The sequence below is a fragment of the Pseudomonas sp. PDM24 genome (genome assembly GCF_019218905.1).
In the GTDB taxonomy this organism is placed as follows: domain Bacteria; phylum Pseudomonadota; class Gammaproteobacteria; order Pseudomonadales; family Pseudomonadaceae; genus Aquipseudomonas.
Window position 1 is genome coordinate 57672 of the sequence record NZ_JAHUWR010000006.1, and the last position, 56082, is coordinate 113753.

At 59.7% G+C, this 56082-nt stretch carries 54 protein-coding genes (1 of these 54 cut by a window edge); 25 read left to right on the forward strand and 29 right to left on the reverse strand.

Features of this window, described 5'->3' with window-relative positions:
• Positions 1 to 127 carry the 5' portion of a DUF2025 family protein gene (locus KW837_RS19750; RefSeq protein WP_030132586.1) on the reverse strand. Its footprint begins 200 nt before the window's first position, so only the first 127 of its 327 coding nucleotides appear in the window; it begins with the start codon at positions 125 to 127; its stop codon lies beyond the left edge, outside the window.
• Positions 128 to 362: 235 nt separating this feature from the next.
• Here KW837_RS19750 and KW837_RS19755 point away from each other — a divergent pair, with 235 nt between their 5' ends.
• Positions 363 to 1490 carry a glycerophosphodiester phosphodiesterase gene (locus tag KW837_RS19755; RefSeq protein ID WP_218398090.1) on the forward strand — a complete coding sequence of 376 codons (1128 nt, stop codon included), beginning with the start codon at positions 363 to 365 and terminating at the stop codon, positions 1488 to 1490.
• Entirely contained in the window at positions 1491 to 2174 is a 684-nt protein-coding gene (locus KW837_RS19760; protein ID WP_218398092.1) for a helix-turn-helix domain-containing protein, read from the forward strand.
• A 1-nt stretch (position 2175) separates the two neighbouring features.
• On the opposite strand, the gene KW837_RS19765 is transcribed toward KW837_RS19760, so the two are convergent.
• Positions 2176 to 3063 (reverse strand): sterol desaturase family protein, encoded by an 888-nt coding sequence (locus KW837_RS19765; RefSeq protein WP_218398094.1) that lies wholly within the window; start codon positions 3061 to 3063, stop codon positions 2176 to 2178.
• Positions 3064 to 3221: 158 nt separating this feature from the next.
• Here KW837_RS19765 and KW837_RS19770 point away from each other — a divergent pair, with 158 nt between their 5' ends.
• Positions 3222 to 3527, forward strand: coding sequence for a PepSY domain-containing protein (locus KW837_RS19770; RefSeq protein ID WP_123495750.1), 306 nt, complete (start codon positions 3222 to 3224; stop codon positions 3525 to 3527).
• A 159-nt stretch (positions 3528 to 3686) separates the two neighbouring features.
• Positions 3687 to 4865, forward strand: coding sequence for a GAF domain-containing sensor histidine kinase (locus tag KW837_RS19775; RefSeq protein ID WP_218398097.1), 1179 nt, complete (start codon positions 3687 to 3689; stop codon positions 4863 to 4865).
• Positions 4866 to 4951: 86 nt separating this feature from the next.
• Here KW837_RS19775 and KW837_RS19780 read toward each other — a convergent pair whose 3' ends face one another.
• On the reverse strand, positions 4952 to 6577 hold the full coding sequence (locus KW837_RS19780) for a methyl-accepting chemotaxis protein (protein ID WP_218398099.1): 1626 nt from the start codon (positions 6575 to 6577) through the stop codon (positions 4952 to 4954).
• Positions 6578 to 6852: 275 nt separating this feature from the next.
• On the opposite strand from KW837_RS19780, the gene KW837_RS19785 reads away from it, so the two are divergent.
• A complete protein-coding gene (locus tag KW837_RS19785; protein WP_008071907.1) occupies positions 6853 to 7875 on the forward strand; it encodes a transporter in 1023 nt (340 codons plus the stop codon).
• Positions 7876 to 7998: 123 nt separating this feature from the next.
• Here KW837_RS19785 and KW837_RS19790 read toward each other — a convergent pair whose 3' ends face one another.
• Entirely contained in the window at positions 7999 to 8895 is an 897-nt protein-coding gene (locus tag KW837_RS19790; protein ID WP_218398101.1) for a LysR family transcriptional regulator, read from the reverse strand.
• A 120-nt stretch (positions 8896 to 9015) separates the two neighbouring features.
• Here KW837_RS19790 and KW837_RS19795 point away from each other — a divergent pair, with 120 nt between their 5' ends.
• On the forward strand, positions 9016 to 9774 hold the full coding sequence (locus KW837_RS19795) for an SDR family NAD(P)-dependent oxidoreductase (protein WP_218398103.1): 759 nt from the start codon (positions 9016 to 9018) through the stop codon (positions 9772 to 9774).
• 43 nt (positions 9775 to 9817) lie between these two features.
• Here KW837_RS19795 and KW837_RS19800 read toward each other — a convergent pair whose 3' ends face one another.
• Complete coding sequence (locus KW837_RS19800; RefSeq protein WP_218398105.1) at positions 9818 to 10255, reverse strand: multidrug/biocide efflux PACE transporter; 438 nt, start codon at positions 10253 to 10255, stop codon at positions 9818 to 9820.
• Positions 10256 to 10344: 89 nt separating this feature from the next.
• Here KW837_RS19800 and KW837_RS19805 point away from each other — a divergent pair, with 89 nt between their 5' ends.
• A complete protein-coding gene (locus tag KW837_RS19805; RefSeq protein ID WP_218398107.1) occupies positions 10345 to 11199 on the forward strand; it encodes a LysR family transcriptional regulator in 855 nt (284 codons plus the stop codon).
• 123 nt (positions 11200 to 11322) lie between these two features.
• Here KW837_RS19805 and KW837_RS19810 read toward each other — a convergent pair whose 3' ends face one another.
• From KW837_RS19810 to KW837_RS19820, 3 genes are all read right to left on the reverse strand, one after another.
• Positions 11323 to 12558: an RNA polymerase sigma factor gene (locus KW837_RS19810; RefSeq protein ID WP_218398109.1), complete on the reverse strand. Its 1236-nt coding sequence runs from the start codon at positions 12556 to 12558 to the stop codon at positions 11323 to 11325.
• A 76-nt stretch (positions 12559 to 12634) separates the two neighbouring features.
• Complete coding sequence (locus KW837_RS19815) at positions 12635 to 12979, reverse strand: YciI family protein (protein ID WP_192344398.1); 345 nt, start codon at positions 12977 to 12979, stop codon at positions 12635 to 12637.
• A 113-nt stretch (positions 12980 to 13092) separates the two neighbouring features.
• Positions 13093 to 13518, reverse strand: coding sequence for a nuclear transport factor 2 family protein (locus KW837_RS19820; RefSeq protein ID WP_218398111.1), 426 nt, complete (start codon positions 13516 to 13518; stop codon positions 13093 to 13095).
• 141 nt (positions 13519 to 13659) lie between these two features.
• Between KW837_RS19820 and KW837_RS19825 the strand changes: the two genes are divergently transcribed.
• From KW837_RS19825 to aqpZ, 3 genes are all read left to right on the forward strand, one after another.
• On the forward strand, positions 13660 to 14145 hold the full coding sequence (locus tag KW837_RS19825; RefSeq protein WP_218398113.1) for a GNAT family N-acetyltransferase: 486 nt from the start codon (positions 13660 to 13662) through the stop codon (positions 14143 to 14145).
• Positions 14146 to 14163: 18 nt separating this feature from the next.
• Positions 14164 to 14769, forward strand: a complete 606-nt coding sequence (locus tag KW837_RS19830) for a pyridoxamine 5'-phosphate oxidase family protein (RefSeq protein WP_218398115.1) — start codon at positions 14164 to 14166, stop codon at positions 14767 to 14769.
• A 270-nt stretch (positions 14770 to 15039) separates the two neighbouring features.
• Positions 15040 to 15738 carry an aquaporin Z gene (gene aqpZ, locus KW837_RS19835; protein WP_008071923.1) on the forward strand — a complete coding sequence of 233 codons (699 nt, stop codon included), beginning with the start codon at positions 15040 to 15042 and terminating at the stop codon, positions 15736 to 15738.
• A gap of 20 nt (positions 15739 to 15758) precedes the next feature.
• On the opposite strand, the gene KW837_RS19840 is transcribed toward aqpZ, so the two are convergent.
• From KW837_RS19840 to aceK, 7 genes are all read right to left on the reverse strand, one after another.
• The gene (locus tag KW837_RS19840) at positions 15759 to 16883 is read right to left on the reverse strand and encodes a GNAT family N-acetyltransferase (RefSeq protein WP_192344393.1); all 1125 of its coding nucleotides are present in this window, start codon (positions 16881 to 16883) and stop codon (positions 15759 to 15761) included.
• Positions 16884 to 17034: 151 nt separating this feature from the next.
• Positions 17035 to 18378: an OprO/OprP family phosphate-selective porin gene (locus tag KW837_RS19845; RefSeq protein ID WP_192344392.1), complete on the reverse strand. Its 1344-nt coding sequence runs from the start codon at positions 18376 to 18378 to the stop codon at positions 17035 to 17037.
• Positions 18379 to 18610: 232 nt separating this feature from the next.
• Positions 18611 to 18847, reverse strand: a complete 237-nt coding sequence (locus KW837_RS19850; protein ID WP_123501124.1) for an anti-sigma factor — start codon at positions 18845 to 18847, stop codon at positions 18611 to 18613.
• Positions 18841 to 19455, reverse strand: a complete 615-nt coding sequence (locus KW837_RS19855; RefSeq protein WP_218398117.1) for an RNA polymerase sigma factor — start codon at positions 19453 to 19455, stop codon at positions 18841 to 18843. The genes KW837_RS19850 and KW837_RS19855 overlap by 7 nt, the downstream gene beginning before the upstream one ends.
• Positions 19456 to 19616: 161 nt before the next feature.
• Entirely contained in the window at positions 19617 to 20738 is a 1122-nt protein-coding gene (locus tag KW837_RS19860; RefSeq protein ID WP_192344391.1) for a beta-ketoacyl-ACP synthase III, read from the reverse strand.
• Positions 20739 to 21053: 315 nt separating this feature from the next.
• Positions 21054 to 24965, reverse strand: a complete 3912-nt coding sequence (gene hrpA, locus KW837_RS19865) for an ATP-dependent RNA helicase HrpA (RefSeq protein WP_218398119.1) — start codon at positions 24963 to 24965, stop codon at positions 21054 to 21056.
• Positions 24966 to 25171: 206 nt separating this feature from the next.
• Complete coding sequence (gene aceK, locus KW837_RS19870; RefSeq protein ID WP_218398121.1) at positions 25172 to 26893, reverse strand: bifunctional isocitrate dehydrogenase kinase/phosphatase; 1722 nt, start codon at positions 26891 to 26893, stop codon at positions 25172 to 25174.
• A gap of 129 nt (positions 26894 to 27022) precedes the next feature.
• Between aceK and KW837_RS19875 the strand changes: the two genes are divergently transcribed.
• Entirely contained in the window at positions 27023 to 27931 is a 909-nt protein-coding gene (locus KW837_RS19875; RefSeq protein WP_218398123.1) for a DMT family transporter, read from the forward strand.
• A 211-nt stretch (positions 27932 to 28142) separates the two neighbouring features.
• Here the strand turns inward: KW837_RS19875 and KW837_RS19880 are convergent, their stop codons facing one another.
• The 4 genes from KW837_RS19880 to cysK form a co-directional block, all read right to left on the reverse strand.
• Entirely contained in the window at positions 28143 to 29006 is an 864-nt protein-coding gene (locus KW837_RS19880) for a DMT family transporter (RefSeq protein WP_218398125.1), read from the reverse strand.
• Positions 29007 to 29113: 107 nt separating this feature from the next.
• A complete protein-coding gene (locus KW837_RS19885) occupies positions 29114 to 29278 on the reverse strand; it encodes a hypothetical protein (RefSeq protein WP_218398126.1) in 165 nt (54 codons plus the stop codon).
• A gap of 261 nt (positions 29279 to 29539) precedes the next feature.
• Complete coding sequence (locus tag KW837_RS19890) at positions 29540 to 30478, reverse strand: aspartyl/asparaginyl beta-hydroxylase domain-containing protein (RefSeq protein WP_218398128.1); 939 nt, start codon at positions 30476 to 30478, stop codon at positions 29540 to 29542.
• A gap of 321 nt (positions 30479 to 30799) precedes the next feature.
• Positions 30800 to 31774 carry a cysteine synthase A gene (cysK, locus tag KW837_RS19895; RefSeq protein ID WP_218398129.1) on the reverse strand — a complete coding sequence of 325 codons (975 nt, stop codon included), beginning with the start codon at positions 31772 to 31774 and terminating at the stop codon, positions 30800 to 30802.
• Between the two features lie 126 nt (positions 31775 to 31900).
• Between cysK and KW837_RS19900 the strand changes: the two genes are divergently transcribed.
• From KW837_RS19900 to KW837_RS19910, 3 genes are all read left to right on the forward strand, one after another.
• Positions 31901 to 32977, forward strand: a complete 1077-nt coding sequence (locus KW837_RS19900) for a DUF748 domain-containing protein (RefSeq protein ID WP_218398131.1) — start codon at positions 31901 to 31903, stop codon at positions 32975 to 32977.
• Between the two features lie 144 nt (positions 32978 to 33121).
• Complete coding sequence (locus KW837_RS19905) at positions 33122 to 33967, forward strand: MoxR family ATPase (protein WP_218398133.1); 846 nt, start codon at positions 33122 to 33124, stop codon at positions 33965 to 33967.
• Positions 33968 to 33992: 25 nt separating this feature from the next.
• Positions 33993 to 35171, forward strand: a complete 1179-nt coding sequence (locus KW837_RS19910; RefSeq protein WP_038979369.1) for a VWA domain-containing protein — start codon at positions 33993 to 33995, stop codon at positions 35169 to 35171.
• A gap of 108 nt (positions 35172 to 35279) precedes the next feature.
• Here KW837_RS19910 and KW837_RS19915 read toward each other — a convergent pair whose 3' ends face one another.
• The 4 genes from KW837_RS19915 to KW837_RS19930 all read right to left on the reverse strand — a co-directional run bounded on the left by KW837_RS19915 (position 35280) and on the right by KW837_RS19930 (position 39018).
• Positions 35280 to 36206: a biotin-dependent carboxyltransferase family protein gene (locus KW837_RS19915; RefSeq protein ID WP_218398135.1), complete on the reverse strand. Its 927-nt coding sequence runs from the start codon at positions 36204 to 36206 to the stop codon at positions 35280 to 35282.
• Positions 36203 to 36907, reverse strand: a complete 705-nt coding sequence (pxpB, locus tag KW837_RS19920; RefSeq protein ID WP_218398137.1) for a 5-oxoprolinase subunit PxpB — start codon at positions 36905 to 36907, stop codon at positions 36203 to 36205. Before pxpB ends, KW837_RS19915 begins: the two co-directional genes overlap by 4 nt.
• Positions 36904 to 37656, reverse strand: a complete 753-nt coding sequence (locus KW837_RS19925; RefSeq protein ID WP_218398139.1) for a 5-oxoprolinase subunit PxpA — start codon at positions 37654 to 37656, stop codon at positions 36904 to 36906. The genes pxpB and KW837_RS19925 overlap by 4 nt, the downstream gene beginning before the upstream one ends.
• 78 nt (positions 37657 to 37734) lie before the next feature.
• Positions 37735 to 39018 carry an MFS transporter gene (locus KW837_RS19930; RefSeq protein WP_123501098.1) on the reverse strand — a complete coding sequence of 428 codons (1284 nt, stop codon included), beginning with the start codon at positions 39016 to 39018 and terminating at the stop codon, positions 37735 to 37737.
• A 147-nt stretch (positions 39019 to 39165) separates the two neighbouring features.
• On the opposite strand from KW837_RS19930, the gene KW837_RS19935 reads away from it, so the two are divergent.
• From KW837_RS19935 to KW837_RS19950, 4 genes are all read left to right on the forward strand, one after another.
• Positions 39166 to 40095 (forward strand): LysR family transcriptional regulator, encoded by a 930-nt coding sequence (locus tag KW837_RS19935; RefSeq protein WP_218398142.1) that lies wholly within the window; start codon positions 39166 to 39168, stop codon positions 40093 to 40095.
• A 111-nt stretch (positions 40096 to 40206) separates the two neighbouring features.
• Positions 40207 to 42129, forward strand: a complete 1923-nt coding sequence (locus tag KW837_RS19940; RefSeq protein ID WP_218398144.1) for an IucA/IucC family siderophore biosynthesis protein — start codon at positions 40207 to 40209, stop codon at positions 42127 to 42129.
• Positions 42119 to 43330, forward strand: a complete 1212-nt coding sequence (locus tag KW837_RS19945) for an MFS transporter (protein ID WP_218398146.1) — start codon at positions 42119 to 42121, stop codon at positions 43328 to 43330. Before KW837_RS19940 ends, KW837_RS19945 begins: the two co-directional genes overlap by 11 nt.
• Positions 43331 to 43343: 13 nt before the next feature.
• Positions 43344 to 45455: a TonB-dependent receptor gene (locus KW837_RS19950; RefSeq protein ID WP_218398148.1), complete on the forward strand. Its 2112-nt coding sequence runs from the start codon at positions 43344 to 43346 to the stop codon at positions 45453 to 45455.
• Between the two features lie 193 nt (positions 45456 to 45648).
• Here the strand turns inward: KW837_RS19950 and KW837_RS19955 are convergent, their stop codons facing one another.
• Genes KW837_RS19955 through KW837_RS19965 form a run of 3 tightly spaced genes read right to left on the reverse strand, consistent with a single transcriptional unit; the run spans position 45649 to position 47511 of the window.
• Entirely contained in the window at positions 45649 to 46191 is a 543-nt protein-coding gene (locus tag KW837_RS19955; protein WP_008067554.1) for a DUF2937 family protein, read from the reverse strand.
• Between the two features lie 13 nt (positions 46192 to 46204).
• Entirely contained in the window at positions 46205 to 46981 is a 777-nt protein-coding gene (locus KW837_RS19960) for a class II glutamine amidotransferase (protein ID WP_123501094.1), read from the reverse strand.
• A gap of 32 nt (positions 46982 to 47013) precedes the next feature.
• On the reverse strand, positions 47014 to 47511 hold the full coding sequence (locus tag KW837_RS19965; RefSeq protein WP_123501092.1) for an MFS transporter: 498 nt from the start codon (positions 47509 to 47511) through the stop codon (positions 47014 to 47016).
• Between the two features lie 216 nt (positions 47512 to 47727).
• On the opposite strand from KW837_RS19965, the gene KW837_RS19970 reads away from it, so the two are divergent.
• Positions 47728 to 49782, forward strand: a complete 2055-nt coding sequence (locus KW837_RS19970; protein WP_218398150.1) for a S9 family peptidase — start codon at positions 47728 to 47730, stop codon at positions 49780 to 49782.
• A gap of 191 nt (positions 49783 to 49973) precedes the next feature.
• On the forward strand, positions 49974 to 50447 hold the full coding sequence (locus KW837_RS19975) for a cyclic nucleotide-binding domain-containing protein (protein WP_038979360.1): 474 nt from the start codon (positions 49974 to 49976) through the stop codon (positions 50445 to 50447).
• 36 nt (positions 50448 to 50483) lie between these two features.
• Here the strand turns inward: KW837_RS19975 and KW837_RS19980 are convergent, their stop codons facing one another.
• The gene (locus KW837_RS19980) at positions 50484 to 50774 is read right to left on the reverse strand and encodes a hypothetical protein (RefSeq protein ID WP_063342779.1); all 291 of its coding nucleotides are present in this window, start codon (positions 50772 to 50774) and stop codon (positions 50484 to 50486) included.
• 96 nt (positions 50775 to 50870) lie between these two features.
• Here KW837_RS19980 and KW837_RS19985 point away from each other — a divergent pair, with 96 nt between their 5' ends.
• The 4 genes from KW837_RS19985 to KW837_RS20000 all read left to right on the forward strand — a co-directional run bounded on the left by KW837_RS19985 (position 50871) and on the right by KW837_RS20000 (position 53396).
• Positions 50871 to 51557 (forward strand): spermidine synthase, encoded by a 687-nt coding sequence (locus KW837_RS19985; RefSeq protein ID WP_007898703.1) that lies wholly within the window; start codon positions 50871 to 50873, stop codon positions 51555 to 51557.
• 315 nt (positions 51558 to 51872) lie between these two features.
• Positions 51873 to 52244: a YajD family HNH nuclease gene (locus KW837_RS19990; protein ID WP_007898702.1), complete on the forward strand. Its 372-nt coding sequence runs from the start codon at positions 51873 to 51875 to the stop codon at positions 52242 to 52244.
• Between the two features lie 211 nt (positions 52245 to 52455).
• Complete coding sequence (locus KW837_RS19995; protein ID WP_007942196.1) at positions 52456 to 52926, forward strand: RNA methyltransferase; 471 nt, start codon at positions 52456 to 52458, stop codon at positions 52924 to 52926.
• A 92-nt stretch (positions 52927 to 53018) separates the two neighbouring features.
• Complete coding sequence (locus KW837_RS20000) at positions 53019 to 53396, forward strand: DUF2892 domain-containing protein (RefSeq protein ID WP_008073137.1); 378 nt, start codon at positions 53019 to 53021, stop codon at positions 53394 to 53396.
• 253 nt (positions 53397 to 53649) lie between these two features.
• On the opposite strand, the gene KW837_RS20005 is transcribed toward KW837_RS20000, so the two are convergent.
• Positions 53650 to 54099, reverse strand: coding sequence for a YcgN family cysteine cluster protein (locus tag KW837_RS20005; RefSeq protein WP_218398152.1), 450 nt, complete (start codon positions 54097 to 54099; stop codon positions 53650 to 53652).
• A gap of 277 nt (positions 54100 to 54376) precedes the next feature.
• Between KW837_RS20005 and KW837_RS20010 the strand changes: the two genes are divergently transcribed.
• On the forward strand, positions 54377 to 54970 hold the full coding sequence (locus KW837_RS20010; protein WP_218398154.1) for a nitroreductase family protein: 594 nt from the start codon (positions 54377 to 54379) through the stop codon (positions 54968 to 54970).
• A gap of 125 nt (positions 54971 to 55095) precedes the next feature.
• Here the strand turns inward: KW837_RS20010 and KW837_RS20015 are convergent, their stop codons facing one another.
• Positions 55096 to 56028, reverse strand: coding sequence for a D-2-hydroxyacid dehydrogenase (locus KW837_RS20015; protein ID WP_192344373.1), 933 nt, complete (start codon positions 56026 to 56028; stop codon positions 55096 to 55098).
• Positions 56029 to 56082 lie beyond the last annotated feature (54 nt).

The window sequence follows — 56082 nt, forward strand, 5'->3', positions numbered from 1 at the left end:
CAGCCACGTCCATGCCGAACGAGTCTTCGCTAAAACGAACGATGTACTGGCCGGTCTTGCGATTGAGGCCGACGAAGCCTTTGAGTTGGTCGGCGGCCTGGCAAATGAGCTGGGAAGTGATGCGCATGATAAACCTCACAAAAGGTCGCAAAGGACCGGTGATCGATGGTTTACACGCTGGGCAAGCGAACGGGTTTCCCTCTGCCGGGGAAATTGCCGGAGCCAAGAGTACTGCAAAGAAGCGCACAAATGCGCTGAAAAAACTCCTTTAAACACGTTTATGTCGGTCTGGCGATAGCGCAAGCGGCGCTCAGTTGTTAAAAGATACGTCTTTGAAAACCCATCGCAAAAGGACTTCGAGCATGCCTGTCAACTTCACCAAGAGCGCCTTGCTGCTGAGCCTGATGCTCGGCCTCGGCCAGGCACAGGCCACCAACGAGCCAAGCCCCACCGCACTGGCGACTCGTTTGGGCATTCCGCACCCGGCGGTGATCGCTCACCGTGGCGCGTCTTTCGATGCACCGGAATCCACCGCTGCGGCCTACAAACTGGCCCGTGATCTGGGTGCCGATTACCTGGAATTGGACCTGCAACGCAGCAAGGACGGCGTGCTGTTCGCCCTGCACGACAACAACCTGCAACGCACCACCGACGTCGCCACCAAATTCCCTGAACGCAAGGACAGCCAGGCCAACGAATTCACTATCGCCGAACTCAAAACCCTGGATGCCGGTAGCTGGTTCAACCGCGCTTACCCGGATCGCGCGCGTCCGGGCTACGCAGGTCTGAAGATCCTGACCCTGGATGAAATCATCGACATCGCCCAGGGCAACCCGCTGCACAAGCCGGGCCTGTACATCGAAACCAAAGAGCCGAAGCAGTTTCCCGGTATCGAGCGAGACCTCAAGGAGAAACTCCAGGATCGCGGCTGGCTGAGCCCGGTCGGTTCGAAACTGGCGAAGAGCGAACTGGCGGTCGGCCAGGGCAAAGGCAAAGTGGTGCTGCAAACCTTCGAGAAGAGCAGCCTCGAACTGCTCGAGAAGGAAATGCCGCAAGTGCCGAAAATCCTGCTGCTGTGGGTGGGCGAAGGCAGCATCGAGCCGAAATCCAAAGTGACGTTCGCCGAGTCCGGTGACAAGGACAAAGCGACCTACTACGCCAGGCAGGAGCCAAAAGACAAAGCCGAATTCCAGCAATGGGTCGAGTACGCCAAGGCCCAGGGCGCTATCGGTACCGGCCCTTCGGCCGCACTCACCAAGGGTGGCGATCAGAGCTACTCGGACCTGGTGAAACCGTGGATGAACCAGTACACCCACGATCAGGGCCTGTTGGTGCACGTCTACACCATCGACGATGCGGTGGATTATCAAAAAGTGGCGGATGCCGGGGTCGATGGCGTCTTCACCAACCGCGCCAGCGAACTGCTGAAGTTCTATAAGCGTCCGGCGGCGGCGAGTGTTGCGCAGTTGTTGCAGAACAACGGTTACTGAGTGACGCAAAATACCGAGTGGACAGGCCACCTGTGGTTAGGGCGTGATTATGGTCTGATCCACGGAAAGCTGGGGCGCACTGCGCCCCATGCCCATTACGCCCATCAACTGATCCTGGCCCCTGATCGACCGGTCACCGTCAATCTCGACGGCGTGAACCAAACGGCCCATCGCCTGTTCATCCCCTCTCAAATCTGCCACTCCATTGTCGAGGCGCCGGATGTGGTGTTCACGGTCTATGCAGAGCCACTCATGTTCGACAACCAGATGCTGAACAACGTCGTCTTCAAGGCCGCATTGTCCCTTGAAAGCCTCGACCACGCCGTTCGCCATTGTCCACGCCGATCCCTTGGCGATCCTCGGATCGAGCACGCCTTGTCCACCCTCGACGGGTTGCTGACGACCAAGGTGCTGGCAAGCGCATTGGCTGCCGAGGCACACCTGTCCTTAAGTCAATTGCAACGGCTGTTCGCCAGTCACCTCGGCCTGCCTGTGCGCAGGCTGGTGCTATGGCGGCGACTGCGGCTGTCGATGGTGCTGATCCTGGCCGGCAGCACCGTGACTGACGCCGCGCACGAGGCCGGGTTTGCCGATTCTGCGCACTTCTCCAGGAGTCTGAAAAAGCTCTTCGGCGTGACCGCTCGCCAAGCGTTGCAACACATCGATCTGCGTTTACTGGCTTGATTCAGCGCCGCAACGGCTCAGGTACCGCGGGTTCTTTGCTCAACGACACCGGCCCGAACGGGTCCAGCAGTTGCGCTACGTAGTCCCGAGGGAAGTCTGGTCGGCTGCCGATGCCCAGGTCGCCCTGACGGATTTCATAATCCGCCGTGTAGAACCCGGTCCCCAGAAGCCAGTCCCACAGGTTGAAGAACAAGGCGAAATTCACGTCGCCGGCCTGTCCATATTTCATGTGATGAAAGCGATGCACCGGCGCCCAGGCGAATATCCAGCGCAAGTACCCCAGCTGCATATCGACATTGGAATGTTGCAGCAGCAACTGGATGGCGATGGCAAATGCCAGCAGTGCCGCCACGTCCGGCGGGATGCCCAGCAGCAACAACGGCAACAGCCCCGCAGAGGCTTCCAGCAGTTGATGCAACGGATGCTTCATCAAGCCATTGAAGCCGTATAGCCGTTGAACGCTGTGATGCACCGCATGCAGACGCCACAACCACTGCACGCGGTGGCTGGCGTAATGCATCAGGCTGAGACCGGCGTCGGCGATGAAAATCGCCAGCGCCAGTTGCAACCACAGCGGCCACCCCCTTGGCCATGCCCCGTCGAACGACAGCAGCGCCACCAGGCCCGGTAACGCCAGCAAACCGAGAGCATTCAACGCCTCGTTGACCAACCCGTGAATGATGTCACGAGCGCGATCACCGACCGAGCGATTCCAGCTCACCTCATAGGGTAAAGCCCATTCGGCCAGAAACGACAGGGCCAGGGCTGCGAGAAACAGCGGCAACAGCCACCCCTCTCTTAACCCGGCAACTCCCGTTAGCCAAAGGCTGGCCCCAATAAATCCGCCCCAGAACGCTGGGGCATAGATCCGCGCAAAGATGTATTTCATCACCACCTCCATTGATCGAGGTCGCAGCATGAAAGATTGTCGGGATGACGGAATTGAACAAACGGCGCAATCGAAGCCCGAAACGTTTTTTAAGGGTGAATTAAGTTGCGCGAGCTAACCTGATCCCACTTAAACAGTTCACCCAAGGAAAGAACTTCATGAAAACTTTAACTGCCCTGTTCACCGCTGCTGCCCTGACCCTCACCGCTGGCCTGGCCCAGGCTGACGTTCGCGTCGACCAGATCCCCGAGTTGGTCAAGAGTGGCAAGATCAAACCCCTGGAAGAACTGAACCAGGCTGCCTTGAAGTTGCACCCGGGTGCCACGATTACCGACACCGACCTGGATAACCACTTCAACGGTTACGAATATGAAGTTGAACTGCGCTTGGCTGACGGCACCGAGTGGGACGTGGACTTCGATGCCACTACCGGCAAGGTTCTGAGCAACAAACAAGACACGTGATTCAACTGCAAAAAAGCCGCACGACTTTCGGGTCGTGCGGCTTTTTTGCGTTCGGCGCCAGGCCGTTCGCTGAAGCGACGAACGAAGCCGCGACAATTCGCGCAAGCCCGCTAGAATCCCTCAAAACCATTTGGCATGTTGAAGTAGAGAACCAAGGATATGGGGCAAACAGCGGCAGCAGACATCGCCACAATCGGCCGGATCAGCGCGGTGCCGGCAATTCTTCAGGTGATCAGTGAGCTGACCGGCTTGCGGTTCGCCGCGGTGGCCCGTGTTACCGAAGACTCCTGGACTGCCTGCGCGGTGCTTGATCGACTGGATTTCGGTTTGAAGGTGGGCGACAAACTGGATCTGGTGTCCACCCTGTGTAACGAAGTGCGCCAGTGCCAACGCTCGGTGATCATCGACAAAGCCAGTGAAGACCCGCTCTACCGCGATAACCCCACGCCCCGCACCTATCAATTCGAAAGCTACATTGCCGTGCCGATTTTGCGCACCGACGGACGTTTTTTCGGCACCATCTGCGCCCTTGATCCCAACCCTGCGCCGCTCAAGTCCAGCACGATCCTGAGTACCATGGAATCGTTCGCCCGGATACTCGCGCTGCAAATAGAAGCAGAAGAAACGCTGCAACAGACCGAAGCGGCGCAGGTCAAGGAACGCCAAACCGCCGAACTGCGCGAACAATTCATCGCCGTGCTTGGTCATGATCTGCGCAACCCCTTGTTCGCCATCAGCGCCGGCGCCGAAATGCTCCTGCGTAAACTTTCCGACCCCGCGAATGAGCAGCGCGCCCGGCACATCCTCACCAGCGCCCGACGTGCGACCAAACTGGTGGAAGATGTGCTGGACTTTGCCCGGGGGTCATTGGGCCGAGGCATCCCGGTGAACATCGAGCCATGCCCAGACCTGGGAGATGCGTTGCGGCACGTGATTTCCGAGATCCAGAGCATTCACCCTAAACGCATCATTCAGTCGTCGATTGGCGACCTGAGCAACGTTCATTGCGATCGCGAACGGGTCGCACAGTTGCTCTCCAATCTGCTGGCGAACGCCGTTGTCCACGGAACTCCCGATGACCCGGTCGAGGTCAGTGCGCAGGTCGACGATGGACACTTTGTGTTGAGCGTGAAGAACCAGGGGCTGATTGCCGAAGATGCGCTACCGCATCTGTTCCTGCCCTACTCGAAACCAGCCGGCGGCACACCGCAGGTCGGCCTCGGGTTGGGGTTGTACATTGCCAGTCAGATTGCGCAGTCCCATGGCGGGAAACTGGAGGTGCTATCGACCGAGCAACAGGGCACGACGTTCACCTTCAGCTTGCCCTCACGGGCTTAAGCAAATCCGTGATCGACGGGCACGGCACGAACTTGAGAGTGACTGTGTACCGACTCGGTGACCGAACCGATACACAGCCCATTTCACTAGGCGCTCAACCGCGCTGTCACTTCATTCAACTGCCCCGACAAGCCATGCAGATTGTGGCTGGCCGCTTCGGTGCGCTGCACGTTGTCCAGGTTGGTACTGGCGATGCTGGTGATTTCGGTGAGGTTGCGCGAGATGTCTTCGGCCACTGAAGTCTGTTCTTCAGCGGCGGTGGCGATCTGGCGGTTCATGTCGCGAATGGCCTCCACGGCATGGGTAATGCGCTCGAGCATGGCGCCGGCCTGGGTCACTTGCTCGACGCTTTCTTCGCTGCGCGACTGGCCGCTTTCGATCGCCTGGGCCGCGTCCACTGCGCCGGTTTGCACGGTTTGAATGATCTGGTTGATCTCGATGATCGACGCCGCCGTGCGCTGGGCCAGGCTGCGTACTTCATCGGCGACCACCGCAAAACCACGCCCGGCTTCACCGGCACGGGCCGCTTCGATTGCGGCGTTGAGCGCCAGCAGGTTGGTCTGTTCGGCGATGCCGCGAATCACTTCCAGCACTTTACCGATGCGCCCGCTGTCGGCTTCCAGACGACGGATGACCGTGGCGGTGTTGGCGATTTCGCCGCGCATTTGGGTGATGGTGTGGATGGTGCCCTGCATGACTTTTTCGCCCTGCTGGGCGGACTGGTCGGCGTCATCGGCCGCACGTGCCGCGTCGGCTGCGTGACGCGCGACTTCTTGCGCGGTGGCGGACATTTCGTTCATCGCCGTGGCCACCTGATCGGTGCGGTTGAACTGCTCGTTGGTGCCGCTGGCCATGAGGCCGGCAATCGAGTTCAACTCGCCGCTGGCGCTGTCCAGATCCGTCGCGCTGCGCTGCAAACGGCTGAAGGTTTCGGCGAGGAAATCGCGCAAGGTGTTAGCGGCCTTGGCCAGGTTGCCCAACTCGTCCTGACGGGTGCTGGCCACGCGCTCGGCGAAGCGCCCTTGGCTGAGCTGCGCCACGTAGTCGATCAGTTTGCGGATCGGTTCCACCAGGTTGCGGTTGACCAGCCACAGGCTCAACAGGCCAATCAACAGACCCGACACCAGCATCACAATGATCCCCAACCACACCGTCTGATCGGCGCTGGCGCTGATCAGCTTCGATTGCTCGGTTCCCTGCTTGCGCAACTCACTGACCAACTCGCTCATCTGCTCGCTGGCGGCACGGTCCACGCCCTTGACCGCGTTGTCGCCGGCCGTTGGGTCGGCACCGGCCGCCACGTAGGCATCACGGCCCTTCTGATAGGCCGCACCTAATACACGATGCTCTTCACGCAGGCGTTCGATGCGGGTCTTGAGTTGCGGCTCGATGCCTTTCTGCCCGGCCAGTTCACCGAGGATATCCTGCACGTCGCGCTGGCGGTCCTCGAACTGCTTCCAGTATTTGTCCAGGTTCGCAGGTTCCTTGCCACGCAGCAGAACGTTCTTCCACTCCTGAACCTGCACCTTGAATTGCAGGTTGGCTTCATCGATCAATTGCGAGGTGTGCAACGGACCTTCAATCAGGTTCGCGTAGTTCTGAACGCCATTGGACAGGAAGTGAAAGCAGGACAAAGCGATCAGCAACATCGCCAACAGGCTGCCGCTCAACAGGGCGAGGATTTGCGCTCTCAGGGATTTTTGCAAAAACATCGAGTGATATCTCATGACAGGGAAAAGGCACGCCCAAGGGGCATGCAAGATGTCTGGACATCCCTGTCAGCGACACTGGTTCACCACCAGAATCGGAAGATCAACATCAGCCTCATCGGCGCGCCAGAGCCTTTCTTGAGCGCTCTCCGACGACCGGTAGAAGGTAGATTTGCGGCGCTGTCCAACCGTCACAAAACCTTCAAGTTGCGTTGCGATGATGAGGCTCAAGTGAACCTGTGAAACCCGCGACAGGCGCTTCCTCGCAGCGAGACTTCATGAACCACAGCATCGACCAGCGCCATCGCGATTCCGACCTGTTCGGCCTGCTTTACGGTTTCAGTTTTCGCCCCGGCGAGCGCGGTCGAGAGATCGATTCGGCCAAGGCACTGCACTGCCTGCAACAACCGGACGACAGTGACGAGTTTCTCTGGCTGCACCTGAACCTGGCCCATGCCGCCTGCGAGCGCTGGATGAAAAGTCATCTGGCATTGCCCGATGAATTTTTCGAAGCACTCCACGAAGGTTCTCGCTCGACGCGCATCGAGCATGTCGATTCGGCGTTGCTGGCGGTGGTCAACGACGTGGTGTTCAACCTCAGCAGCATGGTTTCCTCGGATGTCTCGACGCTGTGGGTCTGCGCTCGCAGTCGGCTGATCGTCAGCGCACGCCTGCAACCGCTGCACTCGGTGGACAAGCTGCGTTCGTCGGTGAAGGCCGGTGAATGCTTTCGCTCACCGCTGGAGCTGCTGGTGCATTTGCTGCGCGATCAGGGCGAAGTGCTGACGCAGATCGTGCGCAAAACCAGCCTCAGCGTCGATCAGATCGAAGATGAGCTGCTGTCTTCGCGCCTGTCCACCAACCGCGCTGAACTGGGCGCCAACCGCCGGGTGCTGGTGCGCCTGCAACGGTTGCTGGCGCTGGAGCCAGGATCGTTGCTGCGCCTGCTCAATCGCCCGCCGCAATGGTTGCAGAAGGAGGACGTCAAGGAGCTGCGCAAGTCCACCGAGGAGTTTGCGCTGATCATCAACGACCTCACGGCCCTCGGTGAACGGATCAAGCTGTTGCAGGAAGAGATCGCCGCCAATCTCAACGAACAGAGTAACCGCACGCTGTTCACCCTGACCGTGGTCACGGTGCTGGCGCTGCCGATCAACATCATTGCCGGCTTCTTCGGCATGAACGTCGGCGGCGTGCCGCTTTCCGGTGATCCGGAGGGGTTCTGGATTCTGGTGGCGCTGGTCGCGACGTTTACCCTGATTGCCGGGCGCTGGGCGTTTCGCAAGCGGCAGGATTATTGATCACTGCCATGACCACCACCGCCCCTGTAGGAGCGAGGCTTGCCCGCGAAGAATGCGCTGCGGTCTACCCGAACGACCGCGTTATCGTTCTTCGCGGGCAAGCCTCGCTCCTACAAAGGCGGGTCAGGTTGTGGATTGGATGACTTGACCCAGCCAGTCCATGAACGCTCTGACCCGCAACGGTAAATGCCGTTGTCGGGCATAGAGCAGTGAGACTTCCATGGACGGTGCATTGAACTGCGGTAGCACCGCCATCAGTTCGCCGCTTTGCAAATAGGGCCGCATACCCATCATTGGCGCCTGGATCAAGCCGAAACCTCCCAGGCACGCCGACTCATAACCGTCGGTGTTGTTCACCGTGATGCTGCCCGCCATCGGCAGGCGATGCAGCTTGCCCTCCTCTTCGTACAGAAAACCTTCCGACCGCGCGCCCAATACACCAACGTAATGGACCAGCCGATGCTGTGCCAGGTCTTCGAGTCGTTCGGGCACGCCATAGCGCTGCAAATAGGCGGGGCTGGCGCAGTTGACCATGGCGAAGTCGCACAAGTGGCGCGCGACTACCGATTGATCCGGTTGCGCACCGACCCGCACCACACAGTCAAACCCTTCGCTGAGTAAATCGACCCGGCGATCGGTGCTGCTGATTTCGAGCTCCAGATGGGGGTGCTGCGCCATGAATTCGGGCAGACGCGGCATGACCACCCGACGGGCGAGGATGTTGGGCATGTCGATACGAATCCGCCCGACGAGCGAGGCCTCGTCCTGGCGAAACAGCCCTTCGATTTCGTCCATGTGCGAGAGCAAATCCTTGCTGCGCTCGTACAACACCAGACCGTCCTGCGTCGCCTGAACCTTGCGCGTGGTGCGCTGCAGCAGACGCGTGCCCAGTAGCGTTTCCAGGGCCTGGACGTGCTCGGACACCGTGGACCTGGGCAAGCCCAGGCTTTCACCCGCCAGGGTAAAACTCGACATTTCGCTGACGCGAACGAAGGTGCGCAGCAGTTCCAGTTTGTTCATGGGCCGACCTTCTATTGTTCGGATTAACCGACCAGTGATTCCGATTCCAGCCTGTTTATCACCATGAGGCGGATAAATAAACTTTCTCCACATCATCACTCACTGCTCTGAGGACATCCCATGAACCGTAAAATCGCATTGATCACCGGCGCCAGCCGCGGTCTTGGCAAAAGCACCGCCCTGCATCTGGCAGCGCAAGGCATCGACATCATCGGCACCTACAACAGCCAGGCTGGCGATGCGCAGGCACTGGTCGCGGAGATAGAAAAACTCGGTGGCCGCGCCGCCATGCTGCAACTCGACGTCGGCCAGAGTGAACACTTCGCCGATTTCAGCACCCGGGTTGGAGAGGTGTTGCGCGAACACTTCGACCGCCAGCATTTCGATTTCCTGATCAACAACGCAGGCGTCGGCATTCACGCGAACTTCGTCGACACCACGGTGGCGCAGTTCGACTTGTTGATGAACGTCCATTTGAAGGGACCGTTTTTCCTCACTCAAAGCCTGCTGCCGTTGATGGCTGACGGTGGGCGCATCATCAATATTTCCAGCGGCCTGACCCGCTTCAGCCTGCCGGGTTATGGCGCCTACGCGGCGATGAAGGGCGCGATGGAAGTGCTGACGCGCTACCAGGCCAAGGAACTCGGTGCGCGCAATATTGCGGTGAATACGCTGGCACCGGGCGCCATCGAAACCGATTTCGGCGGTGGGACAGTGCGCGATAATAACGACGTGAACAGCTACGTCGCCGGCAATACAGCGTTGGGTCGTGTAGGTAAACCTGACGATATCGGGGGCGCGATTGCGTTGCTGTTGGCGCCGGGTGGCCAGTGGATCAACGGGCAGCGCGTCGAGGCTTCGGGGGGGATGTTTCTGTAAGCAAAGATCAAAAGATCGCAGCCCCAGGCTGCGATCTTTGCTTTTACCCTTCCAAAGCCCTGCGCACCATCAACCGCTCACGCACCACGTCGTAGCCCCAGTGATAGACGTAGGTGTATGGCAGGAAAAACAGCAGCACACCGATATCCAGCAGGAACGCCTGCCACAGGCTGACCTTCAGCCACCAGGCAATCAACGGCACGCCGAACGCGACCAGGCCGCCTTCGAACAACAGCGCATGGACCACACGCACCCAAGCGTTATGCACAATCGCAAAGCGTTTGAGCAACCGGTCGAACAGGCCGTTGAAGACCACGTTCCAGGCCAGCGCAAGGGCTGCAATGGCCATGGTGACCGCGCCCATTTCCAGCATGGGCTTGTCCATGATCCAGGCCAGCAGCGGAGTACAGATCAATATCGCCAGCAGTTCGAAACCGATGGCTTGGAAAATTCGTTCAGTGATGGATTTGTTGGCGTTCATGGCCAGGCTCCCTGAGTGACTATGGTTGCCATGATCCGTGATCACACCGATACTTCATAACCAATAACCATCGATCAAGGCGATAGTTAATGGCTTCCCACGAAGTGCTGCTGGCGTTTGTCCAGGCGGCGACTCAAGGCTCGTTTTCTGCTGCGGCGCGCAAGCTCGGCCGCAGTCAGTCGACCATCAGCGCCGCCGTGGCCAGCCTGGAAATCGACCTGAACCTTGTCCTCTTCGACCGCAGCAGCCGCAAGCCGAGCCTCACCCCAGCCGGGCATGTCATGTTGCAACGGGCCGAAGAGATTCTGGCCGCCATCAGCCGTCTGGAAATGACCGCCAGCCAACTGTCCCAAGGCGTCGAGCCGAAGCTGACCGTGGCGATTTCCGACACTTACCAGTCCGACCGTTTTGAAGCGGCGCTCAGTGCTTTTGAGCAGCGCTATCCAGACCTGGAATTGGAATGCCTGATCGCTGAATGTGATGACCTGGTGGCACTGGTGCAACGCGGCCGAGCGCATGTTGCCTTCGCCGAGATGCAGGACAGTTACCCACCAGACCTGGTCAGTTCGACGGTGGACGAGCGCACGGAAATCGCCCTGTTCGTGTCCCACGCTCACCCGTTGGCGAAACTGAATGACATCGATCAGGACGTGTTGCAACAGCACCGCGAGCTGCGTCTGGCGACGATCGTCAATCCGTATGAAAACCGGGCGAAGGGGCGTGTCTGGTCGGCACCGAGTTACCTGATGTTGCTGGAAATGGCCCAGGGCGGGTTCGGCTGGGCACCGTTGCCTCGGTGGTTGGTGGGGCGGTTCGGGGCCGGGTCATTGATGGAACTGAATGTGCGCGGCTGGCCGAAAGCGGTGTACGTCGATGCCCTGTGGTCACGCCTGCATCCGCCGGGGCCGGCGGGGAGTTGGTTGCTTGGCAAGATGTTGGAGTGAAGGTCTTGCGGGCCCCTTCGCGGGCAAGCCTCGCTCCTACAGATTCGGGTCGAATCGCAGAGGTGTGATCAACTCAATCCTGTAGGAGCGAGGCTTGCCCGCGAAGGGGCCAGCAAGATCACATCACTCCAACGCCCGCAGCCGCCCCTCAATAAACCGCCGCTCCGGCACCTGCTGCGTCAATTCCAGCGCCCGCTCATACGCCGCTCGCGCCTCTTCCACCCTCCCCAACTGCCGGTAAAACTCGGCCCGCGCCGAGTGCGCCAGGTGGTAATCCAGCAATTCGCCCCGCGCCAGAATCCCTTCGATCAGCAGCAACCCCGCCAATGGCCCATCGCGCTTGGCCAGCGCCGCCGCACGGTTGAGTTCGATCACCGGCGACGGCACGGCCCGCAGCAGCACGTCATACAGACCGACAATCTGCGGCCAGTCCGTCTCCGCGGCCGTCGGTGCTTCGGCATGCACCGCCGCAATCGCCGCTTGCAGGCAATAAGGCCCGAAGCGCCGCATTGTCAGCGCCCGTTCCACCAATGCACAGCCTTCGGCAATCAGCTCGGCATCCCACAACGAGCGATCCTGTTCATCCAGCAAAATCAGTTCACCGCTCGATGAGGTCCTGGCCGGACGTCGGGACTCATGCAACAGCATCAGCGCCAGCAACCCCATCACCTCCGGTTCGGGGAGCAATTCCATCAACAACCGACCGAGACGAATCGCTTCACGCGTCAGGTCTTCGCGGGTCAATTCGTTGCCGATAGACGCCGAGTAGCCTTCGTTGAACACCAGGTAAATCACCCGCAGTACGCTGTCGAGACGCTCGGGCAGTTCCGTCAGGGTGGGCACCTGATAAGGGATTTTCGCGTCACGAATCTTCGCCTTGGCCCGCACGATGCGTTGGGCGATGGTGGCCGGCGCCGAGAGAAAGGCCCGGGCGATTTCTTCGGTGGTCAGGTCACAGACTTCGCGCAGGGTCAACGGCACTTGAGCGTCCGCCGCCAGTGCCGGGTGACAACAGGTGAAGATCAGCCGCAGGCGATCGTCTTCCACATCTTCATCACTCCAGTCAGCCTGCTCCAGCGCTTCCAGTTGAGCGATCAACATCGGCCGGGACGCATTAAAACGCGCACGCCGGCGCAACACATCGATGGCCTTGAAGCGCCCGGTGGACACCAGCCAGGTGCGCGGATTGTCCGGCACACCGTCACGCTGCCAGCGCTCGACCGCGACGAAGAACGCCTCGTGCAGCGCTTCTTCGGCGAGGTCGAAATCTCCGAGCAGACGGATCAAAGTCGCCAGAATCCGCCGCGAATCTTCGCGGTAGACCTGCTCGACTCGCGCCTGTACCGACTCGCCAGGCATCAGTACGGCATACCTTCGACGGGCATTCGTTGCAGGGGTGGCAGACGCATGAAAGAACTCCTGTTGTGCTGGTTATTCAGGGATTGAGCTGGCGAACGGGCCGCACCTCGACACAGCCGACCCGGGCCGCCGGGATGTTGCCGGCGACCTGGAGGGCTTCATTGAGGTCCTTGGCATCGATCAAATAGAAGCCAGCCAATTGCTCCTTGGTTTCAGCGAACGGGCCATCGGTGATCGACATCTTGCCGTTGCGCATGCGCACGGTGGTCGCGGTCTGCACCGACTCCAGCGCTTCGGCGGCGAGCATCCGCCCACTGCCCTGGATCGACTCGGCGTAGGCCATGCACTCAGCGTCATTGGGGCTTTCGGGCAGCGAGTGCAACTCGTGCTCGTTGCTGTAGACCAGGCATAAATACTTCATGGGGGCTCTCCATTTCTTGGGGACTGTGCCCTGATCGAACGGATCAACTATGGCTGCAGATGGGCGCTTTGGCGCTGCTTTCCGATAAACAGCCCGGCGAATCGGACCGACTATCAAGGTTCCAGATTGAACAGCACCGCGCCGCTCGTCATGTCGAACGGTGCCGACCAGTGTTCGTGAACGATCTGCCATAGCCCCGCTTCCTGGCGGTAGCACGCGGTGACGCGCATCCAGCAGGCCTGGGTTTCACCCTTTTCATTGGTGCCGCCGCAATGCGCCAGCCAGTGCGCGAAAGCGATCTCCTGCGACGGCACAATGTCGATCTCGTGGAACTCGAAAATATGCGGGCCAGGGCACATCTCCATGCATTCCTGCCAATGCGCACGGTAGGCCGCCTTGCCCTTGAATTGCAGGGCTTTGACCGCGTCGAAGGAGACGATGTCGTCGGCGTACAGGTCCATGACCTTTTCCACGTCCTTGGCGATGACCGCCTGACGATAGTTCTCGATCAGGTTATGAATTTGTGTCCGAGCATTCATGATGGTTCTCCGTGGTTTTTTTGTTGAAGACACCCTTAGTCGTCTGGCGAACAGCCAAATCGACAACCGAAATAAAAATAATCCATGGGAGCAAATTCGCTAGAATCCGAGGCTCATTTCCGTTGGAAAAAGGACACTCCAGTGACAGCCCGACTCGTGCCTTACGAAAGCCTGAACGCCCTGCAGCGTGAACAGGTCGAGGCGATCGAAATCCACGCCGAACAAATCAAATTCTCCGGCGACATTCATGGTGCGTTGCATACTTTGCTGTCCAAGCCTGGCCCTGGCGTCAAAGGCTTCGCGCTGCTGGTGGAGGATGTTCCGGTAGCCTTCCTGCTGCTCAAGCGCCCGCCGGTGCTGCCGGCCTGGGCCGACGAACACAGCGCTACCTTGCACGCCCTGCAAGTCGATCGCCGCGCCCAGGGCAAAGGCTATGGCAAAGCCTGCCTGCAAGCCCTGCCCGAGGTTGCGCGCCAGGCCTGGCCGGAAATCAAAGGGCTGGAGTTGTCGGTGGATGCAGACAATGAGTCGGCCATCGCGCTGTATGCCAAATATGGCTTTGTCGACAGCGGCGAAGCGTACAAAGGCCGGATCGGTTATGAACGGCGGATGGGGCTGATTTTCTGATTCGTAGAGGGATGAACGATGTTGAATTCAATCGAAGCGCTGGAAGCGATCTACGGCCTGCCCCATGACCGCGCGGTGCGTAAGCAGATCCCGTTTCTGAACGAGGACTATCAAGCGATGGTCCGCGCCTCGCCACTGGTGATAATCAGCTCGGTCGGCCCCGACGGCCTGGACGGCTCGCCGCGTGGCGATACGCCGGGTTTCGTGCGGATTATCGATGAGCGCATGCTGGCGATTCCGGATCGACCGGGCAACAACCGCATCGACACGCTGCGCAATGTCGTGCTCGATTCGCGGGTATCGCTGCTGTTCATCATCCCGGGGATCGGCGAGACACTGCGGGTCAACGGCACAGCGCAGATCAGCGCCGAGCGCGAGTTGCTGGAGAGTTTTGCAGTCAATGGCAAACCGGCGCGCACGGTGATGCTGGTGACGGTGCAAGCGGCGTATTTCCACTGCTCGAAAGCGATTGTGCGTTCGGATCTGTGGAACCCGCACAAACACCTCGAACGCTCTGCGCTGCCGACCGCCGGGGCGTTTCACAAGCGCCTGAACGATGGGCAGTTCGATGCCGAAGCGTATGACCGGGAAGCACCGGCGAGAGTGCGGGACAGTCTCTACTGATCACCTGACACCACCATTCAATGTGGGAGCGGGCTTGCTCGCGAAAGGGCCATCACATTCAACATCAATGTTGGTGACAGACCGCCTTCGCGAGCAAGCCCGCTCCCACATTAGACCTGCGATAACCGCCACAACCCTTTAGACACAGGCTCCGGCGGTTTTTATGGTCACTGGAATTTCATTCAAACCCTGCTGTACTCAGCAAAGGTTCTGGAGTAGTCCATCTGCTGGATGCACAACGACAGTGTTATCTCGACAGGGAAACTCGCTATGTCTTTGTTCAAACGTTCGGCTACAGAATTGGTAGGTACGTTCTGGCTGGTGTTGGGGGGTTGCGGCAGTGCGGTCCTGGCGGCGGCGTTTCCAGACGTAGGGATCGGTTTGCTGGGGGTGTCCCTGGCATTCGGTTTGACGGTGCTGACGATGGCCTTCGCTATTGGCCACATTTCGGGCTGCCATCTCAACCCTGCGGTTTCGGTCGGGCTGGTGGTCGGCGGACGATTCCCTGCCAAAGAACTGCCCGCCTACATCATCGCCCAAGTGATCGGCGGGATCATCGCAGCGGCTCTGCTGTACTTCATCGCCAGCGGCAAACCCGGCTTCGAACTGGCCAGCGGCCTTGCATCCAATGGCTACGGCGAACACTCGCCAGGCGGCTACTCGATGGCGGCGGGGTTTGTCAGTGAACTGGTGATGACCGCCATGTTCATCCTGATCATTCTCGGCTCCACCGACAAACGCGCCCCGGCCGGGCTGGCGCCCATCGCCATCGGCCTGGCGCTGACCCTGATCCACTTGATCTCGATTCCGGTCACCAACACCTCGGTAAACCCGGCCCGCAGCACGGGCCCGGCGCTGATTGTCGGCGGTTGGGCGATTCAACAACTGTGGCTGTTCTGGCTGGCGCCGATTCTGGGTGCGGTCATCGGCGGTGTGATGTATCGCTGGCTGGGCAAAGAAGACAGCTGACAAGGGACATAACGCGAAGATCAGCCTTGCCGGTAAGGCAAGGCAGTCTTCGCTTCTTCTGCATACCCCATGACCCCGACCCGCTCACGCTCAAGGAAGTCTTTCACCGCCGCCTTCAAGCCCGGGTGTCGCAGGTAATGCCAGGAATGGGTGATCACCGGCTCAAAGCCGCGAATCAACTTGTGCTCGCCCTGAGCGCCGGCGTCAAAACGCTGAAAGCCGTTGGCAATCGCGTAATCCATGCCTTGATAGAAACAAGTCTCGAAATGCAGACGATCGAACTCCGCCAGGCAGCCCCAGTAACGACCGTAAAAGCTGTCGCCCCCGACCAGACTGAAGGCCATGGCCACCGGTCGTGAGCCCTGTTTAGCCAGCACCACACGAATCGATTCCGGCATGCGCTCGGCCAATAGACTGAAAAATTCCCGGGTCAGATACGGCGTTTGCCGACGCACCGCGTAGGTATTGGCGTAGCAGGCATACACAAAGTCCCACTGCGCCTGATCCAGTTGCCGTCCTTCCAGCCATTCGAAGTCGATACCCTGCCCGGCCACTTGCTCACGCTCCTTGCGCATTTGCTTGCGCTTGCGCGAACTGAGGGCGTCGAGGAAGTCCTGAAAATCCCGATAGCCGCGATTCTGCCAGTGGTACTGACAGCCAATGCGCTGCAACCAGCCTGGCTGTTCGGCCAATGCCGCATCGGTGAATGGATCGGTGAAGTTGATATGGGCGCTGGAGAGTCCTTCGATTTCCAGATAACCCGGCAGGCTCTGCAGGAGTTCGAAACCGTCCTCGATCGTCGCCGCCAGCAATCGCGGCCCGCTGACCGGGCTGAACGGCACCGCCGTCAACAGTTTGGGGTAGTAGTCGATGCCGGCACGCTCACAGGCTTCAGCCCAGGCATGGTCGAACACGTACTCGCCGTAGGAATGCCATTTGCGGTAACTGGGCAGCGCGGCGATCAGACGATCGCCTTCGATATGCAACAAATGCTCGGGCTGCCAGCCGGAATGCGGGCCGAGGCTGGCGCTGTCTTCCAACGCACTCAGAAAGGCATGGCGCAGAAACGGCTGAGTTTGCGGTACCAGCGCGTCCCAGGTGTGCGGCGCGATTTCGGACAGACTTTCCAGACGTTGCAGCGGCATCAGTATCCCCGACCATCATTTTTCTACAGATGGGACGAGTATCGCTTATCTGATTGCCTAACCCGAAACAAAAAAAACCCCGCCAAGGCGGGGTTAAAACGAGAGGAGCTTTAACGGATGAAGAAAGAGCTCATACAGCGTTTACTGCGATTTAGAACACGTATTGAGCACGGACCACGAAGCCGTCACCGCTGTCATCACCGGTGCGACGGGCAGGCGTCGTGCCGCTGGCCGCTGTGGCATTGGTCACGTTGTCCGTCTTGGCCTTGAGGTAGGCGCCAGTGATTTTCACTGCTTCGTTGGCGTACCAGTTGACGCCCAGGGTATGCACTTGGGCTTCGGCATCGCCGACATCGCGGGTCAGGCTGGCAGTGGTGATGTTGTCGTCTTCGACGGTCAGGCTGTCGTAACGATAGAACAGCTCCCAGGCGCCGATGGACTTGTTGGCTGGCTTGATCGCATCGAACTTGCCGACTTTATAGCCACGGGCTTCGCCGGTGAGGGTGTAGGCACCCTGAACGTAGAAACCGTGACCCTTGATGTCTTCAAGGTTGCTGGCATCGGCCTTGGTTTTGCGGGCGATGTATTCACCCTGGATCGAGGCCGGGCCCATGGCGAATGCGGCTTCCAGGCCGTAAGCGTCGTCACGGTCATAGGAGCCGGCAGCCGAAGTGGAACTGCCGCCCAGCACCGGACGGTTGCCGTTGGTGCCAGCATCGTTGCCACCGAGGGTTTCGACGCCACGCATGCCCATGCGGGTGCGATAACGCGAGTCGAACGCCGTATCGGAGACATCACGGGAAGCCACGTTCACACCGAAGTGCAGCACGCTGCCGGCGTCATGCATCGGCGCGAATACAAAGCGGCCGTTGACCTGTTTAACGCTGTCGCCATCGGTATCGTCGGTGTCTTTGCTGAACACGCCGGCGGAAGCGTAGAACGAATCAGCGAAGGTGCTGGAGGCTTGCAGGCCCAGACCATTCTGGTGGCTGTTCGCCCAATCGACCATGTCGTACGCCATGTTGCGTTCTGGCGCAGTGACCCACTTGGAGCTGGTGGCTTTTTCCAGACCGAAATCCGGGTCGAAACGACCGACTTTGATCGAGACCGGTTTGAAGCCGTTGTAGGCCAACGACGCTTCGTCGAAGTAACCGTTATCGGAATCACCGCTGTTGTGGGAGAAGTCGTAGTTGATGGTGTAAGCCCAATCTGTGTACAGCACACCGGACAGTTCCAGGAAGCCACGACGGATGTAGGCCGCGTCAGCGGTATCGCCGTTTTTGGTGTAGACACCATCGAACTGGCTGTAGTCAGCCTGCAAGCGACCGCCGAGTTTGAAGCTGAATTCTTTATCGGTGGTGGCGACTTCGAGGCCGCCCTTGGTTTTGACTACGATATCGGCGCCGTCAGTGGTGACGGTGCCAGCGAAAGCCTGGGCGGTTACTGCCATGGCCAATGCGCTGGCGGCAAAACCGGCGAAGTGCTTACGGATCATCGAAGAGTTCCCCTAATTGGTGGTCTGTAGCTTGGAAACACGCGGGTCTGGCCCGCTTGTGTTGGGAGGGAATCTTGGAGGCGGGGTATTTCAGCCGGGTTGCTGATAGATAAAGATTTTATGACAGGGGAACTTTTTTACTTCGAATCGAAATAACAGAAAAGCAGCGCCAAGGGATGAGCTGCAAGCCGTAAGCTAGAGCGGCTGAAGGGGTATGTTACGGGCGGAAAAACTACGGTTTGTTCTTCAGATGTTCGTTGGCAAGCCGTTCAGCCAGCGCATCCAGATCAGGTACAGGCGGCTCGGGCATCACTTTCAAGGTGGCCTGCATCAACCGCATCTGCCGAATGAACCGTCGGCAATTGGGGCAAAACATCAAATGATGTCGCATCATCAGTCGTTCTCGAAAACTCAATTGGCCATCGAGATAATCACTGGAGCGCGCCACTTGTTCCTTGCAGGTCAACATTCGCCGGTTTCCTCAAAATGCTCCACGGTCGCAAAGACCTTCAACCGTGCCCGATGCAGCAGCACACGAACATTGGAGAGCGAGATCTCCAGAAGATTACAGATCTCCTCCAACTCCAGTCCCTGTCGCTCACGCAACAGCAAAACACTGCTTTGCAGTTCCGACAGGCTGAGCAGCGTGTGCTCCAGACATTCGCGCAACTCGTTTTCGGTCAACAGGGCCTCTGGCGTGTCCTGATGCCAGGCGTACGGCGCCACCAGCCAATGTCCATCCGTCGATGAAAAACGATCGTCATCGAGGGTGCCATGAGGCGACGGCAGGTCATCGAGCAGCACTTCCCGGCGGTTTTGCTTGTAGCGGCTCTTCGCCGAGTTGGCGGTGATGGTCAGCAGCCAGGTCTTGAGGCTCGAACGCCCCTCGAACCCGCCGAGATTGCGCACCACCGATAGCCATGCATCCTGTACCGCCTCGTCGACGTGTCGGTTGCCGACGATGGCATAGGCCACCGCGCGCATGGCGCTCTGGTAGGTGCTGACCAGTTCCTTGAAAGCCCTCTGCTCGCCCGCCAGCAGGCGTTCGAGTAGTAGGGTGTCGTCAGCTGCGGCCATGCAAACCTCGTTTCAGAACCATCGGTATTGTGGCGAGGGGCTTGCCCCACCGCCAGTGTAGGAGCCAGGCTTGCCGGCGAAGGCGTCCTTAAGAACGCCTTCGCCGGCAAGCCTGGCTCCTACGAAAAGCGGGGCAAGCCCCTCGCCACAATCAGGCGCACTCAGCGCTTGCGCAGAATCACACTACCGATCGAGTAGCCGGCGCCGAACGAGCTGAGTACCGCCAGCGAACCGCTGATCAGATCGTCCTGATTCTTGTGAAACGAAATCACCGAACCGGCAGAACTGGTGTTGGCATAAGTGTCGAGAATCACCGGGGCTTCTTCTTCGGTGGCTTCGCGGCCCAGCAGCTTCTTGACGATCAGGTGGTTCATGCTGAGGTTGGCCTGGTGCAGCCAGAAGCGCTTCACGTCGCTGACGTTGAGCTGGTTTTCTTCCAGGTGCGTGGCGATCAGCTCGGCGACCATCGGGCAGACATCGCGGAACACCTTGCGGCCTTCCTGGACGAACAGCTTGTCGGGGGCACCGATGCCCTCTTCCGCAGCGCGGTTGAGGAAGCCGAAGTTGTTGCGGATGTTGTTGGAGAACTTGGTCAGCAGTTTGGTGCTGACCACGTCGAACTGGTACTTGGACGTCGCCAGATCCGCACGTTCGATGATCACCGCCGTGGCGGCGTCGCCGAAGATGAAGTGGCTGTCGCGGTCGCGGAAATTCAGGTGACCGGTGCAGACTTCCGGGTTGACCATCAGGATCGCCCGGGCCTGGCCCAGTTGCACGCTGTTGGCCGCCGCCTGGATGCCGAAGGTCGCCGAGGAACAGGCGACGTTCATGTCGAAACCGAAACCCTGAATGCCCAGCGCTTCCTGGACTTCGATGGCTATCGCCGGGTAGGCACGTTGCAGGTTGGAGCAGGCGACGATTACGCCGTCGATGTCAGCGGCGGTCTTGCCGGCGCGCTGCAAGGCTTGTTCGGCCGCGCCGATGGCCATCTGGCAAAGCACCGACCACTCGTCGTTGGAACGTTCTGGCAGGCGTGGTGCCATGCGCTGCGGATCGAGGATGCCGTCCTTGTCCATGACAAAGCGGCTTTTGATGCCGGAGGCTTTTTCGATAAACGCCGCGTTGGATTCGGTCAATGCCTCGACTTCGCCGCGCGCGATGGCGTCGGCGTTGTCGGCGTTGAACTGCGCGACGTAAGCGTTGAAAGACTGCACCAGCTCTTCATTGGAAATACTGTTGGCCGGGGTGTACAGGCCGGTGCCACTGATGACGACGTTATGCATGGTCGTTTCTCTAATCCGTTCAGGCAGAAAGCGCTGGCACCGACGTACCAACACACAAAGGGTCTATTCCAGGTCAGGACGCAAACCTGGTATCGCTTTATTCCGATCCGCCCGGGCCCGTGAAGGCTCAAAACCGCGAGGCTGGCGTTTATAGGCGCGAAGTTTGCCATAAACGCTGGCTTTTGGCGCCTTTTGCAAGAACAAACGCCTGCCGCAGAGGCAACGAATTACCTGTAGGAGCCAGGCTTGCCGGCGAAGGCGTTCATGAGGACGCCTTCGCCGGCAAGCCTGGCTCCTACGAAAAGCGGTTCACGGTTATGGCTCGACCTGGCTCCATTGCTTGTTCAGGCGCTTGTCGGAGATCGGCACCTTGGTCCCCAATTGCTGCGCGAACAGCGAGACCCGGTATTCCTCCAACCACCAGCGATAGAGTTCCAGCTGCGGATCGCGCTTGCCTTCCTGGGCGTGTTTGTTGGCGCGGGTCTGGTATTGGGCCCAGAGGCCGGACAATTCTCCGCTCCAGACCCGGTCCCTCTGCACCTGAGCGCCGATTTTCTCGAAGCGCTGCTCGACCGCTTTCAGATAACGCGGCAATTCCCTGAGCCACTGCATCGGGGTTTCGCGCACGAACCCCGGATACACCAGATGGCTGAGCTGCTGCTTGATGTCGTTCAAGGCCACGGCTTGCGCCAGGTCGATCTTGCCCTTGAAGCGTTTTTGCAGGCCGTGCCAGAGCTTGAGAATCTCCAGCGTCAGCTTCGCCAGCCTTTCGGCGTGCTCGGTCCAGCCGCCACGTTTGCGCTCGGCCAGCGACGCCAGCCCGGCGCCATCCCGTGGCAACGGGTCTTCGCCCTCGAGAATGCAGCTGTCGAGACTGGCCAGCAGAATGTCTTCCACCAGGCTGTCGACTCGCCCCATGTCGCGGTACATCAGGCCCAACTCGGTCAGCCCCGGCAACTTGCCGCGCAGGAACTTCGCCGGTTCCGCCAATTGCTGCATCAGCAAGCGCTGCAAGGCCCGGCGATGCTGGAACTCGGCTTCGGCCGGGGTCGAGAATCGACCTTCCTTGACTGTGCCGCCCTCTTCCACCAGCGCCGGATACACCGTCATCGATAGCCCGGCGATTTTCTGCTGGGTTTTTTCGGCCACGGCGGCGAAGACTTTCGGCTCCACCGGCTGTTGGCTCTTCGCCGTTTGCGGTACAGCCAACGCAGCCTGGCTCGCCTCGGCAAAGCGTGCGGTCAGCTCGGCCAGGTCACGGCCTTCGCCGAGGAACTTGCCCTGACCGTCGACGATTTCCAGGTTCATCCGCAAATGACTGTCGACCTGTTGCGACGCTTCGGCCCAGGCTTCATCGCTGACCCGCGCACCGGTCATGCGCAACAGTTCACGGCCCAGCGCTTGAGGCAACGAGCCCTCGGCGAAAGTCATGCGCTGCAATGCGGCTTTGACGAAGTCCGGCACCGGCACGAAATTCTTGCGCAACGCTTTAGGCAGGTTGCGCACCAGCGCAATGCACTTGGCCTCGATCACGCCCGGCACCAGCCATTCCAGTCGTTCCGGCGGCAGCATCGGCAACAGCGGCGCCGGCACGCGCAAGGTCACGCCGTCGCGAGGATGGTTGGGTTCAAAGTGATAACTCAGCGCCAGTTCCAGATCACCGATGTGCAGGGTGTCCGGGTAATGCGCGGCGGTGACTTCACTGGCTTCGCGGGCCAGCACGTCTTCTTCGCGCATGATCAGCAGCTGCGGGTCTTTCTGACTGTTGACCCGGTACCAACTGTCGAAGGTCGCGGTCTGGTGAATCTCTGCTGGCAGTCGCGCATCGTAGAAGGCGAACAAGGTTTCTTCGTCGGCGAGGATGTCGCGGCGGCGCGCCTTGGCTTCCAGTTCATCCAACTGTTCCAGCAATTTCTGGTTGGCCGTCAGACATTTGGCTTTGGATTGAATCTCGCCGCGCACCAGACCTTCGCGAATAAAAAATTCACGAGACACCACCGGATCGATCGGCCCGTAATGCACCGGCCGGCGCCCGACCACGATCAGCCCGAACAGGGTGATTTGCTCGAAGGCCACGACCTGACCGCGCTTCTTCTCCCAATGGGGTTCGAAGTGGTTTTTCTTGATCAGGTGCCCGGCCAGCGGCTCGATCCAGTCGGCGTCGATCTTGGCGACCATCCGCGCGTAGAGTTTGGTGGTTTCCACCAGTTCGGCGGTCATCAGCCATTGCGGACGCTTCTTGCCAAGGCCCGACGACGGGTGAATCCAGAAGCGCCGCTGACGGGCACCGAGGTAATCGCCTTCATCGGTTTTCTGACCGATCTGGCTGAGCAGCCCCGAGAGCACGGCTTTGTGCAGTTTCGGGTAATCCGCCGGCTCTTTGTTGAGGCTCAACTGCATGTCGCGGCAGATCAGACTCAACTGCCGATGGGAGTCGCGCCACTCGCGCAGGCGCAGGTAATTCAGGAAGTTCTTGCGGCACCAATTGCGCAGCGGGCTGGCCGTCAGGGCCAGGCGTTGTTCTTCAAAACCACGCCACAGATTGACCAGCCCGGCGAAGTCCGAGTCCACGTCTTTCCACTGCGCGTGAGCCTGATCCGCCGCTTGTTGGCGCTCTGGCGGACGTTCGCGCGGGTCCTGAATCGACATGGCGCTGGCGACGATCAGCACTTCCTGCAAGCTGCCCAGTTTCGCCGCTTCCAGCAGCATGCGGCCCATGCGCGGGTCCACCGGCAACCGCGCCAGTTGGCGACCAAGCGGCGTCAGCTGACTGTTGCGGTCCACCGCCGAGAGTTCTTGCAGCAGGTTGAAACCGTCGCTGATGGCCTTGCCATCCGGCGGCTCGATAAACGGGAAATCGGTGATCTCGCCGAGGCGCAGATGGAGCATCTGCAAAATCACCGCCGCGAGGTTGGTCCGCAGGATTTCCGGGTCGGTAAATTCCGGGCGGCCGATGAAATCTTCTTCGCTGTAGAGGCGGATGCAAATACCCGGTTCGACCCGCCCGCAACGGCCTTTACGCTGGTTGGCGCTGGCCTGGGAAATCGCTTCGATGGGCAGGCGCTGCACCTTCGCGCGGTAGCTGTAACGACTGATGCGCGCGGTGCCGCTGTCGATCACGTAACGGATGCCCGGCACCGTCAGCGAGGTTTCGGCAACGTTGGTCGCCAGTACCACGCGACGTCCAGGGTGAGACTGGAAAATCCGCTGTTGCTCGGCCGGCGACAGCCGCGCGTACAACGGCAGAATCTCGGTGTGTTTGAGCTGGGCCTTGCGCAGCATGTCCGCCGCATCGCGAATCTCGCGCTCGCCGGGCAGGAACACCAGCACGTCGCCGGGACTCTTGCGCTCACTGCGTTCAAACGCGGCAATCTCGTCGAGGGTGGCGAGAATCGCCTGATCCACGGTCAAGTCGTCCTCGACGCGGTTGCCCTCTTCGTCCTGCTCCAGGGTCAGCGGGCGGTACCAGGTTTCCACGGGGAAGGTGCGGCCGGAGACCTCGACGATCGGCGCATCGTCGAAATGCTTGGAGAAACGCTCCAGGTCGATGGTGGCCGAGGTGATGATGACTTTCAGATCTGGACGACGCGGCAGCAGGGTTTTCAGGTAACCGAGCAGGAAGTCGATGTTCAGGCTCCGTTCGTGCGCTTCGTCGACGATGATCGTGTCGTAGCGTTCGAGGTAGCGGTCGTTCTGGGTTTCCGCCAGCAGGATGCCGTCGGTCATCAGTTTGATCAGGGTGTTGGAATCGCTCTGATCCTCGAACCGCACCTGATAGCCGACCAGCGCGCCCAACGGCGTCGCCAACTCTTCAGCGACCCGGCTCGCCACACTGCGGGCGGCGATTCGACGGGGCTGGGTGTGGCCGATCAGGCCGTGCTGGCCGCGGCCGATTTCCAGGCAGATTTTCGGCAACTGGGTGGTTTTACCCGACCCGGTTTCGCCGGCAATGATCAGCACCTGATGCTTGAGCAGCGCCGCTTTGATTTCGTCGCGCTTGGCGGCGATTGGCAGGCTGTCATCGTAACGAATCACCGGCAGGCTGGCGCGCCGCGCCAACACCTGATCGCAAGACGCCTGCGTGCGCGTCACCCACTGGGCCAGTTTGGCCTCGTCAGGTTTCTTGCGCAGCTCCAGCAACTGCCGCCGCAGCCGGTGGCGGTCGGCGAGCATGGCGTGATCGAGGTTTTTCAGCAGTTTGTCGATTGAAGGCGATTCGTCAGTCATCAGGTACGCAAAAGTCGTCTAGTGGCGCAGGGGGCGGATTGTCGCAGATTTGGCAGCGATTGCGGGTGGTTCTACTGTAGATGCTGTGTAGGAGCTGTGTAGGAGCTGTCGAGTGAAACGAGGCTGCGATCTTTTGATTTTGATTTTTAAGACAAGATCAAAAGATCGCAGCCTCGTTTCACTCGACAGCTCCTACAGGGGTGGTGTTATTCGTTATCCAGGCCCTTGCGGCGATACGGGAACACGTCGATCACTTTGCCGGCGCGAATCGCCTCCTGCAAACTCTTCCAGTAATCGGCGTTGTACAACTCGCCATGCAACTGATCGAACAACTTTCGTTGCCCCGAATCGGCAAACAGGAACGGTGGAAATTCCTCGGGGAATACATCCAGCGGCCCGATCGAGTACCACGGTTCGGAGGCCATTTCGTCTTCCGGTGTACGCGGTTGCGGGATGTGGCGGAAGTTGGCTTCGGTGAGGAAACAGATCTCGTCGTAGTCATAAAACACCACACGACCGTGACGGGTGACGCCAAAATTCTTCAGCAACATGTCGCCGGGGAAAATGTTCGCCGCCGCCAGTTGCTTGATCGCCAGACCGTAATCCTCCAGCGCCTCGCGAACCTGCGCCTCGTTGGCGTGTTCCAGATAAAGGTTCAATGGCGTCATCCGGCGTTCGGTCCAGCAGTGACGAATCAGCACCGTATCGTCCTCCACCGAGACCGTGGACGCGGCCACTTCGAGCAACTCTTCCAGGCATGCCGGTTCGAACTTGCTCAAGGGGAAACGGAAGTCGGCGAACTCCTGGGTGTCGGCCATCCGCCCGACCCGGTCGACGCTTTTCACCAGGCGATACTTTTCGATCACCGTGGCGCGGTCGACGTTTTTCGACGGTGAAAAGCGGTCCTTGATGATTTTGAAGACGGTGTTGAAGCCCGGCAGGGTAAACACGCTCATGACCATGCCGCGCACGCCGGGGGCCATGATGAACTGGTCGTCAGTGTTGGCCAGGTGATTGATCAGCGCGCGATAAAACTCGGACTTGCCATGCTTGTAGAAGCCGATCGAGGTGTACAGCTCGGCGATGTGCTTGCCCGGCAGGATGCGTTTGAGAAAGCCGATGAATTCCGCCGGCACTGGCACATCGACCATGAAGTACGAACGGGTGAAGGAGAAGATGATCGACACCTCCGCCTCGTCGGTGATCAGCGCATCGATCTGGATGCCCCGGCCTTCGCGGTGCAGCAGCGGAATCACCAGTGGCCATTGCTCGTCGGGGGTGTAAATGCGCCCCACCAGATAGGCGCCCTTGTTGCGGTAAAGCACCGAGGAAAACAGTTCGACGCTCAGCTGCGGGTCCTTGCAGACCCAGTCCGGCAGGTTCTCGCGCAATTGCGCTTCGAGGCGACGCAGGTCGCCGGCCAGATCGGCGTAATCTTCGCTGAAGCGGTAGTCGGCAAAGATGCTCGTGAGCATGCCGGACAACTGCCCCTGCGGCTTGTAGATGCGGGTTTGCGCGGCCCGGGCGCGGCGCAGGCTCGGCCGCGTGGTGTGAATGAACATGCAGCCGTCGCTGATCAGGTCATGGCTGAACAGGCCGCAGAAAATCGAGTTGTACCAGGTCTCGGACAGTTCATCGTCGAAGCGCAGGTCGATCAGGCTAATATAAGCGCTTTTGACCAGCGGCCAGTTGCTGACGTCCATCAGCACATCGGTCGCGAACGACGCATGCAAGCGCCCTACCGTTTCGCCGACCTTTTCTTCATAGAGGTTGATCCGCGCCGCCGACGCGACTTGCGTCTCTTGCCATTGGGCCTGCTCGAAACGGGCTCGGGCGCCGTCGGTGATCTGACGGAAATGCTCGCGGTAATCGTCAAAGCCATCGAGGATCATTCGGGCGATGTCGGCGGCTGGCCATTGCTGCGGCATAGGTAAAACCTCGGCGGCTGTTTTTGTCGTTGGAGCCTGAGCTTAGTGGCCCTGTGTGACGCAACGCAACCATTGCCTTGCGCCCTGACTGGCGCGACACTTGCGCGCCAATCAAGGAAGGAAAGCGCTGTGAACCCCGTCGATATCCTGCGTATGTTGTCGCTTGCCGCCATTTGGGGTGCGAGCTTTCTGTTCATGCGCGTTATTGCCCCAGTGATTGGCACAATCCCCACTGCTTTTTTTCGCGTGTCGATTGCCGCCGTCGGGCTGCTGGTGATCCTTGGGCTGATGCGCATCAGCTGGGATTTCAAAGGCAAATTCAAGACGGTGATGCTGCTGGGGATGATTAACTCCGGGATTCCAGCGACCCTCTATTCCGTGGCCGCCCAGGTGCTGCCGGCCGGTTACTCGGCGATTTTCAACGCCACCACGCCGCTGATGGGTGTGCTGATCGGCGGATTGTTCTTCCATGAAAAACTCACCGCCGCCAAGTTGGGCGGCGTCTTTCTCGGCCTGTTCGGCGTGGGCATCCTCACCCGCGCCGGGCCGGTAGCGTTCAACATGGAACTGCTGATGGGCGCACTGGCGTGCCTGATGGCCACCACCTGCTATGGCTTTGCCGGGTTCCTCGCCCGGCGCTGGCTCGACCATGCCGGCGGTCTCGACAGTCGTCTTTCGGCGCTGGGCAGCATGCTCGGCGCGACGTTGTTGTTGCTGCCGCTGTTTGGCTACAGCGTGCTCAGCCAGCCACCGGCGAGCTGGGGCGGCTGGAATGTCTGGCTGTCGTTGCTGGGGTTGGGTTTGGTCTGCACAGCCTTTGCCTACATTATTTACTTCCGTTTGCTGACGTCGGTTGGCCCGGTGAAATCGATGACCGTGACCTTCATGATCCCGCCGTTCGGCGTGTTGTGGGGGGCGCTGTTGCTGGATGAGCCGCTATCGATGGCGCACCTTTATGGCGGAGTGTTGATTGCGCTGGCGTTGTGGCTGGTGTTGAAGCCGGCGGTGGTGAAGTCGGTTGAGGTGGCTGCCCGGTAGTAATGTGGTGTTGCTGATGACGCCTTCGCGGGCAAGCCTCGCTCCTACACTGGAAATGCATTCCCCCTGTAGGGGCTGCCGAAGGCTGAGATCTTTTGATCTTGCTCTCCGGCGGCCCCGAAAGGATCGCAGGCTACGCCAGCTCCTACACTGGATCGGTGTTACGACGAAGATCCAGTGCAGGAGCTGTGCCTGGAGCGGCCTTTCGGTTTCAAGCGTTCTTACGGAACACAAACACCAGGCCGACGATGATCAGCCCCATTCCCAGCAGGCTCAACGTCGCCAGTCGGTTGCCGAAAAACAGGTAATCCATCACCGCCGTCACCGCCGGCACCAGGTAAAACAGACTGGTGACATTCACCAGATTGCCTCGTGCAATCAGCCGATACAGCAGCAGCGTCGCCAGCACTGATACCACCAACCCCATCCACAACACCGGCACGATGAACCCGGTGCCGTGTTCGAAATGAAACGGCTGGAACGGCACGAATATCCCGCAGAGCAACAACCCCGCCAGATACTGCACCGGCAGTGTGCCGAGAGGATTATCGGTAATGCGTTTCTGCATGATCGAGCCGAACGTCATGCTCGCCAGCGCCAACAGACCGAAGAGCATGCCAGCCAATGACATGCCGGCCAGACCGATGCCTTGGTAAACCACCATGATCAACCCGGCCAGGCCCAGCGCCAGACCGAAGATCCGGCTTATTGACCGGTGCCGTTCCATGATCACTACGGTGAGAATCGGTTGCACGCCCATGATGGTTGCCATCATGCCGGGGGTGACCTTCAGGTCCAGGGCCAGCAGATAGAAAATCTGATAAGCCCCCAGCAATACCACGCCCGTGGCCATCGCATACAACATCGGCTTGCCGCCCTTGGGTAGTTTCAGCTTGAGCAACGGCATCAACAGCACCAGCCCGCACAAGGCAATGGCGAAACGAATCAGCAAAAAGGCGAAGGGTGATGCGTGCGCCAACCCCCATTTGGAGAAGATCGCGCCGCTGCTCCACAGCAAAACGAACAGGCTCGTGGACGCCGCCGCGAGCGCGGATTTTTTCGAAAGGACAAACATGAATACCACCTGTAGTCAGGCAAAAAGCCAACTCAGCCGAAGCTGAAATTCAGTAGTTTTTTCAGGCGCTTTTTCAGATGGGCACAGGAACAGCAGAAAAAAGCTGATCAGCCCGAGAAGCCAACGCCTGGCGGTGATACGACTGCGCACACCGGCGTGCTACTGACAGGTGGGGGGTAATGACTGATCTGCGCAGGCTGCTGATTCCCGCACGGCACGACGCCAGCGTTGACCGCTGAATCGACTACCGCGTTGATGGGGGAAGCTGGCATGGGCTGATCTTTTTTGATGGGTGAAAAGGTGGTTCGGGAAACCACCGAGGGCCGACTATAACCAGCGTGTGACATGGATTGCAATGACTAAGAGTCTGGCACGATCCCTGTGGGAGCGGGCTTGCTCGCGAAGGCGGTGTGTCAGGCGACATCAATGTTTACTGTGCCGCCGTCTTCGCGAGCAAGCCCGCTCCCACATGGATTGCGCTGAACTGACTGGCATTTACTCCCAAGGAGCGGCTTTTCATCCCGTGGCCGGTCTCAACCAAACAACCAATACCCCAACAACGTCAACACCACCACCGCCAGCACCGGCCGCAGTACGCGGTAGGCCTTGGGGTTATGACGTTTCCACTGTTTGACCATACCGCTGAATTTGTCGCTGAAGTTCTTGCTCCAGGCATAGGCCTGGTTGATCCCGCCAACGCGTTCATCATCAAGGTTCTGGGGTGCAGTGGCGCGCCCCAGCCAGCCGCTGATCGAGCGGTTGATGCGGGTCATCAGACGATTGCTCAGCGGCCGTTCGATGTCGCAGAACAGAATGACTCGAGTTTGCTCGGTTTCATTCTTGACCCAATGCACGTAGGTTTCGTCGAACATCACGTCTTCGCCATCACGCCAGGCGTAGACCTGACCGTCAACAAAGATCCGGCAATCGTCGGAGTTCGGCGTCGACAGCCCCAAGTGATAACGCAGGGAGCCGGCGAATGGGTCGCGATGCGGGTTGAGGTGACTGCCGCCTGGCAGCAACGCGAACATGGCGCCTTTGACGTTGGGAATTGTGCTGAGCAGTGCCACGGTTTTCGGGCATAGGGCTTCGGCTGATGGCAGTGGTTTGTCGTACCACTTGAGGTAAAAGCGCTTCCAGCCTTTCTTGAAGAATGAACCGAACCCGGCGTCGTTGTTCCTTTCTGCGGCGCGAATGTAGCCCTCGTCAAACAAATGCATCGCTTCGTCGCGAATAACTTCCCAATTGTCCCTGAGCACATCCAGTTCGGGGAACTTGCTGCGGTCCAGGTAGGGTTTGGATGGCACGCTGGAGAACAGGTACATCAGGGCGTTATAAGGTGCGAACAGGGCCGAGTGATTGACGAACTGACGCAGAACCGGCAAACGCGCCTTGCCACGCAAGTGCACATAGAGCGTGCTACCGAGAAACAGCAACAACACCGACGCCTTCGCGACAAAGGAAAAGTTCATCTACAACTCCTTGATAGTAGGTAACTTTGCACAACGCCATTTACCAGACGTGGCAATCAGCCATGATAAACATTACCGGCCTCGGGAAATACCCGCATCATTCAACATTCAGTGTTAAGGATTACGCAACAAACACTTATTAACACAAGGTTCCTGAACGGGGGCTGACCTGAATCAACCGCAGAACCTGTAGGAGCGAGGCTTGCCCGCGAAGAACGATGACGCGTAATACCTGAAAAACCGCGGTGCATTCTTCGCGGGCAAGCCTCGCTCCTACAGGTTCTGCGGCTTGCCCCGTTTGGCTGCGAAGCTCGCAAAATGTTACTGCTGATTTTCCTGTTCGGTAAACAGATCGCTGAACAGCATGCTCGACAGGTAGCGCTCGCCAGAGTCGGGCAGAATCACCACGATGGTCTTGCCCTGCATTTCCGGGGTTTCGGCCAGCCGCACAGCCACCGCCATGGCGGCGCCGCACGAGATACCGCTCAAAATTCCTTCTTCCTGCATCAGGCGCAGGGCCATCGCCTTGGACTCTTCGTCGCTGACCAGTTCGACCCGGTCGACCATCGACAGGTCCAGGTTCTTCGGCACAAAACCAGCGCCGATGCCCTGGATTTTGTGGGGGCTCGGTTTGATCTCCTCTCCAGCCATCGCCTGGGTGATCACTGGAGACACCACCGGCTCCACCGCCACCGAGATAATCGGTTTGCCCCGGGTATTCTTGATATACCGCGAAACCCCGGTAATGGTTCCACCTGTCCCGACACCCGCCACCAGTACGTCGACCGCACCGTCGGTGTCGCTCCAGATTTCCGGCCCGGTGGTCTTTTCGTGGATGGCCGGGTTGGCCGGGTTTTCGAACTGCGCCGGCATGAAGTAGGTCGATGGATCACTGGCGAGGATTTCGGCAGCTTTCTCGATCGCGCCTTTCATGCCTTTGGCCGGTTCCGTCAACACCAGTTCGGCGCCAAGGGCTTTGAGCACCTTGCGCCGCTCGATGCTCATGGACGCGGGCATGGTCAATACCAGTCGGTAACCGCGGGCAGCGGCAACGAACGCCAGGCCGATGCCGGTATTGCCCGAAGTCGGTTCGATGATAGTCATGCCGGGCTTGAGTTTACCGCTGCTTTCGCCCTCCCAGATCATGTTCGCGCCGATCCGGCACTTGACCGAATAGCCGGGGTTACGCCCTTCGATCTTGGCCAGGATGGTGACACCGCGCGGGGCGATACGGTTGATCTGCACCAGCGGCGTATTGCCAATGGAATGGGCGTTGTCAGCATAAATACGGCTCATGGCTGGGTCCTTATACAGCGTTGAATTAGCTGTCCAAGGTATGCCTGTTACCCGTGGTCGTCCAGTCAGTCGAACGTCCGCTTACCCCCGCAGTCAATCGCTTTATACCGCCAGAGATTTGCCGCCATGAAGCGTCGATACAGTTGGCCCCTGTGGACCCTCGCTGGCCTCGTTCTGCTGCTGGTTGCCCTGCACATTGCCCTGCCCTACGTGGTGCGCGATTACCTCAACGAAAGATTGGCGAACATGGGTGACTACCGCGGGCAGATTACCGACGTAGACCTGGCTCTGTGGCGCGGCGCCTACAAAATCAATGGACTGAAAATCGTCAAGGTCAATGGCAAGGTTCCCGTGCCTTTCGTCAACGCGCCATTGATTGACCTCTCCGTCAGCTGGCACTCGCTCTGGTATGACCACGCGGTGGTGGCCGAGGCGCAGTTCGACAAACCCGAGGTGAACTTCGTCGATGGCGGTGCCAACAAGAAAAACTCCCAGACCGGTGAGGGCACTGACTGGCGGGCACAATTGGAAAAATTGCTGCCGATTACCCTGAACGAAGTGCGGATCAACGACGGGCGGGTCACCTTCCGAAACTTCAACTCAAAACCGCCCGTGAACATGAATGCCACTCAGGTCAATGCCAGCATTTACAACCTGACCAACGTGGTCGACACCAAAGGCAAACGCGATGCCCGATTCGAGGGCAAGGCGCTGTTGCTGGGGCATGCACCGCTGGAAACCACGGCGACCTTCGATCCGCTGAGCGACTTCCAGGACTTCGAATTTCGCCTGCGCGCCAGGAACCTTGAACTCAAACGCATGAACGACTTTGCCTCGGCCTACGGCAAGTTCGACTTCAATGCCGGCCATGGCGACGTGGTCATCGAAGCCGAAGCCAACAAGGGCCAACTCACCGGCTACATCAAGCCGCTATTGCGCGACGTCGATGTGTTCAATTGGCAACAGGATGTGGAGAACAAGAACAAAGGGATATTCCGTTCCATCTGGGAAGCACTCGTCGGTGGCACCGAGAACGTGCTGAAGAACCAGCCGAAAAACCAGTTCGCCACTCGCGTCCAGCTCAGAGGGAGCGTGCATCAGAAAGATATCAGCGCATTCGAGGCTTTTTTGCAGATTTTGCGAAATGGTTTTATCGAGGCGTTCAATGCCCAGTACGAGCGGCCCAAGCCGGATGCGGAATGAGTCAAGATGTGACGCCCCATTCAGAGACTGAATAAGCCGTCTGCGTTCACAGTCGACCGGGCAGCGCGTTATAGTCGAGCCTGACCATTTATTGCGCCCCGCCCTGCCTCGTTCAGGTCGGCGTTACCGTTCGAGGATTAGCAGATGAAGTTCGAAGGCACCCAGGCCTACGTCGCCACCGATGACCTGAAGCTGGCGGTCAACGCCGCCATCACCCTGGAACGGCCACTGCTGGTCAAGGGCGAGCCAGGCACCGGCAAGACCATGCTCGCCGAGCAACTGGCCGAGTCCTTCGGCGCCAAGTTGATCACATGGCACATCAAATCCACCACCAAGGCGCATCAAGGCCTGTACGAGTACGACGCGGTCAGCCGCCTGCGGGACTCGCAGCTGGGCACAGAGAAGGTTCACGACGTTCGCAACTACCTGAAAAAGGGCAAGCTCTGGGAGGCTTTCGAGTCCGAAGAGCGGGTGATTCTGCTGATCGACGAAATCGACAAGGCCGACATCGAGTTCCCCAACGACCTGCTGCAAGAACTCGACAAGATGGAGTTCTACGTTTACGAGATCGACGAGACCATCAAGGCCAAGAAGCGCCCGATCATCATCATTACCTCCAACAACGAGAAAGAGCTGCCGGACGCCTTCCTGCGCCGCTGCTTCTTCCACTACATCGCCTTCCCGGATCGCATCACGATGCAGCGGATCGTCGACGTGCATTACCCGAACATCAAGAAAGACCTGGTCAGCGAAGCGCTGGACGTGTTCTTCGACGTGCGCAAGGTGCCGGGCCTGAAAAAGAAGCCATCGACCTCGGAACTGGTGGACTGGCTGAAATTACTGATGGCCGACAACATCGGTGAAGCGGTACTGCGCGAGCGCGATCCGACCAAGGCCATTCCGCCACTGGCCGGCGCCTTGGTGAAGAACGAACAAGACGTGCAATTGCTTGAGCGTCTGGCGTTCATGAGCCGTCGCGGCTCTCGATAAGCCCCGATAGAGAGAGGCGATCGCCATGCTGCTCAACCTGTTCAATGAAATGCGTGCTGCCAAGGTGCCGGTCTCGGTACGTGAGCTGCTGGACCTGATCAACGCGCTGAAACAGCGCGTGACCTTCGCCGATATGGACGAGTTCTATTACTTGTCGCGGGCGATTCTGGTGAAGGACGAAAAGCATTTCGACAAGTTCGACCGGGCCTTCGGTGCCTACTTCAACGGCCTGGAAAAGCTCGACGATCACCTCCAGGCGTTGATTCCGGAAGACTGGCTGCGCAAGGAATTCGAGCGTTCCCTGACCGATGAAGAGCGGGCCGCGATCCAGTCCCTGGGTGGCCTGGACAAGCTGATCGAAGAGTTCAAGAAACGCCTGGAAGAACAGAAAGAACGCCATGCCGGCGGCAACAAGTGGATCGGCACCGGCGGCACCAGCCCGTTTGGTTCCGGTGGCTTCAACCCGGAAGGCATTCGGGTCGGCGATGCCGGCAAGCGCCAAGGCAAAGCGGTCAAAGTCTGGGATCAGCGCGAGTACAAGAACCTCGACGATTCGGTCGAACTGGGCACGCGCAACATCAAGGTCGCCCTGCGGCGCCTGCGTAAATTCGCCCGTCAGGGTGCGGCGGAAGAACTGGACATCGACGGCACCATCGACCACACCGCTCGCGATGCCGGGCTGCTGAACATCCAGATGCGTCCGGAACGCCGTAACACCGTCAAGTTGCTGTTGTTGTTCGACATCGGCGGCTCGATGGACGCCCACGTGAAGATCTGCGAAGAACTGTTCTCGGCCTGCAAGACCGAGTTCAAGCATCTGGAGTACTTCTACTTCCACAACTTCATTTATGAATCGGTGTGGAAGAACAACATGCGTCGCACCTCTGAGCGCACCGCCACCCAGGACTTGCTGCACAAGTACGGCGCCGACTACAAAGTGATCTTCATCGGCGATGCCGCCATGGCGCCCTATGAAATCACCCAGGCCGGCGGCAGCGTCGAGCACTGGAATGAAGAAGCCGGGTACGTGTGGATGCAGCGTTTCAAGGAAAAGTACAAGAAGCTCATCTGGATCAACCCATATCCGAAAGACACCTGGGGCTATACCTCATCGACCAACATCGTGCGGGACTTGATTGATGACCAGATGTTCCCGCTGACGTTGCGGGGGTTGGAGGAAGGGATGCGGTTTCTTTCCAAATAATTGTGTTGTCTGGACGGACGCCTTCGCGGGCAAGCCTCGCTCCTACAGGTTTCGGTGTTCGTGCATCACGCATTGACCCTGTAGGAGCGAGGCTTGCCCGCGAAGCTTTTAGCGGTACAAAAACCGCCGCAAATACTCGACGTGTTCGCGATGAGCGACGTCTTGCACCACCGGCCTCAACCGCACCTTCGCCCCCGGCAAACACTGCGCCAATCGCGCCAAGGCCAATGGCGTCAACGCCCCCAGGCGCGGGTAACCGCCAATGGTCTGCCGATCATTGAGCAGCACAATCGGCTGCCCGTCCGGCGGCACCTGGACCGCGCCCAGCGGGATGCCCTCCGAGATCATCGGCTTGCCCTGATACTGCAACGCCGTTCCCAACAGGCGAATGCCCATGCGGTCGGCGCGGCTGTCGAGGGTCCAGACACTGTTGAACGCGTCGAACAAACTCTGTCCACTGAACTCGCCGATCTGTGCGCCGAGCACCAGGTCCAGCGGGGCATTGAGTTTGAAATCCGGCACTTGTTCGGGCGCCAACTCCCGCAGCAGTAGCAGCGAGCTCCCCGAGTAGCTCAACTGCGCCTCTTTGGCCAACGCCCGCCCCATGCCATCCAGCCCACCGAGCTCCTCACGGACCACCGTTGCGCTGCTTCCCAACACCTTTGGCGCATCAAATCCGCCCGGGGCCGCCAAATAAGCCCGAGCGCCAAGCAGTGGCTGGGTGAATTGCAATTGCTGACCTTTGTTCAGCCTGAAACTGCGCCACGGCGTCAATGTCTCGCCATCCACTTGCGCCCCCAGATCCGCCCCGGCCAATGCCAGCACGCAATCTTCCTGAGCAACGACCGTAAACCCGCCGAGGGTGATTTCGATCACCGATGCATCCAGCCCATTGCCCAGCAGCCAATTGGCCCACGACATCGACCGCCAATCCGCCGCCCCGCCCTGGGTCACGCCCAGATGCCGCACGCCAAATCGCCCGGCGTCCTGCAACAGGCACAGCGGTGTACTTGCTTCAATCGTCAGTCGGCTCATGCCAGGGCCTCCAACGGCGTGTCATCACCGCCCAGGTTGATGAACTCGGCATGGCTGACCGCTTCGAAGCGCACGGTGTCGCCCGGTTGCAACAGGCTGTAGCCGTCGCGCTCGCGGTCGAACAATTTGGCCGGGGTGCGGCCGATCAGGTTCCAGCCGCCGGGGGATACCACCGGATAAGCCGCGGTCTGGCGTTCGGCGATGCCAACACTACCGGCAGCCACTTTTTTGCGCGGAGTATTCATACGCGGTGCAGCCAACACTTCCTCCACCAATCCCATAAAGGCAAACCCCGGTGCGAAGCCCAATGCGAACACTTGATACTCGCGCTCGCTGTGACGACGGATGACCTCTTCCACCGCTAATCCGCTGCGCTGAGACAGTAACGTCAGTTCCGGACCAACACTCAGGTCGTACCAGACCGGCAACACATGGCATTTACCCCTGGCCCGAGCGTTGGGCGACAGATCGATCAAGGCTTCAGTAATCAATTCCCGCGCCTGAGCCGGGTTCAGCGCCATCAAATCGTAATGCACCATCAGTGTCGTATAGGACGGCACCAGATCGATCAAATGGCTGGCGAACGCTTCTCGCAGACGCTCGCTGGCGGCGAGCATCCACGGCATATTGGCTTCGCTGATTTCATCGAACAGACGCACCATCAGGCAATCCAGCGCCACCACTTCTACCCGTGGTTTCATGATGCGCTCTGCTGATTCAAGGCTTGGCGAATGCGCTGCACGGCGGCCACCGAACTGGCGTTGTCGCCGTGTACGCACAAGGTATTGGCCTGCAAGTGCAAGGCGCTGCCATCGCTGGCCGTGAGGTTGTCACCGCGAGCAATGATCAGCGCCTGTTCGATAATTTTCTCGGGATCGTGATGCACGGCTTCCGGCAGTTGCCGCGAGACCAGTCTGCCGGCGCTGTCGTAAGCGCGATCGGCGAAGGCTTCGAACCACAGTGTCACGCCGTATTCATCGCCGAGTTGCTGCGCGGCACTGTTGTCGCGGGTCGCCATCAGCATCAATGGCAGCGTCCGGTCGTAGGCCGCCACGGCCTGAATCACCGCGCGCAATTGCGCCGGGTTGGCCATCATGTCGTTGTACATCGCGCCGTGGGGTTTGACGTAACTCACCCGCCCGCCCTGAGCCCGGCAGATGCCGTCGAGGGCGCCGATCTGGTAATGCAACAGGTCCTGCAGCTCCTGGGCGGTGTAAGCCATGGATCGGCGACCGAACCCCACCAGATCCTGATAGGCCGGATGAGCGCCAATCTGCACCCCGTGGCTCAGGGCCAGGCTGACGGTCTTGCGCATGATGCTCGGGTCGCCGGCGTGGAAACCACAGGCGATGTTGGCGCAGTCGATGAAGGGCATGACCTCGGCGTCCAGACCCATGGTCCAGTTACCGAAACTCTCGCCGATGTCGCAGTTCAATAGCAGGCGGTTCACGGTGAACACTCCTGTAGGCTTTTATCTTCTTAACTGAAGGACATATGCCCCTCAGATTATCAGTTACCGGATATTCGGTTATTGAGCGTCGAGTTGCTTGCCACGGGTTTCCGGCAGGCTGAGGGCCGCCAGGATCACTACCCCGTAGGACACTGCCGCAAAGGCGCCGATTCCCACGCTCAGCGGCACCTTCTGGCTGAGCAAGCCGATCAACAGCGGAAACAATGCCGCCAATGCCCTACCGATGTTGTAGCAAAAACCCTGGCCCGAGCCGCGTATGCGCGTCGGAAACAGTTCGGTCAAAAACGCACCCATACCGCTGAAGATCCCCGAAGCGAAGAAGCCCAAAGGGAAACCCAGCCAGAGCATCACACCGTTGCTGACCGGCAATTGGGTGTACAGCAGAACAATGGTGAACGAGCCGACCGCGAACAGAATGAAGTTCTTTTTACGACCGAGAATGTCAGTCAAATAGGCGCTGATCACGTACCCGACGTAGGACCCGACGATCACCATCGCCAGATAACCACCGGTGCCGAGTACGCTCAAGCCCCGTTCGTTTTTCAGAAAGGTCGGCAACCAGGAAGTGATCGCGTAGTAACCGCCGAGGGCGCCGGTGGTCAGGATCGAAGCGCGAATCGTGGTGAACAGGATGCCCGGGGCGAAAATCTCGTAGAACTTGGCCGGGTTGCTTGGCTCTTGTTTAGCTTTGGCTTCGCGATAGATTTCCGGATCCTTGACCAAACGACGGACGAAAATCACGAAAATCGCCGGCACGATGCCAAGGAGGAACAGAGCGCGCCAGGCGTCTTCCGGCGGCAGCACCGAGAACAGCAGCGCATACAAAATCGCCGTCAGCCCCCAACCCAGCGCCCAGCCCGATTGCACCATGCCGACGGCTTTGCCACGGTCCTTGGCGCGAATCACTTCGCCCATCAACACCGCGCCGGCGGTCCATTCACCGCCGAATCCGAAGCCCATCAACGTGCGGCTGATCAACAGTTGTTCGTAGTTCTGGGCGAAGCCGCAGAGGAAGGTGAAGAAGGCGAACCAGAGCACCGTCAGTTGCAGGGTGCGCACCCGACCGATGCGGTCAGAGAGAATCCCCGCCACCCAACCACCAATGGCCGAGGCGATCAGGGTGCTGGTGTGAATCAGCCCGGCTTCGCCAGTGGTAATGCCCCACATGGCAATCAGGGTCGGCACAACGAAACTGAGCATCTGGGTGTCCATGCCGTCCAGGCCATAGCCGATCTTGCAACTCCAGAACGTACGACGTTCCTGCTTGTTGATGTTGTGGTACCAATCGAAGGGCCCCGGGCGAGCCGTGGCTTTTGAAACGAGGGTGTCGGGCGCACTCATGGCAAGTCTCCGTGCAAATTTTATTGGTATTGTTCTGAGCCCCGACGACGCCTATCGTGGGAACCGGATGCGTCGATTTTTGGACGCTTGGCCCTGCTGCGTCCAACTAATAAAAACCCGGCCAAGGCATAAGAAAAAGTTGATCCCATGAACCTGAAGTTTCTCGAGACCTTTGTCTGGGTCGCCCGACTCAAGAGTTTTCGCCTGACGGCAGACAAACTCTTCACCACCCAGGCGTCGATTTCCAGCCGTATCGCCGTGCTCGAAGGCGAGCTCGGGGTGAAGCTGTTCCTGCGCGATTCTCGCGGCGTGAGCCTGACGCCCGAAGGCCTGAAAGTGCTCGAATATGCCGAGCAGATGATGGACACGATGCAGGCGCTCAAGCATTCGATCGAGACTCGCTCAAGCAAGGTCGGGCGGGTCCGGATCGGTGTCATGGACACCGTCATCCACACCTGGCTCAGCCCGTTGGTGGCGCAGATGATGGATCATTACCCGCTGGTGGAAATCGAGCTGGTGGCCGATACGGCGCTCAACCTCTGCGATCAGCTGCAAAAAGGCTTTCTCGATCTGATCCTGCAAACCGACCTGTTGCGCCAGGAGAGCGTGCGCAGCCTGGAGCTGGCCAGTCATCCGATAGGCTGGATCGTGGCCAGCAACTCCATCTACAACCGCGAGTATTCGGGTGTCGCCGATCTGGCGCGGGAGCGGATCATCACCTATTCGAAAAATTCCCAGCCACACCAAGAGATTCTTGCCCTGATGCAGGCCAACGGGGTCATGGCGCCCCGGCTCAACTGCGTGAATTCAGTGTCGGCGATTACCCGATTGCTGAGGGACGGCTTCGGCATTGGTGCGTTACCGCCGGTACTGGTGGCCGAAGAGTTGGCACGAGGGGAATTGACCTTGCTGGCCATTGATCAACGACCGCCGAATTTGCAGGTGGTGGTGTCGTGGCGGGTTGGCGTGGAATGGGTCGAAGAAATCGTGGCGTTGTGTCAGCAAGTCGTGGAGCGCTATGCGCATAAAGTGGGCGAGCAGTACATCGTCTTGAGCAAACCACAGGCCCGAATCTGAAGGACATTTCTCAAACTGTAAATATGAACCACTATCATTTGCATTATTTTTTCAAGAGGGTATTCTCTGCGCGCTTTCAGCTAATCCATTGTCCAGAAGGAGTCGGACCTGATGCGCGGCTACACGCAAAAACAGCAACAATTGCTCGCTCACTGGAGCGAAGCGCTTGGCACTCAGGCTTTCCAGTCCCACCGCATTACTCTCGATCATTTGAGCAATGCGCTGGAGCCCGCCGCTCAACGCTGTTTCCAACGCCTGATCCAGGCGCTGTTTCGTGAAGATCTGATCAACCCCGCCACCTGCGAATACGACGACTCTAGCCGTTGCTGGCTGCCACTTGGCGATGGCGCGCATCTTTGCTTCGAGCACTTGTCCGGCGGCAGAATGAACAGCTGGGACGTACGCGGTAGCATCGTCCTGCACACCCCCGACAGACTGCCCCACAAAATCCAGTTGCCCAGCGAACTGCTCGCTCATCTGAGCACTCAGCTCAACCCGCCAGCCTCCCCGCAGGTACTGGAACGTCTGGCCCGGGAGCTGGATGACAGCTTCAGCAACGACACCCTTTGCCTGGCGTTTCATCATGGATGGACCGAGCGCCTGAGAGAGCAGATCGATACCGGGTACGACGACAATCTGCTCGCGTGGCTCAAAGCCGGCCCGAGCCACCAGAACCCTACGTCATTGCTCGAACAGTGGGGCACTCTCGGCCATCCGTGGCACCCGAACTACAAGACCAAACTGGGCTTGAGCGCCGCTCAGGTCATCGCTTTCTCGCCAGAATTCGAAGCAAGCTTTCCGATTGTCCTGTGCGCCCTGCACCGCCAGTACGCACACGTCGAAGCGCTGGCCGGCACCACCGATTACTGGGACTGGTGGCAAGGTCACTTCCCACAGGCCGCCGAACAATTGCAACGCCACTTGCAGCAACTGGGCCTGGACGCAAAGGACTACCTCCCGCTCCCGTCGCACCCATGGCAAGCCCATGAAGAACTGCCACATTCGTTCGCCAACGAGATCGCCGACAACCTGCTGATCGTCACTGACATCGTGGCTTTTACCGGCCACCCGACCATGTCCTTCCGCACGGTCCTGCCGCAGGCCAGTCGCACGGCGCCGATGGTCAAACTGCCGGTGGCTCTGCGACTGACCAGCGTGCAGCGCACCGTGTCGCCGCGCTCCGCCCGGATGGGGCCGCGCATCAGCCAACTGGTATTGGATATTCTCGATCAGGAGCCGCAGATTCAGCGTCTGCTGAACATCGTTCCAGAGCGCATCGGCGTGCACTACGCACCACTGCCGGCCGATGACGAACGCTCCCGGCATGCTGCCGTGCTGTATCGCGACAACCCGCTTACCCTCCTGCAAGAAGGCGAGTTGGCGGTGCCGGTCGGCAGTCTGTTCGCCGTCAACGAATTCGAACAACCGTTGCTGCGTGATTGGGTAAGGCTGGCTCAGGGTCGTGACGACAGCGAGGCCATGTTGGCGTTCTTCGAGGATTACCTGTCGATTGCCGTACCGAGCCTGCTGGGCATTTACCTGATGTACGGCGTGGCGTTCGAAGCGCATCAGCAAAACAGTTTCATGGTGATGGGCGCTGACGGGCAGTTGAATCGGCTGCTATTGCGTGATTTCGGCGACGTTCGTATCGATCGCAAAACCCTGCACGCCAAGGGCCTGGATATCCAGTTGCACGATCCGAAAATGACTCTGTATGACGACTCAGGTTTTGTCCGTGACAAACTCCTGCATACCACCTTCATGTGCCACCTCGGTGAGCTGACGTTGCTTTGTGCCCGTCACTGGAATGTGCCGGAAAGTAGCCTTTGGGAGCGGTTGGCATCGCACGTTGCACAGTGCTTCGAGACCTTGCGCGAGCGCGTTGAACCGGCACGTTGGGAAAGCGAGCGCCGGGCCTTGCTGGAACAGGATTGGCCCGCCAAATCGTTCATGCGCATGCGCTTGCTCGACAGTCATGCCGACATCGTCGGACGCCTGAGTAACCCGCTTCGACCCAACACCCATGCTCGCTGACGGTCGCGCCTTGCGACTGCTGATCGTCATCCAGTTTGTCTCCATGGGCGCAATGGAAATGAGCGGCCCGTTCTGGCCCTTGCAGATCCAGCATCTGCTCGGACCGGAGGGCGCCGGCTACACAGCGCTGTTATCGGCGATGGTCTATGCCGGTCCGATGCTGGCGGCCATGCTCCTGACGCCCATGTGGGGCCGGTTGGGGGATCGCACCGGACACAAACCGATGATTGTCCGGGCGTTGCTGGCCCTCGCGCTGTGCCAAGGGTTGGCGGCCATCACTCTCGATCCGTGGCTGCTGGTGGGTATTCGCGTGATGCAAGGCGCATTGGCCGGTTTTCTCGCTGCCGCGCAAGCCTATGCCCTGGCCTGCTGCGACAGTTCCAGCCGTGGTCACACCTTGGCGCGCCTGCAATCGGCCACCGCCGTCGGCTCATTGATCGGCCCAGTGCTGGGTGGCTGGCTGATGGACGTCTCGGGGTTTGCCCTGCTCTGTTATGGCGCGACGGCGATTTGCCTGCTGTGCGCACTGGGGAGTTTTTTCCTGCCGGCCGACAAGGCCAGGACTTCGAAGAAAAAAGCCGTTGAAGCGGTCGCCCTGCCCAAAGGCTGGCTCGGTGGAATCCTATTGGTGATCGTGTTGATTCAGGCCGCGAAGATGATGCCGCAGTCGTTTTACGCGCTGTATGTCGCGAACATTCTGCATGCCCCAAGCTGGCTGATCGGCGCCACCTACGCGGCGAGCGCCGCGACCCTGGCCATTTCAGCACCACTGTGGGGACGCCTGTTCGACCGCTGGCAGCCGGCCTACACCTTGCGCGTTATCGAAGGCGTGGCCTGGCTGTGTGCGCTGACGCTGGCAGCCACGGCATTGGCCAACGAATGGCTGGGGTTTCTCGTCAGTCGACTCGTCTGGGGCATCTGGCAAGGCGCCCTGCTGCCCGTCGCCTATGCCCTGATCGCCAACACCATTTCCATCACCCAGCAGGGCTTCGCGCTCGGCCTCGGCAACAGTGCGGCAAAGGCTGGCGCTCTGCTCGGTGTCGTCCTTGGCGGGATCGGCATGGGCCTGGTTGGCCTGGCTCACAGTTTCTGGCTGGTGGCGCTGACCTACGCCATAGCCGCCATCGGGATCCGCTGGGTGCGCTCGTTCAACTCTGCGCCCGACCGCTCGACCTTATCGCCCCACACTTATCACAACTAAAAAAGACCACGTCATGATCCGAACCAAACTCTCTCTGTTGATCCCGCTGCTCGGTACCTTCAGCGCCCAGACCTGGGCCGAGGATACCGAGCAGCAACCCGGCACCTTGAACATGCAACCCACAGTCGTCTCCGCTACTCGCAGTGAAGCGAGCATTGCTTCGATTCCGGGCTCGGTCCAGGTTATCGACGAACAGCAGGTCCGTGAGCAGAGCGGCGCGGGTCGCCGGGTCTCCGACATTCTCGGACAATTGGTCCCCGGTCTTGCGCCGTCCAGCGGCGGGATGAGCAACTTCGGTCAGACCCTGCGCGGGCGCAACATGCTGGTGTTGATCGACGGCGTATCGCAGAACGCCACGCGCGACAACTACCGCCAGCTCAACAGCATCGCCCCGGCCAGCATCGAACGCATCGAAGTGATCTCCGGCGCCAGCAGCATCTACGGTGCCGGCGCTTCAGGCGGCATCATCAACATCATCACCAAGCGCAATCAGGGCCAGGACATTGCCTACAGCAGCAAACTGGGCCTGACCAGCGGCAACAACCTCAACCGCAAAGGCTTCGCCTACGAAGCCTTTCAGAGTGCGACGGGGCGCAAGGATGCTCTTGACTGGTACGTCTCCGCCGACCTGACTCAGCGTAACGATCAGTACGATGGCAACGGCAACCGCATCCCTCAGGACACTTCCCAGGGCAGCAACATGGATACCGAAACCTATGACCTGCAAGGTCGTTTCGGTTACGAACTGGATGCCGACAAAAAACTCAGCCTGTCGCTGCAGGACTACAAGGACCAGCAGGACACTGGCTACACAAAAGACCCGACAAACCGGCAGGAAGCCGTGGCAGTCAAAGGGCTGAAACTCGACGACCAGCCCTATACCCATAACCAGGCGGTCAACCTCAACTACACCGACAAGGACTTCTACGGTCAGGGCCTGCAACTGGAAAGCTACTGGCGCCGCGCCGATGCACTGTTCTTTCCAGACCTGTCTCGGGGAAGGGCCGGGATCTCCGACAACAACAGTGTGCAAGATGTCTACGGCCTGCGCGCGGCCATCGACACGCCGCTGCCGGCGATCGGGAGTGCCACGGGTAATCTGGTCTGGGGCGCCGACTATGATAATGAGCGCTCCCGCCAACGAGGTGATCAATACAGGCTCAATGGCCTGACCTACACCAAGACCGGCACCACCTACGAGCTGGGCCCGGACATCGAAACCACCACCAAGTCGCTGTTCGGGCAGATGTCCTGGGACATCGGTGACTGGACTTTGCGTGGCGGTGTGCGCCGTGAATGGATCGAAAGCGACGTCTCCGACAGCATCGCTTATGGTCAGATCGTCCAGACCGGCGTACGCGCAACGCTGCCTGGCGACACCCTCAAATACGATGCCACCCTGTACAACCTGGGGGCGGTCTACCACCTGAGTGAAAACCAGGACGTGTTCGCCAATTACAGCCAGGGGTTTTCGCTGCCGGATATCCAGCGCTTCATGCGTGATGTCAGCAGCACCTTCGACATTCAGACTCTCAACGCCCAAGCCATCAAGGTCGACAGTTATGAACTGGGCTGGCGCGGTAACTGGGATCAGTGGCAGGCCGATGTCACCGTGTACGAAAACACCTCGGACGTGACCCAGTTCTACGATGCCAATGATCGCGTATTGCGTCTGATCAACCAGAAAGAGCGAGTTCGCGGCATCGAAAACAGCCTGACCTACCGCGCGACCGATCACTGGTCGGTGGGTGGCACTTATGCCTGGGCCAAAGGCGAGACCGAGCAGAACGGCAAATGGATCGATCTGCCGGCTACGCGCATCTCACCAGCCAAGACCACACTGTTCGTCGGCTACACCGAAGACGACTACACCCTGCGCCTGCAAGGCATGCATTTGTCCAGTTACGACGCCGCCGCCAAGGACAACAACGGGCGCGAGATCGAAGGTTATACGCTGGTGGACCTGCTCGGCTCCGTGCAACTGCCGGTTGGTCGTCTTGAAGGCGGCGTGTACAACCTGACCAACCGCACGTACCAGAACCTGTTCACCCAAGCCAACGCCAGAGCGCCATACGCCAACGCCGAAGGCCGTACACTGAGCATGAGCTACTCGGTCGACTGGTAAAAAACAGGAGCCGGTTTGCCACAGTTAAGGATCAATCAGACATGTAGGAGCCAGGCTTGCCGGCGAAGGCGTCCTTAAGAGCGCCTTCGCCGGCAAGCCTGGCTCCTACGAAAAGCCTTGACTGACTGGCATTTGCGGCTCGCCAGCGAGCGATCTGCCGGCACACATGTCGCCTGACAAGTTGGCTCCAGCGTTACAACCCGCGCACATCCCGGTCTTCGATCGGCCGGCTCTGGCGCAAACGCTTGCCGCCCAGCACCACCCAGTCGATCAGCCGGAACAGGCATTCAATGCCGAACGACAGCAGCAACGCGCCGCTCATGCCCCAAATCATCGCTTCCGGCGTCAGCAGGATCTGGTAGCTGTAGCCGTTCCAGGTTTCCTTGCGAATATCCGGGTCGGCGGCCAGTGCCACTTGCAGGACGCGTATGTACCACGGCCCCTGCATGGCCTGGAATTGCTTGTCCAGGGCCAGTTGACGGGTGAGCAAGGTGCTCAGGCTGTCGGCATCGCTGCGAAAGATCGGGTCTTCGCTGGCCCGGTAATGGGCCACGAGCGCTTGCATATCGCCCTTGAAAAACTGATTGGCGGTGCCCTGAAAACCGCTCAAACCGGTCTGCGCCTCGATCAGATGCGCCTCGACCCGCTTGGCATAATCACTGATAAACCCAGGCACCTGGACACCGATCAACAGGCCTGCCGCGAACAACACCAGCCGAAGATAACTGAGCAACATGGGGGAGAGATCCTTATTCGGTCTTGCCCTGGCTGACGCATTCACCGCGTCGCCAGAGACTCCATTGGCCCGGTTCGTAACGGGTCCAGGTTTCGTTTTCGGTCAAGGGTTCTGTGGCGATCACCGTGACGACATCGTTGGGCGTGGTTTCGGCCTGGAAGTCGACGATCACGTCGACGTCCTTCAACCGCGCCGGCCCGAAGGGTGCACGGCGGGTGATTTGCGCCAATTTGCTCGAGCAGTAACAGAACAGCCAGTCGCCATCGCTGAGCAAGCAGTTGAACACGCCTTTGCTGCGGTACTCGGCGCAGGCGGCCACCAGGTCCGGCAACAGCGCTTCGATGTCTACCGGCTCGGGGAACGCCGCGCGTACCCGATTGAGCAGATCGCAAAACGCCGCTTCGCTGTCGGTATCACCAACGGGGCGGTAAAAACTGGCGGTCGGGTTGAAATCGGCCAATTGGCCGTTGTGGGCGAAACACCAGTTGCGCCCCCACAACTCGCGCACGAACGGGTGGGTGTTGGACAGGCAGACCTTGCCGACATTGGCCTGGCGGATGTGCCCGATCACCACTTCGCTTTTGATCGGATAGCGCTGCACCAGGTTCGCCACTTCCGACTCGCTGCTCGCCGCCGGGTCCTGGAACAGCCGCAGGCCACGGCCTTCATAAAAAGCGATGCCCCAACCGTCACGGTGCGGCCCGGTGCGGCCGCCGCGCTGCATCAGCCCGGTGAAGCTGAACACGATATCGGTCGGGACATTGGCGCTCATGCCCAATAACTCACACATGCTCGGACTCTCGATTCAGTACAGGGGCACGGTTACAGGCGCGGTTCGACCCGCGAACGCTGAGGATTGCTCGGCACCGGTGGCCGGCCGTAACGATCATCGCCGGCGCCGCCGAAAGGCTGATCGTCGTCAGGCTCGTCGGCCCGCGCGGCTGCTTTGGCGGCAGCCGCCTGTTCCTTGCGAGCGTTGGAGGCGCGCTCGATGGGAAAACGGATGGCCACGAACACCAGGTAAATGCCGAAGACAATCATGCCGTACATGAACAGATCAGAAACCGCCCGCCAGGCGTTGTTGCCGACCTTGAACAGCAAGTCGAGGGCCGTAATGGCGATGGCCGGGGCGACCTTTTCTTTCACCGGGTCGATGATGGTCGGGCTGAACAGCAACACCGCCACCAGCAGCCGCAGCGGCTCACGCAGCCAACGCCACATCCAGCGGGTGATGCGCATCCACACCAACAGGCAGCCTAAAGCGGCAAAGGCGTAGAGGCCCCAAGCGATCAGATAGTCGTTCTCGGTCATGGTGTCCATGGCAAGGCAGGCAAAGAGGCGCTTATAGTAACGACTTTTCGCACATCAGGCTTGTCCCAATACCAGTGAGTCAAGCGCATTCCATGTGGGAGCGGGCTTACTCGCGAAGAGGGAGTATCACTCGACATTGATGTTGCCTGACTCACCGCCTTCGCGAGCAAGCCCGCTCCCACAGGTTGCGAAGCCCTTATTCCGTACATTGTTCGAGAGCCATTCATGCCCCTATCCGCCAACGTCACCAGCGCTCCAATTGCCCACAAGGCCGACGGTTGCGACCCGTATGCCTGGCTGCAGGAGCGCGACACCGACGCGGTGCTCGATTACCTGAAAGCTGAAAACCGCTATCAAGAGGCGCAAACCGCCGATCAGGCCGGCCTGCGTGAAACCCTGTTCGAAGAGATCAAGGGGCGGATTCTCGAAACCGACCTGTCGCTGCCCTCGCCTTGGGGTCCCTACCTGTATTACACGCGCACCACCGCCGGCGACGAATATGCCCGCCACTACCGCTGCCCGCGTCCGGCCGATGGCAGCCTGCACATCGACGAAAGCCAGGAACTACTGCTGCTTGATCCGAACGTGCTGGCCAAGGGTGGCTTCTTTTCCCTGGGCGCGTTCAGCATCAGCCCGGACCACCAGCGTCTGGCCTACAGCATCGACTCCAGCGGCGAAGAGATTTACACGCTGTTCGTGAAGGAATTATCCAGCGGCCGCGTCAGCGAGCTGGAGTTCCAGAACTGCGACGGCAGCATGACCTGGGCCAACGACAGCCTCACGCTGTTCTTCGGCGAACTCGACGACACCCATCGCCCGCACAAACTGTTGCGCTATCGGCTGGACGGCACTGCGGCCGAAGAAGTGTTCCATGAGCCGGACGGCCGATTCTTCCTGCATTGCTATCGCTCAAGCTCCGAACGGCAACTGCTGTTGTCGCTGGGCAGCAAGACCACCAGCGAAGTCTGGGTGCTCGACGCCTCGCTGCCGCATCAGGCCTTTACCTGCCTGGCGCCGAGGGTCGAAGCGCATGAGTACGATGTCGACCACGGCAAACTCGATGGCGAGTGGACGTGGCTGATCCGCACCAACCGCGACGGCATCAACTTCGCCCTGTACCAGGCCGCCGACACTGGCGTCGCACCGACCGAAGCCGACTGGCAGAACCTGATTCCCCACAGCGACACGGTGATGCTCGAAGGCATGAGCCTGAACGCCGAGGCCATGACCCTGAGCCTGCGCGAAGGTGGCCTGCCGATCATCGAAGTCCGCCCACGGGACTTGGTGCCCTATCGCGTGCAATTGCCGGATGCGGCCTACAGCCTGCATGTGCAGAACAGCCTGGAATTTGTCAGCGACCGGATCCGTCTGCGCTACGAAGCCTTGAACCGTCCGGCGCAGATTCGCCAACTGATACTGACCACCGGCGAGCAGAAAGTCCTCAAGGAAACCCCGGTGCTCGGCCCGTTCGACGCCGATGCGTACGTCAGCCAGCGACTGTGGGCGACGGCACCGGACGGTACGCAAGTGCCTATCAGCCTTGTGGTCAAACGCGAGTTCCTCGGTAAGCCGACGCCGCTTTATCTGTACGGCTACGGCGCCTACGGCGAAAGCCTCGACCCGTGGTTCTCCCACGCGCGCCTGAGCCTGCTGGATCGCGGCATGGCGTTTGCCATCGCCCATGTACGCGGTGGCGGTGAGCTGGGCGAAGCCTGGTACCGCGCCGGCAAGCAGGAACACAAGCACAACACCTTCAGCGACTTTATTGCGTGCGCCGAACATCTGATCGCCAACGGTTTCACCACCCCATCGCGGCTGGCGATCAGCGGTGGCAGCGCCGGTGGCCTGTTGATTGGCGCGGTACTCAATCAACGGCCGGAGCTGTTCGGTGCAGCGATTGCCGAAGTGCCGTTCGTCGACGTGCTCAACACCATGCTCGACCCGGAGCTGCCGCTGACCGTCACCGAATACGACGAGTGGGGCAACCCGCAAGAGCCGGACGTCTATGATCGGATCAAGGCCTACGCCCCGTACGAAAACGTCACCGCACAAGCCTATCCGGCAACGCTGGTAATCGCCGGCTACAACGACAGTCGCGTGCAGTACTGGGAAGCGGCCAAGTGGGTGGCGAAATTGCGCGCGACCAAAACTGACACCAATCCCCTGCTGCTCAAGACTGAACTGGGCGCCGGGCATGGCGGTATGAGCGGTCGTTATCAGGGATTACGTGACGTAGCCCTCGAATACGCATTTGTTTTCAAGGTTTTGGGCATCGCCTGAGGAACTTGGCCCGGCGTACCGGTCTTAACACCAGTACGCCGGACACAGCACTTGTAGGAGCGAGGCTTGCCCGCGAAGGCATCACAGCCAACATTGATGTTGTATGTTACGGCCTCTTCGCGGGCAAGCCTCGCTCCTACAAGGAGTCGGTGTCCGGAACACAACAGACACAAGAAAAAGACCGTGACGACATGTCAGAACCGACCTTACTGAACAACGAAATTCGCGACTGGCTGATGGACTGCGGCCTGTTCGATCAACTGTTGCCGGCAGACTTCGTGGCGGCTTCGGGTTACTTCAGCATCAGCACCATCGCCGAAGGTGAAGAGATTTTCCATGAGGGCGATGCCGGCAGTTTCATGTGCATCATCCACACCGGCCAGGTCGCGGTGCAGAAGACCAACAGCGACGGGCAACGGGTGACCATGGCCACCTTGCGCAGCGGTCGGGCGTTCGGCGAAATGGCTGTGCTCGACGGTGAACGACGCTCAGCCAGCTGCGTGGCCGCGAGCAATTGCCAGTTGCTCAATCTGGGCAAGGATTCCCTGGAAAAGATGCTCAACGACGCGCCGAAAATCGCCGCCAAGATCATCCGCGCCCTCGCCGTCTCCCTCTCCAAACGCTTGCGCATGGCCGATGGGCAACTACTCTCGCAGCAGATTTAGTGTCCTGTCTTACAAACACTATTTGTGAAGCAGACACTAACCGCCCGGCGTTTTGATTTTCGTCGTGTTCGGTTCAAGGCCCGGCAAGGTCTGGTCCTTGGGTGGATTGGGCATTTCGATCGGCGGCAACAGCGGTGGCCCGCCACTGCCGGTACCGGCCTTGGGCACGCTGGTCGGGGTGATCTGCGGATACGGTGTCGGAGTGGCGGTGCCGGGTGAACCGGGTATCGGCGCGGGACTGGTGGGGATGGTTTGCAGCTCCTGGGCCTGCACTGCAGTTATCGAGAGCGCGGCCAGGGCAATGACCGTTAGAATGGTGCGCTTCATCAATGGCTCCGTTGGCCTTGTGGTCTTTTTGCAGGCTACTCCCAACTGCGCGTGTTTGCCTTCCTCCATCTGTCAATTTCTCCTCAAGAGCGCCCCATGAAACGTTTCGTTCTGCTCGACACCACCCCCATCCCTGAAAACGGCGGTGCCCTGTGCCTGTTCGAATACGGCGAGGACTTCGTTATCAAGATTCAGGGTGGTGACGGCGGGCAGTTGATGAATACTCGCATGCACGGCTCCGAAGATGCCCTGGCCGAAATTCCCTGCCGCAAGGTCGCCGGCCGGCCGAATTCGCGAGTATTGATCGGTGGCCTGGGCATGGGCTTCACCCTCGCCTCGGCGCTCAAGCATTTGGGCAAGACGGCTGAAGTGGTGGTCGCCGAACTGGTGCCCGGCGTGGTGGAGTGGAATCGCGGGCCGCTGGGCGAAAAAGCCGGCAATCCGCTGCTCGACCCGCGCACCGTGATCCGTATGGAAGACGTGGCCAAAGTGCTGCAAGCCGAGCCACAAGGTTTCGATGCGATCATGCTCGACGTCGACAACGGCCCTGAAGGTCTGACCCAGAAAGCCAACAGCTGGCTCTACTCCGCCGGCGGCCTGAGCGCGTGTGCCAAGGCCTTGCGGCCAAAAGGCGTGCTGGCGGTGTGGTCGGCCAGCGCCGACCGGCAGTTTTCCGACAAGCTGAAAAAGGCCGGCTTCAAGGCCGAGGAAGTGCAAGTCTTCGCCCATGGCAACAAGGGCACCCGCCACACCATCTGGATTGCCGAGAAGCTCAAGGGCTGAGCGTGGGCCTGTCATCACTTATTTACTAGGCCGCGTTGCGCCTGAAAACGAGCCAGGCAAGGCGCAGTCCGCTGGTAATGGTCGCTCCCTTGCCAAGGACTGCAACGCAGCCTGGCTCGTTTTCAGGCACAACCCGAAGGGGCGGTCTGCTGTGGCGCAGGGCTGCGTTGCTCGGAGCTCGTTTGGAATGACCAAACCACGCTCCTCGCGCCTTGCCCTGCGTCACAGCAGACCCGGCGCGGCCTAGTAAATAAGTGATGACAGGCCCTACACTCACGTCATAACCGCCATTAGTCTTTTTACAAAGGTGAACCCATGAGTTCGTCCACCCCAACCAACACATCGAAGCTGGACCGCATCCTCGCCGATAACCAGCGCGACAAGGAAATGGGTTACCGCGACAAGGCCCTGAAGATGTACCCGCACGTGTGCGGCCGCTGCGCCCGTGAATTTTCCGGCAAACGCCTGAGCGAACTGACCGTGCATCACCGCGACCACAACCACGACAACAACCCTCAGGATGGTTCGAACTGGGAACTGTTGTGCCTGTATTGCCACGATAACGAACACTCACGGTATACCGATCAGCAGTATTTCGACGAAGGCTCGCTGAGTACGCCGAAGATTGCCAAGGCGACGCACAACCCGTTTGCGGCGTTGGCGGGGTTGATGAAGAAAGAAGATTAAAGATCTTCAGTGCCTGCGCTGGCCCTTTCGCGAGCAAGCCCGCTCCCACATTGGATCTCGGGTGAACATAATATTTGTGAACACCCGAGATCCAATGTGGGAGCGGGCTTGCTCGCGAAAGCGATCGAACAATCACCACCAATCTCCAAACTGAACACCCCTCCCCCAATCCCCGTATAATCGCCGTTTTTTCCCCGAAGGCACCCCGCTCGTGGCAGACAAACGGTACAGCTGCATTGGTTTGTACAACCCCAAATCACCGGAGAACGTCGGTTCGGTAATGCGCGCCGCCGGCTGCTATGGCGTGGCATCGGTGTTTTACACTGGCAAGCGTTATGAACGCGCTGCCGATTTCGTCACCGACACCAAGAAAGTCCACTACGACATTCCGCTGATCGGTATCGACGACCTGAAGAAAATCCTGCCTCTTGGCTGTGTGCCGGTCGCGGTCGAACTGGTCGACGGTGCCCGCTCGCTGCCGGAATACACCCACCCGGATCGCGCCCTCTACATCTTCGGCCCCGAAGACGGTTCGCTGGATAAAGAAATCCGCGACTGGTGCGAAGACGTGGTCTACATCCCGACCACCGGCTGCATGAATCTGGCGGCCACCGTCAACGTTGTGCTGTACGACCGCATGGCCAAGGGCAACAACACCCGCTCCGGGCCAAAATTCCGCTGAAGTGCCGAATATTCGATGGAACAAGCCGCTCGCCCAGGCAGTCAGCTAAATATCTATTGCTGAAGCAACCCTTCCCTGCCTGGAGACCGATCATGCGCGAGTTCAATCCTGTAGAACGTATCGAAACCACCCCGTTCCAGAGCCCTTCCGAACAGAACGTTCATGGTTGGGAACGCGCCGGCTCCCTGGCGGGTGGTGTGGTCATGCTAAGCAAAGGTCTGCGACGCGGCGGCGTGTTCGGATTGATTGAAATAGCCATTGGCGGCATGGCCCTGGCGCGGGGAATCACCGGGCATTGCTCGGCGAAAAGACTGTTGGAAAAGAACCGTCAGGACATGGAAAACGCACGCGCGAGGATCGAACGCGCCGGGGATGAGCTGGCCCGCATGAAAGCCAATGCAGAAGCAGCGACCAGCACGGCGACCGTGACGGGAAATGATTCGTTGAACTCGCCGAAGGCTGGAGTCTGATCCGAAATCAATGCAGAGGCTCAAGGCCTCTTCGCGGGCAAGCCCGCTCCCACAGTAATTGGCGGTGTTCACACCTGTTGTGTACACCACAATTCCTGTGGGAGCAGGCTTGCCTGCGATGGCGGTGCTACTGAAGCAACCCGGTATCGAGCCCCTGGAAGACTCGCCAGTTCCTGTAGCGTAGGTCAGGCTGGCCTTGTCGGCGGCCGGGCTCCAGACACCACGGGCCTGTTTGCCATTTAAACGGCGACGCTTAACCCGCGCGAAAAATCAGATGGTCTTCCCAATCCTCTTCAGCCACGCTGCCCTCGGCGAGCATGCGCCCGGACTGGGAAATACGTTCGTGATGCACCGCCTCGCGATCACCGCACACCAGATGATGCCAGAGCGGCAAATCCTTGCCTTCGCTGACCAGTCGATAACCGCAGGTCGGCGGCAGCCATTTGAACTCATCGGCCTTGCCCGGCGTGAGCTGAATGCAATCGGGCACCGAGTCGCGACGGTTGGGGTAATCGGTACACTGACAGGTTTTGAGGTCGAGCAATTTGCAGGCGATACGCGTGTAGTACACGGCGTTGTCGTCTTCGTCCTCGAGTTTTTGCAGGCAGCACAGGCCACAGCCATCGCACAGCGATTCCCATTCCTCTTGATCGAGTTGATCGAGGGTTTTGCGTATCCAGAACGGTTCGACTTTGGCGGCCATGGCTCAAGCATCAACATCAGGTGGTGAAAAGGCCGCCAGTCTAGTGCCAAGGCACCGGCGGGCCAAGCATTGGCGACTGCCGGTACAACGGAACTTGTCAGTTATAGCGCCCCCAAGTAGCTTTGCCGTCGCAAGGGGCCATGCTCAAATGCCATTAACGCTCAACCGCGTTGCATTCAGGTGAACTACCCAGGCTCTCGAAAAACCTCATCGCTCAGCTCAACTGCGCCCGCAGGTTTCAGACGCCCCTCACTTTCAAACGTAAAGGAATCTCTTGATGAGTGCTAACCCACGCGTTGCCGACTACGCCATTCACCCTCAGTTCACCGATCGCTGGTCGCCCCGCGCGTTCACCGGCGAAACCATTCCCGTCGAAACCCTGCTGAGCTTCTTCGAAGCCGCACGCTGGGCGCCATCGGCGTACAACTCGCAGCCTTGGCGGTTTCTGTACGCGCGTCGCGACACGCCGAACTGGGAGCGTTATCTGGGTCTGCTGAACGAGTTCAACCGCAGCTGGGCGCAGCACGCCTCGGCGCTGGTGATCGTGATCTCGAAAACCACTTTTGCGATACCTGGCGCCACCGAAGAAACACCGGCGCTATGGCACACCTTCGACACCGGTTCGGCCTGGGGCCACCTGGCGCTGCAAGCGAGCATCAGTGGCTGGCACACCCACGGCATGGCCGGTTTCGATCAGGAGCTGACCCGTAAAGAGCTGAATATTCCTGAGGGCTATGCGCTGCACGCGGCGGTGGCGATCGGCAAGCTGGGCGACAAGGCGACGCTGGCGGACTACCTGCAAGCGCGCGAAGAGCCAAGCCCGCGTCGTCCGCTGAGCGAGTTGGCGGCCGAAGGTGATTTCACCCTCTAACCAACGATGAAGTTCAAATGTGGGAGCGGGCTTGCTCGCGAAGGCGGTGTGTCAGTCGATACTCAAGGTGACTGACACACCGCTTTCGCGAGCAAGCCCGCTCCCACATTTAATGGGTGGTGGATTTAATACCCGCGTGAAAAATCCACTTCCCCACGCAACGCTTCACCCGCCTGATACGCCCGCAGGTTTTCAACGAACAACTTCACCATCATGGGTGGCGAAGTCGGTGCCGAACTGTGCCCCGTCAGCAGCAGGCCCCACGCGGTCCAGAACGGATGGCGTTGTGGCAGCGGCTCCTGACGGCAGACGTCGATCACGGCCCCGGCCAGATGCCCTTCCTTCAAGGCTTCCACCAGATCCGCATCGACCACCGCCACGCCGCGCCCGACGTTGATGAACAACCCAGTCGGCTTGAACTGCTTGAACAGCGCGGCGTCGTACAGGTCGTGAGTATTCGGGGTGTTCGGCAGCAGATTGATCACGTAATCCACTTCGCCGACCAGTCGCGGCAAGTCGCTCAGCGCGCCGACTTCGACAAAGGGCGCCTGCTCGCGGGCTTCGCTGGCGATGCCGTACAACTCGACGCCAAATGGCACAAGGAACTGCGCCACGGTCTGGCCGATGTCACCGGTGCCGACGATCAACACCTTGCGTCCAGCCAGGCTTTGCCCCTGGCGACTGTCCCACTTTCGCTCGACCTGGCTCACCAACCGCGGCAGTACTTCGCGCTCGTGGCCTAGCATGTAAGTCAGTACGTATTCGGCCATGACCTGACCGAAAATCCCTACCGCGCGAGTCAGGCGATAGTGCCGAGGCAGGCCGTCGGCCAGCAACGGCGTGATGCCGGCCCAGGTCGACTGCAGCCATGCCGGCGTGTGGCCCTGACGCAACAGCGTCGCCAGCAGGTCCGGCTGGCCGAGCCAGACCTGGCACTCGGCGGCCTGACGGGCCAGTTCGGCGGAGTCGCCGCTGGTCAATACTTCCAGATCAGGCGCTGCCTGACGCAACAGTTGGGCATACACAGGGTGGTCGTGTTCAGCAATCAGAACGCGCATGGTTCAAACCTTTCAAAAACAGTGCAGACGGCCGCCGACGGAGTATCACTCCAT

Bases quoted from the DNA above. Each gene is read 5' to 3' on its own strand.
- KW837_RS19755 (WP_218398090.1), top strand. From the start codon at position 363: ATGCCTGTCAACTTCACCAAGAGCGCCTTGCTGCTGAGCCTGATGCTC.
- KW837_RS19765 (WP_218398094.1), bottom strand. From the start codon at position 3,063: ATGAAATACATCTTTGCGCGGATCTATGCCCCAGCGTTCTGGGGCGGA.
- KW837_RS19770 (WP_123495750.1), top strand. From the start codon at position 3,222: ATGAAAACTTTAACTGCCCTGTTCACCGCTGCTGCCCTGACCCTCACC.
- KW837_RS19775 (WP_218398097.1), top strand. From the start codon at position 3,687: ATGGGGCAAACAGCGGCAGCAGACATCGCCACAATCGGCCGGATCAGC.
- KW837_RS19780 (WP_218398099.1), bottom strand. From the start codon at position 6,577: ATGTTTTTGCAAAAATCCCTGAGAGCGCAAATCCTCGCCCTGTTGAGC.
- KW837_RS19785 (WP_008071907.1), top strand. From the start codon at position 6,853: ATGAACCACAGCATCGACCAGCGCCATCGCGATTCCGACCTGTTCGGC.
- KW837_RS19790 (WP_218398101.1), bottom strand. From the start codon at position 8,895: ATGAACAAACTGGAACTGCTGCGCACCTTCGTTCGCGTCAGCGAAATG.
- KW837_RS19795 (WP_218398103.1), top strand. From the start codon at position 9,016: ATGAACCGTAAAATCGCATTGATCACCGGCGCCAGCCGCGGTCTTGGC.
- KW837_RS19800 (WP_218398105.1), bottom strand. From the start codon at position 10,255: ATGAACGCCAACAAATCCATCACTGAACGAATTTTCCAAGCCATCGGT.
- KW837_RS19805 (WP_218398107.1), top strand. From the start codon at position 10,345: ATGGCTTCCCACGAAGTGCTGCTGGCGTTTGTCCAGGCGGCGACTCAA.
- KW837_RS19810 (WP_218398109.1), bottom strand. From the start codon at position 12,558: ATGCCTGGCGAGTCGGTACAGGCGCGAGTCGAGCAGGTCTACCGCGAA.
- KW837_RS19815 (WP_192344398.1), bottom strand. From the start codon at position 12,979: ATGAAGTATTTATGCCTGGTCTACAGCAACGAGCACGAGTTGCACTCG.
- KW837_RS19820 (WP_218398111.1), bottom strand. From the start codon at position 13,518: ATGAATGCTCGGACACAAATTCATAACCTGATCGAGAACTATCGTCAG.
- KW837_RS19830 (WP_218398115.1), top strand. From the start codon at position 14,164: ATGTTGAATTCAATCGAAGCGCTGGAAGCGATCTACGGCCTGCCCCAT.
- aqpZ (WP_008071923.1), top strand. From the start codon at position 15,040: ATGTCTTTGTTCAAACGTTCGGCTACAGAATTGGTAGGTACGTTCTGG.
- KW837_RS19840 (WP_192344393.1), bottom strand. From the start codon at position 16,883: ATGCCGCTGCAACGTCTGGAAAGTCTGTCCGAAATCGCGCCGCACACC.
- KW837_RS19845 (WP_192344392.1), bottom strand. From the start codon at position 18,378: ATGATCCGTAAGCACTTCGCCGGTTTTGCCGCCAGCGCATTGGCCATG.
- KW837_RS19850 (WP_123501124.1), bottom strand. From the start codon at position 18,847: ATGTTGACCTGCAAGGAACAAGTGGCGCGCTCCAGTGATTATCTCGAT.
- KW837_RS19855 (WP_218398117.1), bottom strand. From the start codon at position 19,455: ATGGCCGCAGCTGACGACACCCTACTACTCGAACGCCTGCTGGCGGGC.
- KW837_RS19860 (WP_192344391.1), bottom strand. From the start codon at position 20,738: ATGCATAACGTCGTCATCAGTGGCACCGGCCTGTACACCCCGGCCAAC.
- hrpA (WP_218398119.1), bottom strand. From the start codon at position 24,965: ATGACTGACGAATCGCCTTCAATCGACAAACTGCTGAAAAACCTCGAT.
- aceK (WP_218398121.1), bottom strand. From the start codon at position 26,893: ATGCCGCAGCAATGGCCAGCCGCCGACATCGCCCGAATGATCCTCGAT.
- KW837_RS19880 (WP_218398125.1), bottom strand. From the start codon at position 29,006: ATGTTTGTCCTTTCGAAAAAATCCGCGCTCGCGGCGGCGTCCACGAGC.
- KW837_RS19885 (WP_218398126.1), bottom strand. From the start codon at position 29,278: ATGCCAGCTTCCCCCATCAACGCGGTAGTCGATTCAGCGGTCAACGCT.
- KW837_RS19890 (WP_218398128.1), bottom strand. From the start codon at position 30,478: ATGAACTTTTCCTTTGTCGCGAAGGCGTCGGTGTTGTTGCTGTTTCTC.
- cysK (WP_218398129.1), bottom strand. From the start codon at position 31,774: ATGAGCCGTATTTATGCTGACAACGCCCATTCCATTGGCAATACGCCG.
- KW837_RS19900 (WP_218398131.1), top strand. From the start codon at position 31,901: ATGAAGCGTCGATACAGTTGGCCCCTGTGGACCCTCGCTGGCCTCGTT.
- KW837_RS19905 (WP_218398133.1), top strand. From the start codon at position 33,122: ATGAAGTTCGAAGGCACCCAGGCCTACGTCGCCACCGATGACCTGAAG.
- KW837_RS19910 (WP_038979369.1), top strand. From the start codon at position 33,993: ATGCTGCTCAACCTGTTCAATGAAATGCGTGCTGCCAAGGTGCCGGTC.
- KW837_RS19915 (WP_218398135.1), bottom strand. From the start codon at position 36,206: ATGAGCCGACTGACGATTGAAGCAAGTACACCGCTGTGCCTGTTGCAG.
- pxpB (WP_218398137.1), bottom strand. From the start codon at position 36,907: ATGAAACCACGGGTAGAAGTGGTGGCGCTGGATTGCCTGATGGTGCGT.
- KW837_RS19930 (WP_123501098.1), bottom strand. From the start codon at position 39,018: ATGAGTGCGCCCGACACCCTCGTTTCAAAAGCCACGGCTCGCCCGGGG.
- KW837_RS19935 (WP_218398142.1), top strand. From the start codon at position 39,166: ATGAACCTGAAGTTTCTCGAGACCTTTGTCTGGGTCGCCCGACTCAAG.
- KW837_RS19940 (WP_218398144.1), top strand. From the start codon at position 40,207: ATGCGCGGCTACACGCAAAAACAGCAACAATTGCTCGCTCACTGGAGC.
- KW837_RS19945 (WP_218398146.1), top strand. From the start codon at position 42,119: ATGCTCGCTGACGGTCGCGCCTTGCGACTGCTGATCGTCATCCAGTTT.
- KW837_RS19950 (WP_218398148.1), top strand. From the start codon at position 43,344: ATGATCCGAACCAAACTCTCTCTGTTGATCCCGCTGCTCGGTACCTTC.
- KW837_RS19955 (WP_008067554.1), bottom strand. From the start codon at position 46,191: ATGTTGCTCAGTTATCTTCGGCTGGTGTTGTTCGCGGCAGGCCTGTTG.
- KW837_RS19960 (WP_123501094.1), bottom strand. From the start codon at position 46,981: ATGTGTGAGTTATTGGGCATGAGCGCCAATGTCCCGACCGATATCGTG.
- KW837_RS19965 (WP_123501092.1), bottom strand. From the start codon at position 47,511: ATGGACACCATGACCGAGAACGACTATCTGATCGCTTGGGGCCTCTAC.
- KW837_RS19970 (WP_218398150.1), top strand. From the start codon at position 47,728: ATGCCCCTATCCGCCAACGTCACCAGCGCTCCAATTGCCCACAAGGCC.
- KW837_RS19975 (WP_038979360.1), top strand. From the start codon at position 49,974: ATGTCAGAACCGACCTTACTGAACAACGAAATTCGCGACTGGCTGATG.
- KW837_RS19980 (WP_063342779.1), bottom strand. From the start codon at position 50,774: ATGAAGCGCACCATTCTAACGGTCATTGCCCTGGCCGCGCTCTCGATA.
- KW837_RS19985 (WP_007898703.1), top strand. From the start codon at position 50,871: ATGAAACGTTTCGTTCTGCTCGACACCACCCCCATCCCTGAAAACGGC.
- KW837_RS19990 (WP_007898702.1), top strand. From the start codon at position 51,873: ATGAGTTCGTCCACCCCAACCAACACATCGAAGCTGGACCGCATCCTC.
- KW837_RS20000 (WP_008073137.1), top strand. From the start codon at position 53,019: ATGCGCGAGTTCAATCCTGTAGAACGTATCGAAACCACCCCGTTCCAG.
- KW837_RS20005 (WP_218398152.1), bottom strand. From the start codon at position 54,099: ATGGCCGCCAAAGTCGAACCGTTCTGGATACGCAAAACCCTCGATCAA.
- KW837_RS20010 (WP_218398154.1), top strand. From the start codon at position 54,377: ATGAGTGCTAACCCACGCGTTGCCGACTACGCCATTCACCCTCAGTTC.
- KW837_RS20015 (WP_192344373.1), bottom strand. From the start codon at position 56,028: ATGCGCGTTCTGATTGCTGAACACGACCACCCTGTGTATGCCCAACTG.